Origin of the sequence: Roseovarius gaetbuli (assembly GCF_900172365.1) — a bacterium.
Classification (GTDB): Bacteria; Pseudomonadota; Alphaproteobacteria; order Rhodobacterales; family Rhodobacteraceae; genus Roseovarius; species Roseovarius gaetbuli.
Genome location: NZ_FWFJ01000015.1, coordinates 1 through 55,724, shown reverse-complemented (window position 1 = coordinate 55,724; position 55,724 = coordinate 1). Strand labels below are relative to the sequence as shown.

Genomic DNA, 55,724 nt, shown 5'->3' with positions numbered 1-55,724 from the left:
AACGCGCTGAGCGCGGTTGCTGTGGCGCGTCATCTGGGCATGAAGGGCGATGAAATTCGCGACGCCCTGGCCGCCTTTGGCGGGGTCAACCGGCGCTTTACCCGCGTCGGCGAGGTTAACGGTGTGACCATCATCGACGATTACGGCCATCACCCGACCGAGATCACCGCCGTGCTCAAGGCCGCACGCCAGGCCACCGAAGGGCGCATCATCGCCGTGCATCAGCCGCACCGCTATACCCGTCTGCATTCGCTGTTTGACGACTTTTGCGCCTGTTTCAACGAGGCCGATGTCGTGGGCATCGCCGAGGTCTATGCCGCCGGCGAAGACCCGATTGCGGGCGCAAGCCGCGATGATCTTGTCGCCGGTCTTATCCGCCATGGCCACCGTCATGCCCATGCGGTCCTCGACGAGGATGATCTTGAACGCCTTGTGCGCGCCGAGGCGAGGCCCGGCGATATGGTGGTTTGTCTTGGCGCGGGTACGATCAGCGGTTGGGCCAATAACCTGCCGGAGCGTCTGAAAGGATAGGCCGCATGGCAGACGCCCTCAAACGCCGGATCAGCCTCGGTCTTTTGACCGCCTATGGCATCGGCATCATGGTGGGGGCCGGGATCTATGTTCTGACCGGGGCCGCCGCGGGCGAGGCGGGCATGTGGGCGCCGGTTGCCTTCCTTTTGGCCGCTCTGGTGGCGGTGCCAACGGCGCTTTCGTTTTCCGAGCTTTCCGCGCGCATCCCCGAAGCGGCGGGCGACAGCTCTTATGTCGAGGTCGGGCTAGAGGCGCATTGGCTGGCGGTCGGCGTCGGCATGGTCAATGTCGTGGCGGGCACCGTGGCCTCGGCCGCCGTGCTGCGCGGCGGGGTTGGGTACCTCACCTCGATCATCGACATTCCCTTTGCCTTGGCGGTGATCGGTCTTGGCGTGGCCCTCACGGCGGTGGCGATCATCGGTGTGCTTGAAAGCCTTGCCTTCGCCGCGATCCTGACCGTGATCGAGGTAATCGGCCTTGTGCTTGTGATCTGGGCCGGCAGCGTGGCCACGCCGGTTGCCGACTGGGGCCTGCCCTTGCCCGCGCCGGAATGGAACGGGGTGGCGGCGGCGACGATCTTTGCGGTGTTTGCCTTTATCGGCTTTGACGACATGGTCAACATGGCCGAAGAGGTGCGCAATCCGGCGCGCAACATGCCGCGCGCGATCCTTTATGCGCTCGGCATTACCGCGCTTCTCTATGCGCTTGTGTCACTGGCGGCGGTGCGCTCTGTGCCGCGCGAGGTGCTGGCCACCTCCGAGCGCCCGCTTGCCCTTGTCTGGGAAGCCGGCACCGGCACAAGCCCGGTGTTCCTCTCGGCGATTGCGGTGGCGGCGGCGTTGAACGGCGTGCTGGCGCAGATCGTGATGGCAAGCCGGGTCCTGTTTGGCCTTGGCCGCCGCTCGCCGGCGTTCGCGCTGTTTTACCGCGCCCACCCACGGTTCGGTACGCCGGTTCTGGCCTCGGCCCTGATCGGGGTCGTGGTGATTGCCTCGGCGCTGACGCTGCCGGTGGCGGTTCTGGCCGAGGTGACGACACTGGCGCTCTTGATCGTCTTTGCCATCGTCAATGCCGCCTTGATCGGCCTTAAGCGCCGCCAGCCCGATTTCGGCTTCTCGGTCGGCGCCTGGGTGCCCTGGGCCGGGGTGATCCTAAGCCTTGGCTGTTTTGCCGCCGCAATCATGGGGAAACTGACATGAGCCCCTCGCTTTTGATCGCAAGCCTCTGGGTGCTGGCCGCGAGCATCGTCGCGCTGTTGCCGATGCGCAGGCAATACATCCCCGGCGTGACCCTGTTGATCCTCGCGCCAGCGGTGATCGGCTTTATCGGGTATCAGCATGGCTGGCTTGTCGCCCTTGGCGGCGTGCTGGCGCTTGGCTCGATGTTTCGCCGCCCGTTGCGTTATGGCATTGCCCGGTTGCGCGGCCAGAATCCGGAGGTTCCAAAATGACCCTGTCCCTTGCGCTTGCCTGTCTCTGGGCCTTTGTGGCCAATGTTCTGGCGATGCTGCCAAGCCGCGACAACCTCTGGCGGCGGGCTTATTTCCTGATCGCGGCGGGGGTGCCAATCCTTGGGTTCGTCACCTGGCAGAACGGTCCCTGGATCGGGCTTCTGGTACTGGCGGCGGGGATGTCGGTGCTGCGCTGGCCGATCATCTATCTGGCCCGCTGGATCAAACGGGGCCTGAAATAGCGCCATGTTCAACGCCCTCTTTTTGCTGGCGGCCCTGATCGCGATGCTGTCGGGCTGGCGCTTGGGGGCCCACAAGGCGTATCGCGGCGCTGCGAAACTTGTGTGCGGCGCGGCGGTCTGCCTTGCGGCGGCCTTCATGCTGGCCGAGCTGCTCCGGTTTCCCGGCGCGACACTGATGATGGCATTCGTCGGCTTTGCATCGCTCTGTGTCCTGATTGGCTCGGTGATCGGGTTCTTCCTCGGCTGGCTTGTGACAACGGTGCAAGAGCGGCTGAGGGGCTAAGCGGCGCTGCTGTCAGCGCTGGACTTGCGCGCAACGCCGGGGCAGGGTGCCCGGAATAGTTGAAATTTCAGATATCAAAGATCGCGACAGCCTAAACGTTTGGCTGAACGATCAGCCGCGCGAGGTCTCGGTCCGGATGGCGTCGCGTGCGGCGGCAAGGGTGTTGCCGATCTGGTGGCAAGAGGTCTCGACCAAGGATTGGGCGCGCAAACGTGATGTGACAGCCCTGCCGGTCTTGCGCGGCCTGCTCATCTCCTCGGTTTCCGCCAAAATGCCAAGCGAGGATATGAAGGTCGCCACCGCCGCCACCGCCGCCACCGCCGCCGCCAACGCCGCGCGCACATGGGAGTTGCTCGAAAAGATCGCGCTGATTGATCCGAAGGACTGGGATCAGGGGCCAGAGGTGGTGAATCCGATGATCGCTGGTATTTGGGAGCTCTACCGGCTGCGTATAGAGGCCGAGGAGTTGCGCGCGGGGAAAGAAGCATTTCTAGCGGCGCGGGCGACGCCTGAGCAGAGATCGCACAATCAACCTCCGGGATTGGTTGAGGCCGAGCCGGAGATCGCGAGGCATGTCACGATCATCTGGACGGGACTGGATGAGGCCCATGAGGTGCTTGCGAACGACGCACCGGACAAGGGCAGGTTGAGGGCAATTGCCGGATCGGTTTTGGAGGCATTGCAGAGGGTTGCGAAATATTGTGCGAGGGTGGCAGATACAGCCGTGATGTCAGCTGCCAAAGTTGGTGGCGGCGCGGTAGGAGCGGCGCTGCTTGACCACGTCTTAAACAACGGTCGCCTGATCCAATTTGCCAAGGACTTGCTTGCATGGTCCTCGGTCGGCGGCTAGCCCAAGTGGCGGGCGCGTGGGTTTCACCCACCCTACGGGGGGTGCGGCGCGTCCCTGCCTTTTGCGGCTGTTGAGGATAAGCCCCCCGCGCGGACCCAAGGCCGCAGGCCGCCGCGCATCACCAGACCGCCCCCCGGGCTGGTGATTTGGTAAGGGCGTCGCACTGTGTTCAGGGACTACTTATTTGGCCAGGATAAAGTGCCATCCAGTTTTGCTGGCCACCACCCCGCGGCCTGGCGATGCGTGCCACGCGTCTCGGGGGCTTTACCTTGGGCCAAAGGCGGGGCAAAAGCGCGGGCATGAGTGATTTGCCGAAAACACGGGGCAAGCTGACCCCCGACCGCCCGCTTTGCGATCTGACATGGCTGCGCGTGGGCGGGCCTGCGGATTGGCTGTTTCAGCCCGCTGACGGCGATGATCTGGCGCAGTTTCTGGGGCAGCTGAGCCGCGACATCGCGGTGTTTCCGATGGGGGTGGGCAGCAACCTTATCGTGCGCGATGGCGGGTTGCGGGCGGTGGTGATCCGGCTTGGGCGCGGCTTCAACAGCATCGAGATCGAGGGCACGCGCGTCACTGCAGGGGCGGCGGCGCTTGATGCGCATGTGGCGCGTAAGGCTGCCGATGCCGGCCTTGACCTAACCTTCCTGCGCACCATTCCCGGCGCGATTGGCGGGGCGGTGCGGATGAACGCGGGCTGTTACGGCCACTATACGGCGGATCATTTCGTCAGCGCCGAGGCGGTCACGCGCGAGGGCAAGCGGGTCACGCTCACGGCACAAGACCTCAACTTTCAATACCGTCAGAGCGATCTGCCCGTAGGGTGGGTGATAACCCACGCCACCTTTGACGCCCCCAAGGGTGCGCCCGAAGAGCTTCATGCGCGGATGGTCGCTCAGCTTGCCAAGCGCGATGAGACCCAGCCGACCAAGGAGCGCAGTGCCGGCAGCACATTCCGCAATCCGGCCGGGTTCAGCTCGACCGGGCGCGCCGATGATGTGCATGATCTCAAGGCTTGGAAGGTGATTGACGAGGCCGGTCTGCGCGGCGCGCGCCGGGGTGGGGCGCAGATGAGCGAGAAGCATCCCAACTTCCTGATCAATGCCGGGGGCGCCACCGCCGCCGATCTTGAAGGATTGGGCGAAGAGGTGCGAAAAAGGGTTTTCCAAAACAGCGGAATAGAGTTACACTGGGAAATCATGAGGGTCGGCGAAACGGCCCCGAATTAAGTCAATCAGGCAGACAACAAATAACATGGGTCGCAAACAGACCCGGGATATTGAGGCACAAGGTGGTTCGTTCGAGCAGAACAACCCCGAAAGTGGTGGTGATACTGGGTGGTCCCTCGGCAGAGCGCGAGGTCTCCCTGTCGTCAGGACATGAATGCGCCGCCGCATTGAGGGAAGCAGGCTATGACGTGGCAGAGGTTGACGCCGGTCGCGATCTTTCTGCGCGTTTACAAGAGATTGCACCGGATGTGGTGTTCAACGCCCTGCATGGCCGCTGGGGCGAAGATGGCTGTGTGCAGGGTTTGCTGGAGTGGCTCCAACTGCCCTATACGCATTCCGGGGTTCTGGCCTCGGCGCTTGCCATGGATAAGGAAAAGACCAAGGCCGCCTATCGCGCCGTTGGCCTGCCGGTGGTCGAAAGCGTTCTGGCGCATAAGGCCGATGTAAGTGCCGCGCATGTGATGGTGCCGCCCTATGTGGTCAAACCCTATAACGAGGGCTCGTCGGTTGGGGTTTACCTCGTGCAGGACGCCACCAATGCGCCGCCGCAGCTCTCGGATGACATGCCCGACCTGGTGATGGTCGAAGCCTTTGCGCCGGGTCGCGAGCTGACCACGACGGTGATGGGCGATCGCGCGCTGACGGTGACCGATATCCTGACCGATGGCTGGTATGATTACGACGCCAAGTACAAGCCGGGCGGCTCGCGCCACGTGGTGCCCGCCGATATCCCGCAAGAGATTTTCGACGCCTGCATGGAGTACGCCCTGCGCGCCCATCAGGTTCTGGGCTGTCGCGGTCTAAGCCGCACCGATTTTCGCTGGGACGAGGCGCGCGGGCTTGACGGGTTGATCCTTCTCGAAACCAATACGCAACCGGGCATGACCCCCACATCGCTTAGCCCCGAACAGGCGCAGGTGGTGGGCATCACCTTTCCCGAACTGTGCCGCTGGATGGTCGAGGACGCATCATGCAACAGGTGATCCCGCGCATTGATCCGGCGCCCTCGCGTTGGTCCTATCGCTTTCAGCGGCTGATGCTGACACCGCTTTATCGCCGACTGTTGCGCGTCGGGCTTCCGGTGCTGGCGGTGGCGGGGCTGACGGCGGGCTATTTCGCCGACCAGCAGCGCCGCGAAGATGTCATGCTGGCGGTCTCGGATATTCGCCATCAGATCGAAACCCGGCCCGAATTCATGGTCAACCTGCTGGCGGTCGAGGGCGCAAGCCTTGGCGTGCAGGAAGACATCCGCGAGATTTTCCCGTTTGACCTTCCGGCAAGCTCGTTTGACCTGAACCTCGATGAAATCCGGGTGATGATCGAAGACCTTCCGGCCGTGGCCGAGGCCGCCGTGCGCATTCGCCAGGGCGGTGTCATGGTGGCCGAAATCACCGAGCGCCAGCCGGTCGCCCTCTGGCGGACCCGCGACGGGATCAACGTGATTGATATCGAAGGCGAGGTGATCGGCGCGGTCGGCGCGCGCAGCGAACGCGCCAGCCTGCCGGTGGTCGCCGGAGAGGGCGCACAGATCCACGTCGCCGAAGCCATGCAGATATTGCAGGCGGCCCAGCCCTTGCCACAGAACATTCGCGGTCTTGTGCGGATGGGTGAGCGGCGGTGGGATCTGGTGCTGAGCAGCGGCCAGCGGATCATGCTGCCCGAAACCGGGGCGGTGCGGGCGCTTGAACGGGTGATGGTGCTGAACACGGCGCAGGACATGCTGGAACGCGATCTGGTGGCGGTCGATATGCGGCTCGCCGCACGACCGACCATCCGGCTGAATGAGACCGCCATGGAAGAATGGTGGCGTATAACAAATATGACTTTAGGGGCGGACTGAACCGATGATCGAGCTCTATGAATCCCAGCGGGCGATGCGCCATATGCGCAAGGCGGCGATGCAACGCGGCGTGGTGGCGGTGCTTGATGTGGGCACCTCCAAGATCGCCTGCCTTGTGTTGCGCTTTGACGGCACCGAGCGCCTGAACGAGACCGATGGCATTGGCGCGATGGCCGGGCAGGCGGGGTTCCGGGTGATCGGCGCGGCGACGACACGTTCGCGCGGGGTGCGCTTTGGCGAGATCGACGCGATGCAGGAAACCGAGCGCGCCATTCGCACAGCCGTGCAGGCCGCGCAGAAGATGGCCAATATCCGGGTCGATCACGTGATTGCCTGTTTCTCGGGCGCCTCGCCGCGCTCTTACGGTCTTGCCGGTCAGGTCGAGCTTGAGGGCCATACCGTCAGCGAACAGGATATCAGCCGCGTGCTCAGCGCTTGTGATGTTCCCGACTACGGCGAGGGGCGCGAGGTTCTGCATGCCCAGCCGGTCAACTTTGCGCTCGATCACCGCTCGGGTCTGATTGATCCGCGCGGTCAGATGGGGCAGGTGCTCTCGACCGACATGCACATGCTGACGGTCGAGGCCGCCGCGATCCAGAACCTGGCGCATTGTGTCAAGCGCTGTGATCTGGAACTGGCCGGTGTGGCCAGTTCTGCCTATGTGTCGGGCGTGGCCTCGCTGGTCGAGGATGAACAGGAACTTGGCGCGGCCTGTATCGACCTTGGCGGCGGCTCGTCGGGCGTGTCGATCTTCATCAAGAAACACATGATCTATGCGGATTCCGTGCGCATGGGCGGCGATCATGTCACCAGCGATATTTCCATGGGGCTTCAGGTGCCCGCCGCCACCGCCGAACGGATCAAGACGTTTTACGGCGGCGTCGTGGCCACCGGCATGGATGACCGCGAGATGATCGAGATCGGCGGCGATACCGGCGATTGGGATCACGACCGGCGCACGGTTAGTCGCGCCGAACTGATCGGGATCATGCGCCCTCGGGTTGAGGAAATCCTTGAAGAAGTGCGCGCGCGCCTTGACGCGGCGGGCTTTGATCACCTGCCAAGCCAGCAGATCGTGCTGACCGGCGGCGGTAGCCAGATTCCGGGCCTTGACGGGCTTGCCAGCAAGATTTTGGGCCAGCAGGTGCGCCTTGGTCGCCCGCTCCGGGTGCATGGCTTGCCGCAGGCCGCCACCGGCGCCGGCTTTGCCAGCGCGGTCGGCATGTGCCTGTTTGCGGCGAATCCACAGGACGAGTGGTGGGACTTCGAGATTCCGGTCGATCGCTACCCGGCGCGCTCGCTCAAGCGGGCCGTCAAGTGGTTCAAAGACAACTGGTGACCGCAATATGTGGCGTCATCGGCGAAATACCGCGAATAAAGGCGAAAAAGTGACCACATTTGGTGTCTATTTAGTGTTTTTTTGGTGACCTTTGGGTTAACGCCCGATAAGAATGGTACTGAATAGGCGGAAAAACGGCTCGCGAATGCGGGCGCAACAGCAGGCGGACAGAGCTATGACATTGAACCTCACTATGCCCGGACATGACGACCTAAAGCCCCGGATCACCGTTTTCGGTGTTGGTGGGGCCGGTGGCAACGCGGTCAACAACATGATCGAAAAGCAACTCGACGGGGTTGATTTCGTGGTGGCAAATACCGACGCACAGGCCCTGAGCCAGAGCAATTCGGAAAGCCGCATTCAGTTGGGCGTGAAGGTAACCGAGGGCCTTGGCGCCGGGGCGCGGGCTTCTGTCGGGGCCGCTGCTGCCGAAGAAAGCATTGAGCAAATCGTTGATCACCTTGCGGGTGCGCATATGTGCTTTATCACCGCCGGCATGGGCGGCGGCACCGGAACCGGCGCCGCACCGATCATCGCACAGGCCGCACGCGAGCTTGGCGTTCTGACCGTCGGTGTTGTCACCAAGCCGTTCCAGTTCGAGGGCGCAAAACGCATGCGTCAGGCCGAAGAGGGCGTCGAGGCTCTGCAAAAGATGGTCGATACGCTGATCATCATTCCCAACCAGAACCTGTTCCGTCTGGCCAATGAGAAAACCACCTTCACCGAAGCCTTCAGCATGGCCGACGACGTTCTTTATCAAGGCGTCAAGGGCGTGACCGACCTGATGGTGCGTCCCGGCCTGATCAACCTTGATTTCGCCGATGTGCGCGCCGTCATGGACGAGATGGGCAAGGCGATGATGGGCACCGGCGAGGACAGTGGCGAAGATCGTGCCATCCAGGCCGCAGAAAAGGCCATTGCCAACCCGCTTCTGGACGAAATCAGCCTGCGTGGCGCCAAGGGTGTTCTGATCAACATCACCGGCGGCCATGATCTGACGCTGTTCGAACTTGACGAAGCCGCCAACCGCATTCGTGAAGAAGTTGACGCCGATGCCAATATCATCGTCGGCAGCACGCTTGATCCGGCGATGGAAGGCTCGATGCGCGTCAGCGTTGTCGCCACCGGGATCGACGCCACCGAAAAGCCCGAAGACATGCCGGTTCCGCGCCGCTCGCTGGCGCAGCCCCTGCGTCAGCCCGCAGCGCCGCAGGTCAGCGCGCCGGTCGAGCAAGAGGTCGAAGAGGCCCCGGCACAGGTCGCCGCCACTGCGGACGAGTCCGACACCCCGCTGTTCCGCGAGCTGGATGCGCAACGCGCCGCCGCCGAGGATCAGATGGAGGACATCTTTGAAGAGGAGAGCGCCGCAGACGACCTGCCGCCGCCCGCCTATACCCCGCGTGTCGAAGAGTTCGCCCCTGCGGCCTATGCCGAAGAAGACGATCTCGACAGCTTTGTCGCGCCGCGCGCCCCGGCCCCCGGCACGCCCTCGCAAGAGGCCATGCAGCGTTTGCAGGCCGCCGTCAGCAAGGCCCCGGCACAGCCGCAACAGCGCCGCCCGCAACCGGCCGAGCAGCAGCAACAGCCCGCCGCAGAAGAGCGCCCGCGCTTTGGCATCAACTCGCTGATCAACCGGATGACCGGGCACAATGCCCCCGAGGCCGAGCGTCAGCCGCAACCGGCAGCGCGCCCTGTCCGTCAGCAGCCGCCGATGCAGTCGGCCCAACCGCAACAGGCCCCGGCCCGTGCGCAGGAAGAAGACGAGCAGATTGAAATCCCGGCGTTTCTGCGCCGTCAGGCCAACTGATTTTCGCCTGAAATTGGTATTAAGGGTCGCCCCAAGGGGCGACCTTTTTTGTTTTTAAAACAACACCTTAAAGCGGAAAAAATCACATGGGCGGAAACCTGCCCACGCCAGGGGGCGGCATGTTTCAAACGGTTGCAAAGATTGAGTTGAGCAATCGCCGCCAGCCCCATAAACGGTAAACATCTAAAAATTAATCTATCCGTGCCATAGGGGGCAAAGACTGTTTTGCAGAGGACGATCACACATCCGGTGACCTTTCAGGGCGTTGGCCTGCACTCGGGAAAACCCGCGCAGCTGACGATTCGTCCGGCGCCCGCCGGTGCGGGGATCGTGTTTCGCCGTGTCGACATTACCGGCGCCTCTAACGAGATTCCCGCGATCTGGCATCTGGTCGAGCAATCGCCGCTGTGCACCCGTCTGGTCAACGCCGCAGGCGTGGCGATCACCACGGTCGAGCATGTGATGGCGGCGCTTGTCGGCTGTGGCGTTCACAACGCCCTGGTCGATGTCGATGGTCCCGAAGTGCCGATCCTTGACGGCAGCGCCGCCCCCTTCGTGCGCGGCATCCTTGCCAATGGCCTGCGTCAGCTCGCAGAGCCGGTCCATGCCCTGCGCATCCTGCGCGCGGTTGAAGTGCGCCGCGCAAGTGCCTGGGCCCGCCTGACACCGAACGAGACCCTGAAGATCGAGTTTGACATCGAATTTGAAGATGCCGCCATCGGCGTGCAGAAAAAGATCCTCAACATGTCGAACGGAAGCTTCGTGCGCGAACTTTCCAACAGCCGGACATTTTGCCGCAAGGCCGATGTCGATCACATGCGCGCCAACGGTCTTGCGCTTGGCGGCACGCTTGAAAACGCCGTGGTGGTTGATGGCGAAAAAGTGCTGAGCCCCGGTGGCCTGCGCCATGCGGACGAGGCCGTGCGCCACAAGATGCTTGATGCGCTTGGCGATCTTGGCCTTGCCGGCCTGCCGATCCTTGGCCATTACCACGGGTTTCGCGCCGGTCACGCCCTGACCAACGACCTGTTGCGCGCCCTTTTCGCCGACAAGAACGCCTTTGAGGTGGTCGAATGTGACGCAGCAACCGCCGCGCGCCTGCCTGGGGCAGGGGTGCATCTTGGTGAAATTCCGCAAGTTGCCTAAGATCATGGCACAGAAATGTGCCAAAGGCGTTTTGCACCGGAAATTTCTGTGCTAGGACCAAGACGACATGAGGGGGCTTCCCCTGTTTTCGTAATTTAAGGTGAGATCGCGCATGAATGTCGGCAAGTCCCGGGCTAAGTTGGTCGGTGCCCTTCTTGTGGTTGTCGCAGCAGCGGGATGCTCTGACCAGAGCGTCGAACGCGGCACGGTCAATTACGAAAATTTCACCGCTCAACAGATTTTTGAGCGTGGCGAATATGATCTGGCGCAACGCGATCCCGATCTTGCGGCCAAGAGCTTTGCCGAGGTCGAGCGGCTTTATCCTTATTCCGAGCTGGCCAAGCGGTCGGTGATCATGCAGGCCTTTGCCTATCATCAGGACAAGGATTATGAAAACAGCCGCGCCGCCGCGCAGCGTTTCATTGATTTCTATCCGACCGACGAAGATGCCGCCTATGCGCAGTATCTTCTGGCGCTGAGCTATTACGACCAGATTGACGAAGTGGGCCGCGATCAGGGGCTGACCTTTCAAGCGCTGCAATCGCTGCGCGAAGTGATCGAGCGTTATCCCGATAGCGAATATGCCTCGTCGGCGATCCTGAAATTCGATCTGGCCTTTGATCACCTGGCCTCGAAAGAGATGGAAATCGGCCGCTACTACCTGCGCCGCGATCATTTCTCGGCGGCGATCAACCGGTTCCGCGTCGTGGTCGAGGATTTCCAGACCACCACCCATACCGCCGAGGCGCTGCATCGTCTGGTCGAGGCCTATCTGTCGCTTGGTCTGGTCGATGAGGCCCGCACCGCCGGCGCCATCCTTGGCCATAACTTCCGCGGCACCGAATGGTACGAGGACAGCTATAAACTGTTGACCGGCCGGGGTCTGACGTTGGAAGCGGCGGGCGACAACTGGCTGCGGCAGGTGTACCGACAGATGATCCAGGGCCGGTGGCTGTAACCCGGAACTGAGGGGGCAGGGCAAAGTGCTCAGGGGTCTCGATATTCGCGACATGCTGATCATTGACCGGCTGGACCTTGTGTTTCAGCCGGGCCTTAACGTGCTGACCGGCGAAACCGGGGCCGGCAAGTCGATCCTTTTGGATTCATTGGGGTTTGTGCTTGGCTGGCGCGGCCGCGCCGAGCTTGTGCGCGCCGGGGCCGAACAGGGCGAGGTGGTCGCAACCTTTGACATCGCCCCGACCCATCCTGCGCGCGCGGTTTTGCGCGAGGCGGGCTTGCCGGAGGACGACGAGCTTATCCTGCGCCGCGTCAATGGCGCCGACGGGCGCAAGACTGCCTGGGTCAACGACCGGCGCTGTTCGGGCGAGGTGTTGCGGCGTTTGTCTGAAACGTTGGTTGAACTGCATGGCCAGCACGATGATCGCGGGCTTTTGAACCCCAAAGGCCATCGCGACCTGCTTGATACCTACGGCGATCTTGGCGCTCTGCGCGACACGGTGCGCGCGGTCTGGCGTGATGTGGCGGCGCGCCGAAAGGCGCTTGAGACCGCCGAGGTCGCTTTGGCCAAGGTGCGCGCCGAAGAGGATTTCCTGCGCCACGCGGTGGGCGAGCTTGACGCGATTGATCCGCAGCCCGGTGAAGAGGCCGAGCTTGATATCCGCCGCCGCATGATGCAATCGGGCGAGCGTATCCGCGAGGATATCGCGCGCGCTGCGCAGGTGCTCGGCCAAGAGGGCGCAGAAGGTGCTGCCGCTGATGCACTTCGCTGGCTTGAAGGGGTTGCCGAAAAGGCCGAAGGCCAGCTTGACGCGCCGATTGCCGCGATTGGCCGCGCGCTTGTCGAACTTGACGAGGCGGCCAGCGGCGTCACCCGCTGCCTTGACGCGCTCAGCTTCAATCCGCTCGAATTGGAAGAGGCTGAAGAGCGCCTGTTTGCGATCCGCGCGCTTGCCCGCAAGCATGACGTTCTGCCCGACGATCTTGGGGATTTTGCCGATGCGCTGCGCCGCCAGATTGTCGCGCTCGATCAGGGCGACGCCGATCTCAAGGCGCTTGGCGTGGCCCTGTCCGAGGCCGAGGCGAGCTATGCCGCTGCCGCCGGGGCATTAAGCGCGGCGCGCAAAGAAGCCGCCACCGCGCTTGATCGCGCCGTTACCGCAGAGCTGGCCCCGCTCAAGATGGAACGCGCGGTCTTCGAGACCCGGATCACCCCAGCCGAGCTGGGCCCAAGCGGGCAGGACGAGGTCACCTTCAGCGTTGCCACCAACCCCGGCGCGCCCGCCGGGCCGCTTGCCAAGATCGCCTCGGGCGGCGAGCTCAGCCGCTTTTTGCTGGCGCTCAAGGTCTGTCTGACCGGCACGGATAGCGGGCTGACGCTTATTTTCGACGAGATTGATCGCGGTGTCGGCGGGGCCACCGCCGATGCGGTCGGTCGCAGGCTTGCGCAACTGGCGAGCGGCGGTCAGGTGCTTGTGGTCACCCACTCGCCGCAGGTCGCGGCCAAGGGCGCGCATCACTGGCGGGTGGAAAAGCGGGTTGAGAACGACCAAACCCTGTCGACCGTGCGCCCGATGCTGGGCCCCGACCGCGTCGATGAAATCGCGCGCATGCTCTCGGGTGAGCATATCACCCCCGAGGCCCGCGCCGCCGCCGAGGCCTTGATGGGGGGCTGAGGGGCCGCTCACAGCTCTGCTCGACGCGCGGCCATCCCCAGGCAACCAAAGCACTGCGCGTGGCCGCGGCTGTAAACGCGGGTGTCCGCGCGCGCGCCCATGCCTGTTGATCAGAGGTGACGGGCGACGGAGATCGAGAAGGCCTCGGTCGGCTGCAGCACCAGATCAAGCCCCAGCTTGAGGCAGACGGCAAGCACCAGCAAGGCCAGCAAAATGCGCAGTTGTTCGGCCTTGAGCCGCAGGCCGATGCGGGCGCCGATCTGGGCACCGATCACGCCGCCGACAATAAGCAGCACGGCCAGCACCGTATCGACTGTGTGGCTGTTATAGGCATGCATCATCGTGGTGTAGGCCGAGACGAAGATGATCTGGAAAAGCGAGGTTCCGACCACGACTTTGGTCGGCATGCCAAGGATGTAGATCATCGCAGGCACGACAACGAAGCCGCCGCCCACCCCCATGATGGCCGACAGTACGCCGACGAAAAAGCCGACAATAAGCGGCGGAAAAACCGAGATATAGAGCCCCGAAGAGCGGAAGCGCACGCGCATCGGCATGGCGTGGACCCAGTCAAGACCGCCCCGCTTGCGTTTGGCTTTGGGGCCCTGCACCTTTGACTTGCGCAGCGCGCTCAGGCTTTCGATGAACATCAGCCCGCCTATCAGACCCAGAACGACCACGTAGAAGATGTTGACCAAAAGATCGACCTGCCCAAGCTCGCGCAGCAGGTTGAAGATAAAGATGCCCACGGTCGAGCCGCTGAGACCGCCAACCATAAGCGCGATACCCATCGGAAAATCGACGGTACGACGGCGGATATGGGCAAGGATGGCCGAAAAGGACGAGGCAACGATCTGGTTGGCCGATGTGGCCACTGCGACCGCAGGCGGGATGCCGATGAAAAACAGAAGAGGCGTAATCAGGAAACCGCCGCCAACCCCGAACATGCCTGAGAGCAGGCCGACAACAAGCCCGATAGAAAGCAGAAGTGGACCGTTCACCGAAACCTCGGCGATGGGCAGGTAGATTTCCATCAGACTCGGCAGTACCTGGTTGCACAGGCCCTGCGTTTACGCCCAAGTCCTGACGAACGCAAGGCAACGGTCCCTGGCAATCCGACACAGGCCCGGAGCAGACCTGCAAGGGGCGTGTGTTCACTACATCCGGCAAGGCTCTTGGAGTGCCGAGCCGACCCTTAGGTGCGCGGCGGCACTAATTTGCCGGGGTTCATGATGTTGTCGGGGTCAAGCGCCGCCTTGATGGCGCCCATCATGGCCCAACCGCCGCCATGCTCGCGCGCCATATAGCCAAGCTTGCCGATGCCGATGCCATGCTCGCCGGTCGAGGTGCCGCCAAGCGCAAGCGCGCGCTCGACCATTCGCTCCGAGACCTGCTTGGCGCGCATGATCTCGTCGGGGGCGTGCTCGTCGACCAACAAAACCGCATGGAAATTGCCGTCCCCCACATGACCCAGAATCGGCCCCTGAACGCCGGACCGTTCAAGATCGGCGCGTGTGTCCTCGATCGCGCGGGCCAGTTTTGAGATCGGAACGCAAATGTCGGTGACAATCGCGCGCGCGCCGGGTCGGGCGGCTAGAATGGCGTAATAGGCATTGTGGCGCATGGTCCAGAGGGCGCTGCGATCCTCGGGGCGGCTGGCCCAGTCAAAGCCCGAGCCGCCCCGATCCTTGGCGATCATGCCAAAGGTTTCGGCCTGTTCGCGCACCGAGGCCTCGGTGCCGTGGAATTCCAGCAAAAGATGCGGCTTTGGCGCAAGGCCCATCCCGGCATAGGCATTGACGGCGGCGACACTCTCGGTGTCCATCAATTCGATCCGCGCCATCGGCACGCCGCATTGGATGGTGTCGATTACCGCCGCCACGGCATCGCCCACGCTCTCGAAGGCACAGACCGCCGCCGAGATCGCCTCGGGCGTGCCTTGAAGGCGCAGCGTAAGTTCGGTCACAAGGCCAAGCGTGCCCTCGGAGCCGACGAAAAGCCCGGTCAGATCATAGCCCGCCGAGGATTTGCGCGCGCGCGTGCCGGTGCGGATCACCTCGCCGCTGGCGGTGACCACCTCGAGCGCCAGAACGTTGTCGCGCATTGTGCCGTACCGTACCGCAGTCGTGCCACTGGCGCGGGTCGCGGCCATGCCCCCAAGCGAGGCATTGGCGCCCGGATCGACCGGAAAGAAAAGCCCGGTGGCGCGCAGCTCTTCATTGAGCGCCTCGCGCGTCACGCCGGGTTGCACCGTCACGGTCATATCCTCGGCGGCGATGCTCAGGATGCGGTTCATCCGGCTGAAATCGACCACGACACCGCCGAGAACCGCCTGCGATTGCCCCTCAAGCGAGGTGCCCGTGCCCCAGCCCACCACCGGACAGCGATGGCGCGCACAGATCGTCAGGATCTCGGCCACCTGCGCGGTCGTCTCGGGGTAAACCACCGCATCCGGGGGCGAGAGCGAGAAATGTGACTCGCTTCGACCATGGATTTCCAGATCGGACTTGGACCGCGTTACCTGTTGGCCTAGAGATGATATGAGGTCGGCGATTGCGTTCTGAATGCCCATGCTTGGTCCTTCATCGTGAGTGACGTCCTACCCTAGGCGAAGCCGCGCCATTGCGAAAGCGCGCCGACCGGCGCGGACGGAGGGTTGATGCAGAATCTTGAACGCTCATTCTGGCGACAGGCCTGCGATCCGGTGGTGCAGGGCATCCGGCGGGGATGGCAGGTTTTGCGCGGGCGCGGGCCGAGCCAGTTTCAATTCTGGCTGATCGCGCTGTTGATCGGCATCGCCGCAGGCTTTGCCGCGCTATTGTTCCGCAAAGGCATCAACGCGCTTCAGGGGCTGCTTTACGGCTCTTATGATGTCGCTCACCTGCATAGTTTTGCGCAAACCCTTCCGTGGTACTGGGTGCTGTTCCTGCCGATCGCCGGCGGTTTGGCGGTCGGGCTTATCCTGCACCGCTTTACGCCGGATGGGCGGGTGCGCTCGGTGTCGGATGTGATCGAGGGCGCGGCAATCTACGAGGGCCGGGTCGAGCGGCGCGAAGGCATCGCCTCGGCGCTCGCCTCGCTGATCACGCTTGGCTCTGGCGGCTCTTCGGGGCGCGAGGGGCCGGTGGTGCATATGGCCGGGGTGATTTCAAGCTGGGTCAGCGACAAGATCCACGCCGATGGCATCACCGGGCGCGATTTGTTGGGCTGTGCGGTGGCGGCGGCGGTGTCGGCCTCGTTCAACGCGCCGATTGCCGGGGCGCTTTTTGCACTAGAGGTGGTGTTGCGCCATTTCGCGGTGCATGCCTTTGCCCCCATCGTGATCGCCAGCGTGGCGGGCACGGTGATCAACCGGCTGGAATTCGGCGATGTCACCGAATTTGCCCTGCCGGTCGCAAGCGCGCTTGAGTTCTACGTGGAATTGCCGGCCTTTCTCATCCTCGGGCTGGTCTGTGGCTTTGTCGCCGCCGCCCTGATGCGGGCGATCTTTCTGGCCGAAAGTGTCGCCAGCCATATTCAGAGCCGCACCGGCCTGCCGAGATGGCTGCGCCCGGCGGGGGCAGGGGCCTTGCTCGGGCTGCTGGCGATCTGGTTCCCGCATATCATCGGCGTCGGATACGAGACCACCTCGGCCGCCCTCACCGGACAGCTTTTGTTGCATGAGGCCGTGATCTTCGCGATGCTCAAGGTGGTGGCGGTGGCGATCACCATCGGCGGGCGCATGGGCGGCGGGGTGTTTTCGCCCTCGCTCATGGTCGGGGCGCTGACCGGGCTGGCCTTCGGGCTTGTGGCGACCTCGATCTTCCCCGAGGTGTCGGGCTCGCACACCCTCTATGCGCTTGCGGGCATGGGCGCGGTGGCGGCGGCGGTGCTTGGCGCGCCGATCTCGACCACGCTGATCGTGTTCGAGCTTACGGGGGACTGGCAGACCGGGCTTGCGGTGATGGTGGCGGTGTCGATGTCGACCGCGCTTGGCTCACAGCTTGTGCGACGCTCGTTCTTCCTGACCCAGCTTGAGCGGCGCGGGATTCAGCTTGCGGCGGGGCCGCAGGCCTATCTTTTGGGGATGTTCACGGTGTCCAAGCTGATGCGGACAGACACCGACCCCCGCGCGGCCCCGGAAGACGACTGCTGGGCTCTGATCGAACAAGGCGTCTATATCGACGCCAACGCCACGCTCGCGGCGGCGATGCCGGTGTTTGACCGCTCTCCGATGCCCTTCATCCCGGTGGTCACTCTGGCGGGCGAAGACACCCCCCCCGAACTCATGGGCGCGCTGTTTCATGTGGACGCCCTGCAAGCCTATAACCGCGCCCTGGCGGCGGTTTCGGAGGAAGAGCATAGTTAGGGGATAGTCATTGCCTCAACAGGTTTGATGCGTAGGTACGCACGGCCAAACCGGACCTTTGTGCCATCTGCAGCTAATAGCAGAATTGAGCCCAAAATACCAGATGCTACGAACTGTACGGATAGCGGCAAAGGGTGTATTCCGTTGAAAAACTCGCCTGATCGCTCGAAAGGGCAAGATCAGCAGAATATTGTCCCGCTAAAACGCCATTCTGGAAGTACCGTTTGTCAATTGGCCTGTGACGAGAACAGTGTTCCAAGTTTCCGAGGCGATTTTGGCGTAGCGGAGTTTTTCAACAGAATAGGTGGAAAGCGGCCGTTCACAACGCTCAGGATTAAGGTCCGCTAAACGGGGCAAAAAATGCCGTTCTCTTAGTTAATACCAATGCCCGTTTTAAGTTAAACTGAGCTATTCTTAAACGCTCAGCTTTTTCGTTCACACCGCTGACATTTCGGCTTTATCTCAGGCGATTTCCGCAAGAGACCCCAGCGGCTGCAAAGGTGGCATTGCGTTGCCAAGCAACCGACGCTCTCTGCAATCGTCTGCAAAGCGCTCTCTGACTTTCTCTGCGATGTCGCTCGGATGAACCAAGTACAGCACACCTTTTCGCCGCTCAATCCCAAGTCGGGCTTTCTTTGCCGCTTTGTACAATTGCTCCATCACTCTCGACGAAGACCACCCAGTTTCATTCATTATCTGTTTGACGTGCACCCCATGATGCAACTCGGTCAACAAATGCGCATCAATACTAAGTTTTGAAGGCATTACGATGTCATCACAATTTCGCGCGGCGCAAACAAGCACCCTGTCTGAATTCACAAGCTTGAGAGCGCGGAGACGTCCTTGACGGGCCTTTTCAATACTCATGTTCACACCCCGCAATACTTACGCCGCCTAGGTTAGACCTAGGTGCGCGGTTTGATTTTGTGGTGACAGGCCATGCCCAGAAGCCTGACGTTTTTCTATAAATAAAATACATTCTATTTCCCCCTGGCCCTGTGTTCAATGATGAGGGCGCGTTGAATTTCTGACACTATCGTGCCTCATTTTGGACAAAATTCAATACTTTCTGCCAATTGTTGGGATCTGTGAGACAATATCAAACAGGCTTGGTTTTGTTCCAGTTTGAGCGACGAAATATCATTAATCAGAGACAGAGTTCGCAGAATGACGAGATTGTTCGCGCCACGGGTTCAGGCGAAATAGGAAGTTATTCTGTTCAGCGTTGAAATGGCGAATCGCCGTGACGACGCTGTCATTCGCCGCATATGCAAGACCGTCGGGTAAGCTCTGAGACCTGTCACTGCGCGTGCTTTGCTACGAACGGCAAAAATGGGCCTATTCCGTTGAAAAACTCGCCTGATCGCTCGAAAGGGCAAGATCAGCAGAATATTGTCCCGCTAAAACGCCATTCTGGAAGTACCGTTTGTCAATTGGCCTGTGACGAGAACAGTGTTCCAAGTTTCCGAGGCGATTTTGGCGTAGCGGAGTTTTTCAACAGAATAGGCCGAAAGCAGACCCCAGAGTTTGAACGTAGAATGGCAGCTTGGTCCGCGACGCAGACCTTAGCGCAGAGTGTCGCGAAAGTCAGGTTTTCGCTTGCACACCAAAATCCAAGCCACCCACAGACCGCGATTGTTCCACCCACAGAAAAGCCCCGACCGGCCCAGACTGTGGGCCAGTCCGGTCAGACCCGCTCGACGGTGACGGTCGAGCTTGAGTAGAACGCGATGTGGTCTTTGATGGCGGCGGCGGCGGGTTTGGGGGATTCATAGCTCCAGGCGGCGTTTTCCAGCGTTTTGCTTTTGGTCACGATGGAAAAGAACCGCGCATCGCCCTTGTGGGGGCAATGGCTTGTCTGCGGGCTTTCATCGAGGAACGCCATCGCGATGTCGCTGCGCGGAAAGTAATAGACCGCCGGATATTCGCCCTCGGTCAGCTCGATTGCGTTCTTGGTTTCGGCCAGAACGGCGCCACCGGCGCGCACGGTCCAGGTGCCTTCTGCTTTGCGTGTCGTGATATCGGCCATGATCCATCCCTATTGAAGTCGTTTTTTTTTATATGACGCGGCGCGATGACAGGCAGATGTCAAACGGGCCGGGTTGCTTGGTCCAACCATAGCCGGGCTCGCGCCGAGAGCCGAGAGCCGATTTTGTCGCGGCACTCTTGGTGATAGGCGTCAAGCCAGTCGCGCTCGGGCTGTGTCAGCATATCCCGGTCGATCAGGCGCCGGTCGATGGGCACGAAATTCAGCGTCTCAAAGCAGAGCTTGCCCGAGACATCGCCGCCGGGCAAGAGGTGTGCGTCGCTCACCACCAGGAGGTTTTCGATGCGGATGCCAAAGGCGCCCTCGCGGTAATAGCCCGGCTCGTTCGACAGGATCATGCCCGGCTTGAGCGGTTCGTGACTTGTCCGCGACAGCCTCTGAGGCCCTTCATGTACGCACAGATGCACCCCCACGCCATGCCCGGTGCCATGGCCGTAGTCCTGATCCGCAAGCCAGAGCGGATAGCGCGCAATCGCGTCAAGATCGCGCCCGGCAAGGCCCGCCGGAAAGCGCAGCCGCGAAATCGCGATCATGCCTTGCAGCACGCGGGTGAAGGCCGCGCGTTCATCCGCGCCCACATCGCCGACGGGCAGGGTGCGGGTGATATCGGTGGTGCCGTCAAGGTACTGCCCGCCGCCATCCAGCACCAGCAAATCGCCGTTTTGCAGCGTGCGATTGCTCGACCGGGTCACCCGGTAATGGGCAAGCGCGCCATTGGGGCCGCTGCCGGCGATGGTGTCAAAGCTGATGTCCAACAACTTGCCGGTCGCGGCGCGGCAGGCCTCAAGCTGGGTGACGACGTCGATCTCGGTGATCGTACCGGGGGATTGCTCGTCAAACCAGCAGAGAAGCTCGCACACCGCCGCCCCATCGCGCAGATGGGCGGCGCGGGTTCCGGCAATCTCGGCCTCGGTTTTACAGGCCTTGGGCAGCACACAGGGATCATCGCCGCAGGTGATGGTGATAGCGCGCTCAGGCTCGGCCGCCAGAGCCTGAAGATGGCTCAGAACGATGGCGGGGGTCGAGGCCGGGTCGATCTGGAATGTCGCGCCCTGCGCCGCGTCAAGGGTCTCCAAAAGGCCGCCATAGGGGCGCAGATGCACGTGATCGCCGAGATGCGCCTTGACCTCTGGGCTGACCTCGGCGTCGGTCAACAGGGTGACGGCACCGGTCCAATCCAACAGGGCGAATGCCTGAACAATCGGATTGCGCGGAATGTCAGAGCCGCGAATGTTCAAGAGCCAGCAGATCGAATCCGGCAGGGCCAGGATCGCGCAGCGCTTGCCCGCTGCCTCTAGTGCCGCGCCGAGGTCATGGCGCTTTTCCGCATGGGGCCTGCCGGTCAGGTCATCGGGCTGAATCGTGATCGGGCGGCGCGGACGCTCGGGGCGCTCGGGCCACACCCGGTCAATTTGGTTTTCAACGGCGCGCAGGGTAATGCCGCTGCCCGTCAGGGATTTTTCAAGCGCCTCAAGCTGTTCCACGGTATAAAGCCAGGGGTCAAAGCCAACCTCGCCGCCCTGCGGCAGATGCTGCTTGAGCCATTCGCCAAGGCGCACCTCGGGGCAGTCAACCGGGGTGAAATGGGCGATGTCGACCTGGGTCTTGACCTGAACGCGGTAGCGGCCATCGACAAACACCCCGGCCACATCCGCCAGCACCGCACAGAACCCCGCCGAGCCGGTAAACCCGGTCAGCCAGGCCAGACGGTTATCGCAGTTGGCGACATATTCGCCCTGATGGGCATCGGCGCGCGGCACAAGAAAACCGGACAACCCGGCCTCGGCCAATGCGGCGCGCAGCGCGGCAAGGCGCGGCGGGCCCTGATCGGGGCGGGCAGTGTCGTCAAAGGATTGAAACATCACATCGCCCGCCGGATGCCCATGACACGGGCCCGGGCGCGCGGGTCGCTGTCAAACAACGCGGCGAGTTGTTCAGTCATCACGCCGGCAAGCTGATCGGCGTCGGTGATGGTCACGGCGCGCTCGTAATAGCGGGTGACGTCATGGCCGATGCCAATGGCCAGCAATTCGACCTGTTTGCGCCGCTCGACCATGTCGATCACGTCGCGCAGGTGTTTTTCGAGGTAATTCGCTGGGTTAACGGACAAAGTTGAATCGTCCACCGGCGCGCCATCGCTGATCACCATCAGGATCTTGCGCGACTCTTTGCGCGCCACCATCCGCCGGTGCGCCCATTCAAGCGCCTCGCCGTCGATGTTTTCCTTGAGCAGGCCTTCTTTCATCATCAGGCCAAGATTGTCCCGCGTCCGGCGCATCGGGGAATCGGCGGATTTATAGATGATGTGGCGCAGATCATTCAGGCGACCGGGCAGTTGCGGGCGCCCTTCGGCAAGCCATGCTTCGCGGCTTTGCCCGCCTTTCCACGCGCGGGTGGTAAAGCCGAGGATTTCCACCTTGACGCTGCACCGCTCAAGCGTGCGGGCCAGAACATCGGCGCAGATCGCGGCAATCGAAATCGGCCGCCCGCGCATCGAGCCGGAATTATCCAACAAGAGCGTCACCACGGTATCGCGAAACTCGGTGTCTTTTTCGACCTTGAAGCTGAGCGGCATCGTCGGGTTGGCCACGACGCGCGCAAGTCGGCCGGCATCAAGAATGCCTTCTTCGCGGTCAAACTCCCAGGACCGGCTTTGCTGCGCCTGAAGGCGGCGCTGAAGCTTGTTGGCCAGACGGCTGACCGCGCCCTTGAGCGGCTCCAGCTGTTGATCAAGATAGGCGCGCAGGCGTTCAAGCTCGATCGGGTCGGCCAAGTCTTCGGCGCGGATTTCTTCATCAAAAGCAGCGTTGTAGACGGTGTAATGCGGGTCCGCGTCCGAAATCGGCTGGGGCGCGGGCGGCTCTAGCGGGGCCTCGCCATCGGGCAGGTCGGTCTGGTCGTCCATCTCATCGTCCGACATGTCGTCCATGCTGACCTGGGCCTGAGAGGCGTCCTGCTGTTCGTCCTGGCTGCGCTCTGCCTCTGCCTCGGCTTCGTTCTCGTCGCTGTCCTCGTCGCCGCTGCTGTCTTGCTCGTCCTGATCTTCGCCGCTCTCTTCGGCGTCATCCTCGGTGTCGTCGTCAAGATTATCCGGGTCATCCCCAAGCTGATCGCCATAGCCGAGGTCTTCGATCATCCGGCGGGCGAATTTGGCAAAGGCGGTCTGGTCGGCAAGGATGTCTTGCAGGTTCTCAAGCGTGCCGCCAGCCTGTTCCTCGATAAAGCCGCGCCAGAGTTCCATCACGTTCTGCGCGCCCGGCGGCATGTCGCGCCCGGTGGCAAGATGGCGGATAAGATAGCCGGCCGCAGCGGGCAGGGGGGCATCGGCTGTCGAGGTGATCTGCTCATAGCCCAAACGCTGTGCGTCGGCGGCAATCTTGGAATCGATATTGCTGGCGGTGCCGGGCATGTCGCGGGCGCCCACCGCCTCGCAGCGGGCGGTTTCCATCGCTTCGTAAAGATCGCGGGCCATGTCGCCCGGCGGGGCATAACGCGCATGCAGGCCCGCGTCGTGAAACTTGTGGCGAAGGGCAAGCGCGTCGGCGGTGCCGCGCGCCAGCAAAACCTCTTCGCGCGTCATCCGGCGGCTGACCTGCGGCAGGCGCATGGCATCGCCCGAGATACCGGCGGGATCAACCGAATAGCTAACGGTCAGATCGGCGTCATCGGCCATCACCTTGGTTGCCTGCGCCAGCGCCTTCTTGAACGGATCGGCGGGGTTGTCGGTGGGTTTGTTCATGACGCGGTTTCCTGATCCTTCGGGCTGATCCAATTGATCGCGAGGCGCTCATCCACCCTGAGAGGCCGCCTCGTGAGACTGGCGCTCAAGGCACGGATAAGCAAACGCGCCTTACCTGACGTTCACATTGGCCGCGCTTTCCGGCAGTTCCTCGTCAAAGCAGCGCTGATAGAATTCGGCCACGGTCTGGCGCTCAAGCTCGTCGCATTTGTTGAGGAAGGTCAGACGGAACGCATAGCCCACATTGCGGAAGATCGTGGCGTTTTGCGCCCAGGCAATCACGGTGCGCGGGCTCATCACGGTGGAAAGCTCGCCATTCATGAAAGCGGTGCGCGACAGGTCGGCAACGGTTACCATGCGGCTCACGGTCTTGCGGCCCTCGGCGGTATTGTAAAGGGGGTTCTTGGCGATCACGATGGCGGTTTCGGCGTCATGGCTGAGATAGTTCAGCGTCGCCACAAGCGACCAGCGGTCCATCTGGCCCTGGTTGATCTGTTGCGTGCCGTGATAAAGCCCGGTGGTATCGCCAAGGCCAACCGTGTTGGCGGTGGCGAAAATCCGGAAATAGGGGTTCGGCGTGATCACTTCGTTCTGGTCGAGAAGCGTCAGCTTGCCATCGGCTTCAAGCACGCGCTGAATCACGAACATCACGTCCGCGCGGCCCGCGTCGTATTCGTCAAACACGATCGCCGTCGGATTACGCAGCGACCAAGGCAGGATGCCCTCGTGAAATTCGGTGACCTGCACCCCGTCCTTGAGCTTGATCGCATCCTTGCCGATCAGGTCGATCCGGCTGATGTGGCTGTCAAGGTTGACCCGCACCGTCGGCCAGTTCAACCGCGCCGCCACCTGTTCGATATGGGTGGATTTACCCGTTCCGTGATAGCCTTGAACCATCACCCGGCGGTTGTGCGAAAACCCGGCCAGAATGGCGAGCGTGGTATCGGGATCAAACTTATAGGTGCTGTCCACGTCCGGCACGCGATCGGTGCGTGTGGCAAAGCCCTTTACGATCATATCCGTGTCGATGCCGAACACTTCGCGGACGGAAATCTCTTCGGTGGGTTTCGCGTTGATGTCGATCGTTCCGTCAGCCATTTTTCGGGTCCTTCCGTCGGGTCGTTGCGCGCTATGTGGTGCAACATATCGCGACAAAGGGCAAGGGGAAGGGCCAACATATGGCTGGCCTTATCCGCATTCTTGTCTGGTCCTACGAGGGCGCTGCCCTTGAGGCCGGTTAACTGTGTCCGCGTTTCTCAAATCGGGGCAACATCGCGCTGAAATCGCGACCCTTGCCATCCTCTTCCTCGACGAACTGTGCATAAAGCTTGCACGCCGCCTCACCAAGCGGCGTATCGGCGTCTGCGGCCTCTGCTGCCTGTTGGGCCAGGCGCAAATCCTTGAGCATCAATTCGGCGGCAAAACCGGGCTGATAATCGTTGTCGGCGGGCGATTTCGGCCCAACACCGGGCGCTGGGCAATAGGCGTTCATGCTCCAGCTATAGCCCGACGAGGTGCTGACCACATCAAACATCGCCTGACGATCCAGCCCAAGCTTGTCGGCAAGCGCAAAGGCCTCGCAGGTGACGATCATCGTGGCGCCAAGGATCATGTTGTTGCAGATCTTGGCCGCCTGACCATTGCCAGAGGCGCCGCAATGAACCGCCTTTTGCCCCATGATATCAAACAGTTCAGAGGCGATCTTGAATCCCTCGCCGTCACCGCCAACCATAAAGGTCAAGGTGCCGGCCACGGCGCCGCCCGTCCCACCCGAGACCGGGGCATCGAGCGCCAAAAGCCCGGCCTCGGTGGCCTGTGCGGCAACTGCGCGGGCGCTTTCGACGTCGACGGTCGAGCAATCAAGCAGAACCGCACCCTTTTGCATGACCGGGATCACCTGATCCGCGACCGACCGCAGGATCTGGCCGTTGGGCAGCATGGTGATCACCACGTCGCGCCCGGTCGCGGCCTCGGCCGCGCTTTGCGCCATGGTGACGCCGTCGATCGCGACTTCAGCCATGTCAAAGCCGGTGACCTCGTGCCCGGCACTTGCAAGGTTGGCGGCCATGGGCGCGCCCATGTTGCCCAGTCCGATAAATCCGATTTTCATGATGAAACCTCCTCCTCAAAGGTCAGGGCATCCTTGCCCAATGGCAAAAGCATCTGGCTGACCGCGACGGCGGGCAGGGTGGCAAGATCGTGTTTCCAGCGTGGGTTGCGATCCTTGTCGATGATGGCGGCGCGGATGCCCTCGATGAAATCGCCGTCTTGCATTGCCCGCCAGGTAAAGCGGTATTCAAGCCCGAGCGCGCGCCGGATATCCGCGCTTGGGCCGCGCAGGCGGTGGATCATCTCGACGGCGCAGGCCATCGACAGCGGCGCATTGCGCGTCATGGTCTTGAGCGTCGCGACCGCGAATTCGCCCGCGTCACCGCGTAGGGAGGTGACGATATCGCCAAGGGTTTCGCCGCCGAAATGGACGTTGACCTCTGCCAGGCGATCCCTCATCGCCCCTTGCGGGGGCGCCTCGGATTGGGCGGAAATGGCTGCGATGTCGCCGGTCTCGACCAGGGTGGCGATCAGGCCGGGCCAATTTACTTGCGGCACGTAACTATCTGCAAAACCGGCATAAATCGCATCGTCCGGCCCCATGCGTGACCCGGTACAGCCGAGATATTCGCCCAAACGCCCCGGCGCGCGCGCCAGCAAAAGAGAGCCGCCCACATCCGGCACAAGGCCAATGCCGCATTCCGGCATGGCGATCTGGGTGCTTTCGCAGACGATCCGGTGCGAGCCATGACAGGAAATGCCAACGCCGCCGCCCATCACGAACCCCTGCATCAGCGCCACATAAGGCTTGGGGTATTCGGCGATCTTGGCGTTCAGGCGGTATTCATCGGCCCAGAAGGTACGCCCATAGGCGAAATCACCCGCGTGCCCGGTGTCGTAGAGCTTTTGGATGTCGCCGCCCGCGCAAAACGCCTTGTCGCCGAGCGCGTCGATGATCACCAGATCAATCGCCGCGTCATCGCGCCATTCATCAAGCGCCGCCTCAATGGCAAGCGCCATCTCATAGGTCAGCGCGTTGAGCGCCTTGGGACGATCCAGCGTGATGCGCCCGGCGCGGCCTTCTTTGCGGATGTGAATTTCGGCCTGTTCTGACATGGCTTAATGATCCGCCAGCATTTGACGCGCCACGATCAGGCGCATGATTTCGTTGGTGCCCTCAAGGATTTCATGCACCCGCAGGTCGCGCACCAGCTTTTCGATCCCGTAATCGGCCAGATAGCCATAACCGCCATGCAGTTGCAGGCATTGGTTGACGATGCGCGATCCCGCCTCAGTGACGAACTTTTTCGCCATGGCGCAATACTTGGTGGCATCGGGTGCGTTAGTGTCCAGTTTCCAGGCCGCCTGACGCAAAAAGACACGCGCCGCCTGAAGCTCGATTTCCATATCGGCAAGGCGGAATTGCAGCGCCTGAAACTGGTCGATCGACTTCCCAAAAGCCTTGCGCTCGGACATATATTGCAGTGTCAGGTTCAAGGCCTGCTGCGCGGCGCCAAGCGAACAGGCGGAAATGTTGAGGCGGCCACCATCAAGGCCATTCATCGCATATGTGAAACCTTTTCCCTCTTCACCGACCAGATCTCCACTCGAAATGTTGCAATTGGCAAACTGCACCTGACGGGTCGGTTGGCTGCGCCAGCCCATTTTATCCTCAAGCCCGCCATAGGACAGCCCCGGTTTGCCATCTTCGACATAAACGGTCGAGACCCCCTTGGGGCCGACGTCACCGGTGCGCACCATGACGATATAGGCATCCGAATATCCGCCCCCCGAGATGAACGCCTTGGTGCCGTTGAGGGTATAGCCCTCATTGGTGCGCTCGGCGCGGGTCTTGAGCGCGGCGGCGTCCGAGCCAGAGCCGGGTTCGGTCAGGCAATAGGACAGAACCGTTTCCATGCTCATCGCGCGTGGCAGCACCCGCGCCTTCATCTCGTCGCTGGCGAACTTGTCGATCATCTTGGCGCACATGTTGTGGATCGACAAAAACGCCGCCACCGAGGGGCAGGCCATCGACAGCGCCTCGAACACCAGCGTGGCGTCAAGCCGGGTGAGGCCAGAGCCGCCAGCCTCTTCGCTCACATAAAGGCCGCCAAAACCAAGCGCGGCGATTTCCGGCCAAAGCTCTTTCGGGATCGTGCCGTCGCGTTCCCAATCACGGGCATGCGGCGCGATCCGGTCCTGCCCAAAGGCATGGGCCATATCGAAAATGGCGCTTTGTTCTTCGGTCAGGGCAAAATCCATCGGGCTCTCCGTTTCAAGCGAATTGAACACTTGTTTAATTAGTAATTCTTGCAAGAGTTTTGCAAGGCCTGTGGGGCAGGGGCCCTAAAGGTCGGCGTGATATTCCTCGATCAGGTGGCGCACGACCGATTGCAAGGCTTCGCCGTCATCCTGCCCGGCCTCGCGGGCGCTTGCATAGGCCTGTCGCTGGCGCTCGGCGCTGGTGCCTTGGCGCAGGATTTCACGGGCGTTTTCGATCTCTGACATGGATTCAAAGAACGCTGCATCCTCTTGAATCAACGTAATAAGTTCCTCAAGAAGGTCGCCAAATGGCGTGATCTCGCCAAGCCCGAAATCAATCAGGCCCTCGCGGGTGCCATAGCGTTGCGCGCGCCAGCGGTTCTCGGCGACGAGGAAGCTGTCGTAAATCCGCCAGCGCTGATTCTTGACCGCCAACCGCCAGAGCATCCGGGTCAGCGCCTGGGTCAGGGCGGCCAGGGTCAGGGTGTGTTCAAGGCGCGGCTGTACATCGCAAATCCGCGATTCAAGCGTGGGAAAGCGCGACGAGGGTCGCAGATCCCACCAGATCTTGCTGGCATCCTCAATCACGCCGAGATCGACGAGCGCCTGAACCGACCGCTCGAAGCCGCCAAAGCTCTCCATGCGCGGCGGCAGGCCGGTGCGCGGCAGGTTGTCAAACACCGTCAGCCGATAACAACTTAGCCCGGTATCCTGTCCCTGCCAGAACGGCGAGGAACAGCTAAGTGCAAGAATATGCGGCAGGAAATAGCTCAGCTGGTTCATCAGGTCGATGCGGCGGTCGGGCGCGTCAACGCCCACATGCACATGCATCCCGCAAATCAGCATCCGTCGCACGACCCCCGCAAGATCATGTTGCAGGTGGTTGTAGCGTTCCTTGTCGGTGTGGGTCTGGTTGCGCCAATCCGAAAACGGGTGGCAAGAGGCGGCGATCGGGGCAAGGTTATGGGTGGCGGCGTGCTTGGCGACGCAGCTGCGCAGGCGTTTGAGATCCTCGCGCGCCTCGGCCACGTTGCGGCAAACCTTTGTGCCGATCTCGATCTGACAGGTCAGGAATTCGGGGCTGACCTGATCCTGCAACTCGTCCTGACAGGCGGTCATCAGGGCCTCTGGGGCATTGGCAAGCGCAAGGCTGTCGCGGTCGACAAGCAGGTATTCTTCTTCGATCCCGATGGTGAATGCCGGGCTTTCGTCTGTCATGGTGCCCCTCCTTTTCCGCCCTGTTGCGCCGTCCAATTCAGCACGGTTTTGCCCCATTGGGCAAGGGGATCGCGGGCCCGGCGCAATGACCGGGCCCATGAGGCGTGGATTAATCCATCGCCTTGAAGTTGAACTCGCCACCTTCCTTGATGCCCGAGGGCCAGCGAGAGGTCACGGTCTTGGTGCGGGTGTAGAACTTGAACGAATCCGGCCCGTGCTGATTGAGATCGCCAAAGCCCGACTTTTTCCAGCCGCCAAAGGTGTGATAGGCCAGCGGCACCGGGATCGGCACGTTTATGCCGACCATGCCGACATTGACTCGCGCCGCAAAATCGCGCGCGGCGTCACCATCGCGGGTAAAGATCGCGGTGCCATTGCCATATTCATGGTCCATCGCAAGCTTGAGCGCCTCTTCGTAATTGCCCGCGCGCACGGTGGTCAGAACCGGGCCAAAGATTTCCTGTTTGTAGATGTCCATATCCGGTGTGACATGGTCAAACAGGTGCGGGCCGACAAAAAAGCCGTCCTCATAGCCCTGAAGGTTGAAGTTGCGGCCATCGACGACAAGTTTAGCGCCCTGATCAATGCCGGTCTGGACAAGGCCAAGAATGCGCTGCTTGGCCTCGGCGGTGACAACGGGGCCGTAATCGACATCGTCGCCAGAGGTCCATGGCCCAACCTTGAGCTTTTCAATCCGCGGCACCAGCTTTTCGATAAGACGGTCTGCGGTTTCTTCACCGACCGGAACCGCCACCGAAATCGCCATGCAGCGTTCGCCCGCCGCGCCGTATCCGGCACCGATCAGGGCATCTGCCGCCTGATCCATATCGGCATCGGGCATGATGATCATGTGGTTCTTGGCGCCGCCAAAGCATTGCACGCGCTTGCCTTGGCTACAGCCGGTGCCATAGATATATTGCGCGATCGGGGTCGAGCCGACAAAGCCGACCGACTGGATCACGTCGTGATAAAGGATCGCATCAACCGCTTCCTTGTCGCCGTTCACAACCTGCAACAGACCCTTGGGAAGACCCGCCTCTTCAAACAGTTCCGCCAGCATCAGCGGCACGGAGGGATCGCGCTCTGACGGCTTGAGGATAAAGGCGTTGCCACAGGCAAGGGCAGGGCCGAACATCCACATCGGGATCATCGCCGGAAAGTTGAACGGCGTGATGCCCGCAGTGACGCCAAGCGGCTGTTTCATCGAATACATGTCGATGCCGGGGCCGGCGCTATCGGTGAACTCGCCCTTCAAAAGCTGCGGCGCGCCGATGCAATATTCGATCACTTCAAGGCCGCGCTGAATGTCGCCCTTGGCATCCGGGAAGGTCTTGCCGTGCTCGGCCGAGAGGGCCTCGGCAAGTTTGTCCATGTCACGGTTCAGAAGGTCGACGAATTTCATCATCACCCGCGCGCGGCGCTGTGGGTTGGTCGCGCCCCATGCCGGTTGCGCGGCCATTGCGGCCTTGACGGCGATGTCCATTTCCGCGGCGCTCGCGAGCGGGCATTTGGCCTGCACTTCGCCGGTGGCGGGGTTGAAAACATCGGAAAAGCGGCCCGACGTGCCTTTGACATGCGCGCCGTTGATGTAATGCGTAATCTCTTTCATGGGAGTCCTCCTTTTGGTTGGCGCCAAGGTAGCCTTGCAATTTTATTTGGAAAAGAGGCAATATTCCAAAACTAACCTGCATTTTTGCAAAGGAGGGCGCGATGCAACCGCATTGGGACGATATCAAGATCTTCCTCGCCGTGGCCCGCGCCGAGAGCCTGTCGGGCGCGGGGCGCATGCTTAAGGTCGATCCGGCGACGGTGGGGCGGCGGATTGCGCGGCTTGAAGATGCGCTCGGCGCGCCGCTTTTCGCCAAATCCCCCAATGGCTATGTCCTGAGCGAGGCCGGTCAACGCCTGATGACGCATGCCATGCGCGCCGAAACGGCGATGGAGGATGCCGCCGAAGAACTGGCCGGGCAGGCGGGCGGCATGACCGGGCAAATCCGCGTCGGCGCGCCCGATGGCTGTGCCAATTTCCTGCTGCCGCAGGTCTGTGCCGCGATTGCGGCGGAAAACCCCGACCTTGAAATTCAGATCGTCGCCCTGCCGCGGGTCTTCAACCTGACCCGGCGCGAGGCCGACATGGTGATCGCCGTCAGCCCGCCCACCGCCGGGCGGTTGAGCGTGCAGAAAATCACCGACTACCGGCTGCATCTTGCGGCCTCAATCAAATATCTGCGCCGCCATTCGCCCATCGAAACCCTTCAGGATTTAGAGGGCCATCGCATGGTCGGCTATATTCAGGACATGATTTTCGACAAGGAACTGGATTACCTGAGCCAGGCCGGGGTCGAGCGCGTGAATCTGGCCTCGAACTCGGTCTCGGTGCAACTCAACTGGGTGCGTCAGGGCGGCGGAATAGGGGTTTTGCATGACTTTTCATTGCCCTGGACGCGCGGCGTGCAAAAGGTTCTGGCCGATAAACTTAGCCTCACGCGGAGCTTTTACCTGGTGCGTCACGCCGATGATCGCCGCCTTGAGCGGCAAAACCGCTTTGCCGGCGCATTGGTCGCGGGCATCCGGCAAGAGGTGGCGCAACTTGAAGCGCGCACTTGACAGAAAATGATTGATCGCTAACCATTTGAATAAGGTAATTTTCTTTCGGAGGGCAAGACATGCTGGTTCAGCAAATTCTGAAATCCAAGGGGGATGAGGGCGTCATCACCATCACCCCGGAGACCCTCGTATCAGAGGCCGCACAGACTTTGGCCGAGCGCCGGATCGGCGGGCTTGTGGTGTCGCGCGACGGCACCAAGGTTGACGGCATCCTCTCGGAGCGCGATATCGTGCGCTCTTTGGCGGTACGCGGCGTTGTCTGCATGACCGAAAGCGTGAGCGACATGATGACCCGCAACCCGGTCTGTTGTGCGCGTCAGGATACCTCGGATGCGGTGCTGGCCCGGATGACCGATGGCCGCTTTCGCCACATGCCGGTTGTCGAGGATGGCAAGCTTGTCGGGATCGTCACCATTGGTGACGTGGTCAAGGCCCGCCTCGAAGAGCTTTCGATGGAGAAAACCGCGCTGGAAGGCATGATTATGGGCCATTAGGTCCAGACCTGTCTGATCCTGATCTGTTGCGATTTGGCTAAAATGCTCGGTCGAGGTTTAAGATCCTGCGCTAAGCCCTTGCATTCAGGTGCGTAATATTGTTGCGTGGCGCGACTGTAACAACGGAGTGGCCCATGCGCATTGCCCTCTATCCCGGCACGTTTGACCCGATCACCCTGGGCCATACCGATATCATCCGACGCGCGTCGGTTCTTGTGGATCGCCTTGTCATCGGCGTTGCGATCAATCGCGACAAGGGCCCGCTTTTTACGCTCGAAGAGCGGGTCGAGATGATCGAAACCGAATGTGCCAAGCTAAGTGAACAGACCGGTACCGAGATTGTCGTGCATCCCTTCGAGAACCTGCTGATTGATTGCGCCCATGATGTCGGGGCGCAGGTCATCGTACGCGGATTGCGTGCGGTGGCCGATTTTGAGTATGAATTTCAAATGGTTGGCATGAACCGCGCGCTCGATAACTCGGTTGAGACGGTGTTCCTGATGGCCGATGCCGGGCATCAGGCGATTGCCTCCAAGCTGGTCAAGGAAATCGCGCGCCTTGGTGGCGATGTGTCAAAGTTCGTCACACCCGCCGTGCACGGCGCGCTGCGCGCCAAATTCGATTAACGCCAGAACGCCACGTATTCGATCAGCAGCACAAGCTTGCGCCCCAGAAAGACAACGCCTTCGCCATCGTAAACCACCTGATCGGCGATAAAACCGGCGACGATCATCGCGCCAAGGATCAGGGCAATCTTGTTGGTCATGATCTGGCGATCTCCGTTCCTGCTGGGCGTGCGCCTTGATGCCAGAGCCGGGCGTGCCTGTCACGCGCGTTTTTGAAGCGGGATCAATGTCGTGGCGCCTTCGGGAAGCTGGAACAGACCGTCGATCAACAGGCTGAGGAGCGCCCCGCGCCCGGCCACGCCCGCCTTGCGATATATTCCGTTGAGGTGGGATTTTACCGTGCCTTCGGCGGTGCCGCGCAGGGCGGCGATCTCGGCGATGGATAGGCCCTTGATGGTGAAACTCGCGACATCCTGTTCCGCCGGGGTCAGGTTCCAGCGCTCAAAGTGATCCAGAATGACGTCGTGAAACGCCCCCGCAGCCAGCGAGATCTGGCGTTCAAGGTGGGCCTTGCGGCGCAAGAGTGTCATCAGGTAGCGGATTTCAAACAACACCGCCGCCAACAGGCAAAGTGCTGAAACGGCCTCGGCCGCCACATGAAAATCGCGCAGCGCCAAAACCCTGAGCGGCCCGGCCTCCTGCATGACATCCCAAAGGAAAAACACAGCGCAAAATGCCTGTACCAGGATAAGCACAAGCAATGCGCCGGGTTTTTTGGATGCCGTGCCGGTCATTTTACAAGGTTCAGATCATCCGGCACCGATTTGACACCTGTCACCATCGCCCGCGGCAGGTTGACCCCCGTGCGACGACTTTCAAGGACCACGGCAGCGACATGCGCGACAATCGAAATTTCGGCCCAGAACACGACCACCTCGTGAAGCTCTTCGACCCACTCAACGCCAAAGAACATGTTGGTCGTCATCATGTAGCCGCTTAACCCGATCACAAGCATCGCCGCCAGCAGGTTGAAGATCATCAGCGCCCCAAGCGGCGAATGCCCCAGATGCGCGCGTTTGCGCCGGGTCGCCATATCGGACATCTGCTCGAACACCTCCGACACCTGTGGCGTGAAACTGGCGAACCGCGCGGTATGCGGCCCGATCACTCCCCAGAGCAGCCGTAGCAGAACAAGCGCCACAACCGCGTAGCCCACCCATTGATGCGCCTTGCCGTCGTCATCGAGGATCAGGGCGTTCGCCGTGAAGGCCCCCACCAGCGACCAGTGAAAGATGCGAATGACCGGGTCCCATGTCTTGAAGGTTTTCATCTGGTGTGTCCGTTGCTTTTAGATGGCAAAGAGGCGACCGGGCCGATGGTCCGGCCCGGCCTTGTCGGGAGGTTTATTCGGATTTTGTCCGCACGACGTTCAGGTCGGCGTCCATGAAGATTTCGAACTTCTCACGGTTTTTCATCGCATAGGCCTCATAGAGACCGTCTTCGGTTTTCACCTTGCGCACCTCATAGCCTTCCTCGGAAAGCTTGGCGGTGATCTGTTCGGTCACGGCGGCATCGGGTTTGCCGGTGACTTTGGCGGTTTCGGCCTCTGCGGTGACCAGCGAACCGGCCAGAAGAGCAAGCGAAAGGGCAAGAATACGTGTCATGGGAACAGGTCCTTTTCATAGGTTGGAATGCGGTCAACCTCGCCGCATCTTCTGCCACCTGCGCCTTTCGCCAACCTTACGGCCATCATCCAAAAGTTGATCTCCGTCGCTCTATAACTTTGGTTCAGAAGGATTTCGCCGATTGGACACGAAAAAACCCCGATACCGCTCATGGCACCGGGGTTTTGAACGCAATTCAGGGTTGTAGGCGGTTTACCGCAGACCGCCCATCGCCACCGCAACATCGGCCATGCGGCAGGAGAATCCCCACTCGTTGTCATACCAGGCCAGAACCCGCACAAGGCGGCTGCCCATGACCTTGGTCTGATCCGGGGCGAAGATCGAGCTTTCTTCGGTGTGGTTGAAGTCGATGCTGACCTTCTGTTCGGGGTCATAGCCCAGCACACCCTTCATCGCCCCGGCGGCGGCTTCGGCCACGACGGCGTTGACATCGGCCACGGTGACATCGCGCTTGGCAACAAAGGTCAGATCAACAGCCGAGACATTCGGCGTCGGCACGCGGATCGCAGAGCCGTCAAGCTTGCCCGCCAGTTCCGGCAGAACCTCGCCAAGTGCCTTGGCGGCCCCGGTCGAGGTGGGGATCATCGACATCGCGGCGGCGCGCGCGCGGTAAAGATCCTTGTGGCGCCGATCCAGCGTCGGCTGATCGCCGGTATAGGCGTGGATCGTGGTCATGATGCCGCTCTCGATCCCGATGCTGTCGTTCAAAACCTTGGCCAGCGGCGCCAAACAGTTGGTGGTGCAGGACCCGTTCGAGATCATCCGCTCGGAGGCCTCAAGCTGATCGTGGTTCACGCCGTAAACCACAGTGCGGTCAACGTTTTTTCCCGGCGCCGAGAGCAAGACCTTGCCTGCGCCACGCTCAAGGTGCTTGTTGGCCTTCAGGCCATCGTTGAAGTTGCCGGTACATTCCAGCACCACATCGACGCCGTCCCAATCCAGCTCGTCCATGTCATAGGTCGAAAACATCTCGATCGGGCCACGGCCCAGATCCATGGTGTTGTCGCCGAGTGTGATCGGATGGGGAAAACGACCATGCACCGAGTCATAGCGCATCAGGTGCGCGGCGGTCTCAAGCGGGCCGGTGGCGTTGACCTTGACGACCTTGATGTCGGTCCGCAGGCTCTCTGAGATATGGGCGAGGGTGGCGCGGCCAATGCGGCCAAAGCCGTTGATGCCTACGGTGATGGTCATGCGGGGACTCCTGTGAATGAGGTTGGGGGCGATATAGACCCAAGCACCATTGGCGGAAAGGTGGAAAAGGTGGATTTCATTTGAAATTCAGCTTGTTAGCGATAACCGTTACCGCAAAACCTGCCTGCGGTGGCATGATTGCGCTAACTGTTCCATGCCCGGGCCTTGGCGCCGTGGGGGGATTCTCTTTGCGCGTCGGCCTCTGCGCGCTTGATCCACCTCAAGGCCAATGCCGCATTGGCGTGCTCCTATGGGGGCTGATACAGGGGCGCGCGTGATGATGAAGAAACTGCTTTTGCCGGTCATCCTCGGGCTGCTTGTCTTTGGCTTCTGGATCAGCCCGGATTTTCAGGAGATCGCCGCAGGCGTGGCGATTTTTCTCTTTGGCATGCTGATGCTTGAGGATGGGTTCAAGCTGTTCAGCGGCGGCTATCTTGAGCGCGCGCTTGAAATGGCAACCGGATCCATCACCCGCGCGCTTGGCTTCGGGGCGATTGCCACGACGATCATGCAATCAAGCTCGCTTGTGTCGGTGATCACCATTTCATTCCTCTCGGCGGGCCTCATTCCGCTTTTGGCCGGGGTCGGCATCATTTTCGGCGCCAATATCGGCACCACCACGGGCGCCTGGCTGGTGGCGGGGTTTGGTCTCAAGGTCAAGATTTCGGCCTATGCGCTGCCGATGCTGGCGATCAGTATCGTGCTGGTGTTCCAGCGCTCAAAATACCTTAAGGGTGCGGGCTATGTGCTTGCCGGGCTTGGTTTTTTATTTCTCGGCATCCATCACATGAAAGAGGGTTTCGAGGCCTTCAAGGATCAGTTCGACCTGACCCGCCTGGCCATGACCGGGGTTTTGGGGCTTGTGGTCTATACGCTCACCGGGGCGGCGGCGACGGTGGTGATGCAATCCAGCCATGCCACGATGGTACTGATCATCACCGCACTTGCGGCCGGGCAGATCAGCTATGAAAACGCACTGGCGCTTGCGATCGGGGCCAATATCGGCACCACGGTCACCGCCATCATCGGCGCGCTGAGCGCGAATTTTCAGGGCAAGCGTCTGGCTCTGGCGCATCTGATGTTCAACGTTTTGACGGCCGGCGTGGCGCTTGTCTTTATCGGCCAGATCCGTCTGGCGGTTGATGCCATCAGCGGGTTCGTCGGCATTTCGGCCAGTGATTACGCCCTTAAACTTGCGGTATTCCATACGATTTTCAACGTCTTGGGCGTCGTTCTTATCTTGCCGTTCATCCACCGGCTGGTGACCTTCCTTGAGCAGACCATCGCGCAACCCGCCGAAGACCTGAGCCGCCCCAAGTACCTCTCGGAGGCGGTGGATGAGTTTCCCCAAACCATTCAGATCGCGATGCGCCGCGAGGTGCATCACCTTTATGAAAACGCGGTCGAGCTTATTGTGCATGGGCTGAACCTGCACCGCTCGGAGCTGTTTGAAACCAAGGATATCGCGGCCACCGTAAGGGCAAGCCGCGCGCCGGTCGATTTCGACATTGATGCGCTTTACGAACACCGCGTCAAAACGCTCTATTCCGCGATTATCGAATTCGCCACGCGGGTCGGCAGCAAGGATATTCCGGCAAAACCGATGGATGACGTCTATCTCATGCGCGATGTCGCCGGGCAGATCGTGCATGCGGTCAAATCAATCAAGCACATGCGCCGCAACGCCACCCATTTCACCCGAAGGCCACAGGGCGTGATTACCGATCTCTACAACGGGCTACGCACCGAGATTGCCCGCATTCTGGTCGAGATCCGCAAGCTTGACGAGGCCGACCCCGAAGACCGCTCTAGCCTCTGGCTTGATCAGGAACGCCTTCAGGTCGAAGCGGATGCGCGCAACACCAATCAGACCGTTGATCACCTGATCCGCGATCATCACCTGAGCGCGAGCATGGCGACCTCGTTTCTCAACGATTCAAGCTATGCCTATAGCGCGATGCGCGATCTTCTGGACGCCGCGCGCGCCTATTACATCGACGCCGAAGACGCCATGGCCGAGGTTGAGCGCATCCTGACGCTGGATGAGGACGACCTTCAGGATATGGTCACAGACGGCCCCAAGAGCCCGCCCAAATCGGCCGCAGAAAAGACAAGGACCACGCAATGAAACTCAGGAACAGTATCGAGAAACTGGATGCCTATTTTGAGCGGCTTGAAAGCGGCAAGGCGCAAAAGATCGACCCGGATCATGTGTCCAAGATGATCCGCAAGCTGAGCAAAAAGCGCGAGGGGCTGATGGGCGAACTCTCCGAGGCGGTCAAACCCTCGAAGAAACAGCGACTCCTGCAGAAATGCGCCACGCTCGACGCCCAGATCGAGCGCGCCAGATGGCTTTTGGATCAGATCGGCTAGCGCCTAAAACCACGCGCCGAACGACCGCTGCCGTCGCTTGACAGCGTTCGGCCCGAGGGTTACGCCCCGCCTTTTCCTGGAAGGGGCAGAGATCGAAAATGGCACAGATTAGCCCCGTTTTAGGCTTGGATTTCGGCACCTCCAACTCGGCGGCGGCCTATCTGCGTGACGGTGATCCAGTGCTTGTTGCGATGCAGGGCGCCCAAACCACCCTGCCGACCACGTTTTTCTTTGATTTCGATAGCCAGAAAACCCTGATCGGCGAGGCGGCCAATCAGGCGCTGCTTGACGGGATCGAGGGGCGGTTCATGCGCGCACTCAAGCGTGTGCTTGGCACGCCGCTCATGCATGAAACCCGCCAGATCCTGAAAGAGCGCGTGACCTTCGTCGAAATCATCGCCCGCTTTCTGAGCCACATCAAGACCCGCGCCGAAGCACAGGCCGGGGTGACCTTCGATCGCGTGCTCTCTGGCCGTCCCGTCGTATTTCATGGCGCAAACGACGCGCGCGAGGCGCAGGCCGAGTCGGACCTGCGCGCCTGTTACCTTGCCGCCGGGTTCAAAGACGTCGGCTTTCTGCCCGAACCCGAGGCCGCCGCCCTTGCCAATGGTGCCGCGATCCAACCCGGCGAGACCGGGCTTATCGTCGACATCGGCGGCGGCACCTCGGATTTCTCGGTGTTTCGCGCCACCGGTGCGGGCGTGTCTGTGCTGGCCAGTCATGGCGTGCGGATCGGCGGCACGGATTTTGATCGCGCGATCAGCATCGAGCGGGTGATGCCCCTGCTTGGCAAGGGATCAGAGCTTCGCAAGGTGATGGGGCCGGGCATCTCGCCGGTGCCAAACGCGATCTTCAACGATCTCGCCACCTGGGAGAAAATCCCGTTTCTCTACACGCCCCAGACCCGCCGTAAGGTCGACGAAATGCTGCGGCTGGCGAATGAGCCGGAAAGGCTGGGTCGCCTTGCAACCCTGTTGGAGCATGAGCTTGGCCATGAGGTTGCCTTTGCGGTCGAGCGTGGCAAGATCGCGGCCAATGCCGGGGATGAGAGCGCCGCAATCGCGCTTGACGAGATCGAGCGCGGCCTGTCGGCAACATTGCCACCGCAAATCCTGGCGGCCTGCCTCTGGCCACAGGCGCGCATGTTGCACGAGGGGGTGCGCGACACCCTGCACATGGCGGGCGTCGATGCGGCGGCGATTGACCACGTGATTTACGTCGGCGGATCAAGTCTTATGGCGATGGTCGCGCAGGCGGCACGGGCAGAATGCCCCGATGCGCATCATTCCTTCAGCAAGGTTTTCACCGCGGTCACCGACGGGCTTGCGATTGCGGCGGCGCGCGGCTGAGGGCCACGAAAAACCCCCGAATGCGGTGGCATCCGGGGGCTTCGATCTTTGCAATGCTCACAAGGTCAGAGCAGGGATTTGACCTTCGCGGCCACATCCTCGGCGGTGATGCCGAATTCCTTGTAGAGCGTCGGGGCAGGGGCCGAGGCACCGAAATCATGCATGCCGATAAAGCCGCCCTTATCACGACGGCCACGCTCGCCATAAAGCCAACGATCCCAGCCAAAGCGAATGGCCGCCTCGACCGCGACCCGCACCGGACCACCGGGCAGAACGCGCTTGCGATAGGCCTCGTCCTGCTCCTCAAACAGCTCCCAGCAGGGCATCGAGACGACCCGCGTGCCAATCCCGTCTTTTTGCAGCAGGTCGCGCGCCGCCATGGCGATTTCCACCTCGGAGCCGGTCGCCAGCAGGATCGCCTCGCGTTTGCCGATCGCATCGGCCAGAACATAGGCGCCCTGGGCGGTCATGTTCTTGGTCTTATGCTCGCGGCGCAGCGTCGGAAGGCCCTGACGGGTCAGCGACATCACCGAAGGCGTCTCTTTCGAGCTCAGCGCAAGTTCCCAGGCCTCGGCGGTCTCGACCGTATCACAGGGGCGGAACACCCAGGTGTTGGGCGTGGCGCGGCTGATCGCGAGATGCTCGACCGGCTGGTGGGTCGGGCCATCTTCGCCAAGGCCGATGCTGTCATGGGTCATGACAAACACGGTCGGAATCTTCATCAGAGCGGCAAGGCGCATCGCCGGGCGCGCGTAATCGGTAAAGCACATGAAGGTGCCGCCATAAGGGCGGATGCCGCCATGCAGAACCATGCCGTTCATCGCCGCCGCCATGCCATGCTCGCGGATACCCCAGTGGACGTAGCGCCCCTTGCGGTTGTCCACGTCAAACACCGTCATATCGCCCGAGCGGGTGTTGTTGGACCCCGACAGGTCGGCCGAGCCGCCGACGGTTTCCTGCATCACCGGATTGACCACCTCAAGCACCATCTCAGAGGATTGGCGCGTGGCCACCTTGGGGGCCTCTTCGCTGATCTGTTTCTTCAGCGCCTTTATCCGCGCCGAGAGTTTCGCCGGGGCTTCGCGCGCGAAAATGCGGGTGAATTCGGCCTGACGCGGGGCTGACATCTCGGCCAGACGCGCGGCCCAGGCGGCCTGTTCGGACGCGCCGCGTTTGCCGATCTCTTCCCACGCGGATTTCACATCGGCAGGTACCTCGAACGGGCCATAGGGCCAGCCATAGGCCTTTTTCGCCGCCGCAAGCTGTTCGGGATTGGTCAGAGCGCCGTGGCCCTTTGACGTATCCTGTGCGGCATGGCCAAGGGCGATATGGGTCTTGCAGGCGATCATCGTCGGGCGCTTGCTTTTCTTTGCCTCGGTCAGGGCCGCATCAATCGCCGCCGGGTCGTGGCCGTCGATTTCAATCACCTGCCAGCCGCTGGCGCGGAAGCGTTTTACCTGATCCGTGCGATCGGCAAGATCGACGGTGCCGTCGATGGTGATGTTGTTGTTGTCCCAAAGCACGATCAGCCGACCAAGCGAGTGCCGCCCGGCAAGGCCGATCGCCTCTTGGCTGATGCCTTCCATAAGGCAGCCGTCACCGGCGATCACATAGGTGTAGTGATCGACAAGCTTGCGCCCGAAGCGCGCGCGCAGCATTTCCTCGGCCATGGCAAAGCCGACCGAGTTGGCAATCCCCTGACCAAGCGGGCCGGTGGTGGTTTCGATGCCCTTCGCGTGGCCATATTCCGGGTGACCTGCGGTGATCGCGCCCCATTGGCGAAAGTTTTTGACCTGCTCAAGGGTCATGTCGTCATAGCCGGTCAGATGCAGCAGCGAATAGAGCAGCATCGAACCATGGCCCGCCGACAGGATAAAGCGGTCACGATCCGGCCAGTCGGGGTTGGCGGCATCAAACTTGAGGTGCTTTTCATAAAGCACCGTCGCCACATCGGCCATGCCCATGGGCATGCCGGAATGGCCGGAATTGGCGGCGGCCACGGCATCCAGCGTCAGGGCGCGGATGGCGGTGGCTTTGTTCCAGTGATCGGGATTGGCGGTGCGCAGGGCGGCGATATCCACGGGATGACATCCTTTGAAGTGGCAACAGATGGGGGTTGCATAACAGCCCGGCCCCAAAGATCAAGCATCGCCCGGTTGAATTCCCAGTGTTTACCCGGTGTTTACCCGGTGATTGGCGGTAAAGGGGGCGCATTTTGTCTGGCGGTTCGCTAGACTTGCACAAAACCCGCCCGATGTGCGATTCGATGGGGCAGGGCAAGGATATGGGCAAAGACAAGTGAGGGACTAAGGCGATGAGCCAGATAAACCAGCTGGAGGCGCGGATCACCGCAGCGCTCGACCGCATAGCGCAGGGTCTTGAGGCGCGGAAGGATACCGGACCCGAGGCCGCAGGCGATGACGTGGCGGCCCTGAAGCAGCAGCTTGAGGACGAAAAGCTTGCCAATGCTCAGCTGGAAGAGCGGGTCAAGGCGTTGCGCGATAAACTCGCCGCCGTCGAGGCCGCAAATGAGGCCGGGCAGTCAGAGCAGTCGCAGGCGATGCGCAAGCTCGACAGCGACCTGCAATCGTTGCGCAAGGCCAACCAGCAGCTTCGCGATAACAACCAGGCCCTGCGCGAGGCGAATCAATCCGGTGTTGCCGAGCCGCATCTGATCAACAAATCCATGCTCGCCGAGCTTGAAGGCCTGCGCGCCACGCGCACGGCGGACCGCGGCGAGGTCGAGGCGGTGCTTGCAGAGCTTGGCCAGGTGATCAACGGCGCCGCAGACCCCGAGACCCAGAACAGCAAGACGGAGGAGGCCTGATGCCCGAAGTGCAGATCGAAATCGGAGGCCGCACATTCGAGGTGGCCTGTCAGGCGGGTGAAGAGCATTACCTGAAATCGGCCGCCAAGATGCTGGATGAAGAAGCCTCGGTTCTGGCGGCACAGATCGGGCGTATCCCCGAGCCGCGGATGCTTTTGATGGCGGGTCTGATGCTGGCCGACAAGACCGCCGGACTTCAGGACAAGCTGCGCGAGGCGCAGGACAAACTTGCCGAAAAAGACGCCGAGCTTGACCAGATGCGCAATGCGCCGACGCCTGAGGCACAGCGCATCGAGGTGCCGGTTGTGCCGCAAGAGGTGACCGACACGCTGGCCGAGATTGCCGCGCGTGCCGAGGCGCTTGCGGAAACCGTCGACGGAAGCCGCGCGGGATAGCGACGCCATCGCGCGGCTCGCGAGGTCGGCTGTCAGGCCGGATGAGCCCCGCCGCTGGGATAAAGCAAGGGTATGAAGCTGATCTTCGGTCTGATCGTTTTGGGTGTTATTGCGGGTGCGGGTTATGTGCGCCTTGCGCCGAGTGACGTCGCCCGGTGGCATCAAATGCCCGAGATGGTCACCGATCAGGATCTCGCTAACGGTGCGATGCGCGTCATCGCGGCGGATGCCATCACCTTCGAGCGGTTGGATGCCATCATCCGCGCCACGCCGCGCACGCATGTGATTGCGGGCGCGCCTAGCGAGGGGATGATCACCTATGTCACCCGCTCTGCGGTGGTCGGCTTTCCCGATTACACGACCCTGCGTCGCGCCGGTGATCAGCTTGAGATTTACGGACGCCTGCGGTTCGGGAAATCAGATCTGGGCGTCAACGCCGCCCGTATCGACGGCTGGCTGATGCGATTGGGGCAGGGCGGATGACAAGCAGCCATCGCTGACCTTGCGCCACATCGGCACGTTAAGCGACATCTGGCATTGCGCCATGAACATCTTGCCATCGACCTGAAGGCAGATCGTCTCGCCCATTTCAATCCGCGCGCCGGTCCGGTCGGTGCAATAACACTCAACCGTTTTGCCGCCGATCGTGGCATCGCCAAATGCGGGCGTCGCCGCAAGAATAAAGGGCATGATCCATCGCATGACAAATATTATAGCACAGTCATCCCCCTTGACCAAAGCCAAAGGATAGGACACAGCCTCGCATCATGGTGCCCTTGGACAGACTAGAACAAATCACACAGCGCTTCGAATATATCGAGGCGCAGATGGCGCAGGGCGGCGGGGATATCGCGCGCCTTGGCCGCGAATATGCCGAGCTTCGCCCGGTGGTCGAGGAAATCCGCGCCTATCGCGAGCTTCTGAGCGATCTCGACAGCGCCCGTGCGATGCTTGACGACCCCGAGATGCGCGATCTGGCCCGCGACGAGATCGAGGCGTTGGAGGCCCGCCAGCCCGAGTTTGAGGCGGCGCTGCAACTGGCGCTTTTGCCGAAAGACGCCGCTGACGCGCGCCCGGCGATCCTTGAGATCCGCCCCGGCACCGGCGGCGACGAGGCCGCGCTTTTTGCCGCCGACCTGATGCGCATGTATCAGCGCTATGCCGAGGCGCGGGGCTGGAAGTTCGACGTTCTTGAGGAACAGCAAAGCGAGCTTGGCGGCATCCGCGAGTTGGTCGTGCATATCAAGGGCGAGAATGTTTTTGCCCGGCTCAAGTTCGAATCCGGCGTGCACCGCGTTCAGCGCGTGCCCGAGACCGAAAGCGGCGGGCGCATCCACACCTCGGCGGCGACCGTGGCGGTTTTGCCCGAGGCCGAGGATGTTGACGTCAAGATCGACGCGGGCGATCTGCGGATCGACACGATGCGAAGCTCGGGCGCGGGCGGTCAGCACGTCAACACCACCGATTCCGCCGTGCGCATCACCCACCTGCCGACTGGCCTTGTGGTCACCAGCTCCGAGAAATCCCAGCACCGCAACCGTGAGATCGCGATGCAGGTGCTGAAATCGCGGCTGTTTGACATGGAGCGTCAGCGCGTCGATAGCGAACGCTCGGCCAGCCGCGCCGCGCAGGTCGGCTCGGGCGATCGCTCCGAGCGGATTCGCACCTATAATTTCCCGCAGGGCCGGATGACCGACCACCGCATCAACCTGACGCTTTACAAGCTTGATCAGGTGATGAACGGCGATCTTGACGAGGTAATTGACGCCCTTACGGCGGATGCGCAGGCCAGCATGCTGGCCGAGATGGGCGCGTGACAGCCCCGCATGAGGCGGCCTCGGCGGGTCAGGCCCTGGCCCTGGCGCTTGGCCTTGGGCGCGACCGGCTTGGCGATGTCGATGACCCGATGCGCGATGCGCGCCTGCTTTTGGCCTATGCCGCCGGGCGTGAGCGCGCCGATCTGAACTGCCTTGAGGTCGAGGATTTCACGCCCGAGATGATGACCGCCTATCTTGCGCTGATTGATCAGCGCGCGGCGGGGCGGCCGGTGTCGAAAATCCTTGGCTACCGCGACTTCTGGAACCACCGCTTTGCCGTGACCGAGGATGTGCTTGACCCGCGCCCCGATACCGAAGCGCTGGTCGAGGCCGCCTTGGCGCGCCCTTTCGAGCGGGTGCTTGATCTTGGCACGGGCTCTGGCTGTATCCTGCTGAGCCTTCTGGCCGAGCGGCCACAGGCCAGCGGTATGGGCACGGATATATCGGAGGCGGCGCTGCGTGTGGCGCGACAGAATGCCGGGGCTTTGGGCGTGCTTGCGCGGGCCAGCTTTGCGATCTCTGACTGGTTCGCGACTGTTACAGGCAGCTTCGATCTTGTCCTGTCAAACCCGCCCTATATCGCCCTGGCCGAAATGCCCGGCCTTGCGCGCGAGGTGCGCGAGCACGACCCGCGCATGGCGCTGACCGATGAGGGCGACGGGCTTGCGGCCTATCGCGCGATCACCGCGCAAGCGGGGCAATACCTGCGCCCCGGCGGGCGCATCCTGCTGGAAATCGGCCCGACACAGGGCCCGGAGGTGGCGCAATTGCTGAGCGATGCGGGATTCGATGGGGTGGAAATTCTGCCCGATCTTGACGGTCGTGACCGGGTGGTTGGCGGGATTTGGCCCATCTAAACCGGAGAAAACCGGCCATAATCCGCATTAATGGCAAGAAAGTTTAGTTTTTGGCTTGTATGAACCGCCTCTGCATGGTTAGTCATGGGGCAGTTAAGACGGAGGATGCCTTTTGGGCGGTCCCGCTTGACACCAAGCCAAAACATGTCCGATCCGGTTTAATTTTCGGCGCAAGGGGCGCCAGTCGGGTCGAGTGAACATTTGAGCATAAGGCTGGACAGCATCAATATGAGATCATCTAAGTCACGTTCGCGTAATAAGCCGAGCCGTAATCGCCCCAGCACGGGCAATGTCGTCAACCGGACCTTTGACAGTTCCGGCCCCGAAGGCAAGGTGCGCGGCACGCCGCAACAAATCATTGAAAAGTACAACCAGCTGGCGCGCGATGCCCAGCTTTCGGGCGACCGGGTTGCGACCGAGAACTTTCAGCAGCATGCAGAGCATTACCTGCGTCTTTTGGGCGAGGCCCAGAAAGAGCAGGAGGCTCGCCGCGAAGAGCAGGAGCGTCAGAACCGCGAGCGTCAGGCCGAACGTGACCGCGAGCGCCCGCAAGGCGAACGTGGCCAGAACAATGGCGAGCGTCAAAATCACAGTCAGGGTGAGCGCGACCAGCCTCAGCCGCAAAGCTGCGATAATCACAGCCATGATCCCGCCGAGGCGGCCCAGCCAGATATCATCGACAGCACTGCCGATAAAGAAAGCGGTCTTGTCGACACCCCCGAAAGCCAGAGCGCGCCGATGCCGCCCAAGCGCCCGCGCAAGCCGCGCGTGAAAAAGCCACCAAAGGCCGAAGGTCAGACTGACCAGGGGCCGCAGGGTGATGGATCGGGCGGGCCTGGGCCCTCTGGTCCGGCCGAAGCGGCCGAGTAGGCCCATCGGATAAAGCATGTGAAAAAGGCGCGGGACCGATCAGGCCTCGCGCCTTTTTTCTGGCGCCGGGATGCCTGCGGCGCGAGTATTTGGGGAACGATGAAAGTATCGGGTCTTTTCAGCCGGACCCGCCTGGCCTAAGACGCGGCTGACCGCCTTGCTTGAGATGCCATAGAAAGATCCCGCCATGCCCACAGACAGACCACAGCCCGCCTTTGTGCTTGTGCGCCCGCAGATGGGCGAAAACATCGGAGCGGCGGCGCGGGCGATGTGGAATTTCGGGCTTGACCGGATGCGGATTGTTGCGCCGCGTGATGGCTGGCCCAATCCGAAATCCGTGGCCATGGCAAGCGGAGCCGGGCGGTTGCTTGACGAGGCACAGCTTGTCGATACCACGGGCGCGGCGCTTGAGGATTGTCATTACGTCTTTGCCACCACCGCGCGGGCGCGCGGCTTGACCAAGCCGGTGGTCAGCCCCGAGCGCGCCATGCAGATTGCCGCCGAGCGGATCGCGGCAGGTGAAAAGGTGGCGGTGCTCTTTGGCCCCGAGCGCGCGGGCCTTGAGAATGACGATATCGCGCGCGCGAATGCGATCATCAACGTGCCGGTCAATCCCGAGTTTGCCAGCCTGAACCTTGCGCAATGTGTGCTGTTGACCGCCTATGAGTGGCAACGCGCCGCAAGCGAGATCACCCCCGAGCGGGTGGACATGGCCAAGGCCCGTTGGGCCGAGCAGATCGAGATTGAAAAGCTCGGCGATCATTACGAGGCACAGCTTGGCGAGGCCGGGTTCTTCTTTCCCGACCACAAGGCCGAGAGCATGAAGCTTAACCTGCGCAACATGTGGAGCAGGATGCCCCTGACCGGCGCGGATGTGCAGATGCTGCACGGGGTGCTGCGGCAGATGGTCCGCTGGAAGCAGCGCGACGGTTGAGCGCGCTTGAAGGCGGACATGTCGCGCACTAGGCTCTCAGGCAAACACAACGAGGTTCACGATGAGCGGAAAACGCAGCATTTTCGAAGAGGTCGGCAGCGCGGATAAACCGGTCCCCGAGGCCCCGCGCGGTGGCATGATTGATGCCGGCAAGCGCGGCGCGCGCCGGGGTATCCGGCTCTGGCTTATGGTGCTGTTCACGCTGGTCGTTTTGATGATCGCGGTGGGCGGCCTTACCCGGCTGACCGATAGCGGTCTGAGCATCACCGAATGGAAGCCGGTCACAGGCGCGCTGCCGCCGATGTCCGAGGCGGCCTGGGTCGAGGAATTCGAGAAATACAAGACCATCCCGCAGTATGAGCTTTTGAACAAGGGCATGAGCCTTGCCGAGTTCAAGGCGATCTATTGGTGGGAATGGGGCCATCGCCAGCTTGGTCGGTTCATCGGGCTGGTCTGGGCGCTAGGGTTCTTTGGCTTTCTGCTGGCGCGTCAAATTCCGGTTGGCTGGACCGGGCGATTGCTTGTGCTGGGCGCGCTTGGCGGGGCGCAGGGGGCGATCGGCTGGTGGATGGTTGCCTCTGGCCTCAAGGGCGAGATGATCGCGGTGGCCTCTTACCGGCTGGCGACGCATCTTGGCCTGGCCTTTGTCATTCTCGGCGTGATCGCCTGGTATGTGTTCCTGATCGGGCGCGAAGAGCGTGATCTGATGCAGGCGCGGCGCGGGCGCGAGGCGCGGCTTTATGGGCTTGCCACCGGCTGGATGCATTTTGCCTTTCTCCAGATCATTCTTGGCGCGCTTGTGGCGGGGATTGATGCCGGGCGCACATTTACCGACTGGCCGTTGATGGCGGGGGGGATATTGCCGCCCGACATGTGGGGGATCGAGCCCGCCTGGCGCAATCTGTTCGAGAACCCCGGCACGGTACAATTCATTCACCGCCTCAGCGGCTATCTGCTGTTTGCCTTCGGGATCGTCGTCTGGCTCAAGGGACGGCGCAGCGCCAATGAGGCGACGGCGCAGGCGTTTACGATGGCCTTTGGCGCGCTTGTGGGGCAGGTCGTGCTTGGCATCGCGACGGTGCTTTACATCGCGCCCTGGCACCTTGCCATCGCGCATCAGTTTCTCGCGGTCGTGGTCTGGGTTCTGATCCTGCGCGCCCGCTTCCTGAGCCAGTATCCGCTGGCGCAATCCATTCGGAGGGCCTGAGATGTCAGCCTATGACGATCTGATCGCGCATGAGCGCGAAACGCAGGCCCTGTCGCAGGTGGCCGGGCGGCTTGGCTGGGATCAGGAAACCATGATGCCGCGCGGCGCGGCGCATCAGCGGGCCGAGGAAAGTGGTGCGATGCAGGCGGTGATCCATGCGCGGCGCACCGATCCGCGCCGGGGTGAGTGGCTTGCCGGGGCGCAGGCGAACGACGATGTGGCGCGCGCCAACCTGCGCCATATCCGGCGCGATTACGAGCGGCTCTGCCGGGTGCCAGGCGATCTTGCGGTGGCTTTGGCGCGCCTGACAAGCCGCGCTCAGGGGGCCTGGGCCGAGGCGCGCGCAAATGATGATGTGGCGGCCTTCGTGCCGGTTCTGGCCGAGGTGATCGCCCTTAAACGCCAAGAGGCCGCGGCCCTGGCCGAGGGTGGTGATCTCTATGACGCCTTGCTTGAGGATTACGAGCCGGGCATGACATCGGCCCTGCTGGACGACATGTTTGCCGCCATGCGCCCCCGTCTGGTGGCCCTGCGTGCGCAGGCCCTTGCCGGTGCTGCCGCCCCGGCGCTTGGCGGCGCGTATGACGCGGATGCGCAAATGCGCCTCTCGCGTGATCTGGCGAAGGTCTTTGGCTATGACATGACGCGCGGGCGGCTTGACAAGGCGGTGCATCCCTTCAGCTCTGGGTCGGGCGACGATGTGCGCATCACCACACGCACGAGTACGGATGACCCGTTCAACTGTATCTATTCCACCATCCACGAGGTCGGTCATGCCTGTTACGAACAGGCGATCAACCCGGAGTATGCGCTTGGACCATTGGGGCAGGGGGTGTCGATGGGGGTGCATGAAAGCCAGAGCCGGATTTACGAAAATCAGCTTGGCCGCAGCGCGTCGTTTTGTGGCTGGCTTTTGGGGCGGATGCAATCGGTGTTCGGCGATATCGGCGTGGCCGATGCGGATGCCTTTTACCGGATCGTGAACCGGGTGCATCGCGGCTATATCCGCACCGAGTCCGACGAGGTGCAATATAACCTGCATATCATGCTGCGTTATGATCTTGAGCGCGCTTTGATCAGCGGTGACCTGACGGCGGGCGATCTTGAAGCCGCCTGGAATGACCGCTTTGAGGCCGATTTCGGATATAAGGTGGATCGTGCGTCAAACGGGTGTTTGCAGGATGTGCATTGGTCGGTGGGCCTGTTCGGGTACTTCCCGACCTATAGCCTTGGCAATGTCTATGCCGGTTGTCTCAACCGCGCGATGCGCGCCGCTGTGCCGGAGTTGGATACGGATTTGGCGCGCGGTGAGTTGAGTGCGCCAACCGCTTGGCTGCGCGAGAACGTGCAGCGCCATGGCGGATTGTACGAGCCGCGCGAGACCATCACCCGCGCTTGTGGCGCCGAGCCCGATGCCGAGCCACTGCTGGCCTATCTGGAACAGAAGTTCGGGGCGCTCTACCCCGGTTAGGCCTGCGTTATTCGCTAACGCTTGCCTCGTCTTCGGGGGCGGTCTGTTCAATCCAACGCGACAGGATGGATCTGAGCAGGGCGACATCGCGGGTTTCAATCGCCTCTGACAGCGATTTGAGCGCCTTGGCAAGCTCGATTTCCGACAGGTGCCCCTCTTGCGCGCGCAAGATCTTGGGGTGCGGCGTCGTGAGCATGTCCGACCCGATCAACAGCTCTTCATGCAGCTTTTCGCCGGGGCGCAGGCCGGTGATCGCGATTTCGATGTCGCCATTGGGATTCGCGGGGCTGCGCACGGTGAGCCCGCTGCCCTCGATCATCTTGCGGGCCATGTCGCGCACCGCAATCGGTTTGCCCATATCCAGCACAAAAACATCGCCGCCACGCGCGAAAGAGCCGGCCAGAAGCACAAGGCGCGCGGCCTCGGGGATGGTCATGAAGTAGCGCGTCACATCCGCATGGGTCAGGGTCACCGGCCCGCCCTTGGCGATCTGTTCGCCAAAGAGCGGGATGACCGAGCCGGACGAGCCCATGACATTGCCAAAACGCACCATCGAAAACCGGGTCGTGTCGCTTCGGGTGGCGAAATCCTGCACGATCATCTCGGCAATGCGCTTGGAGGCACCCATCACGCTTGTGGGGCGCACGGCCTTGTCGGTGGACACAAGGATAAACCGCTCGACCCCCGCATCGCGCGCCGCATTGGCCACGACGCGTGTGCCAAGAACGTTGTTGCGCATGCCCTCGATCGCGTTTTCCTCGACAAGGGGCACGTGCTTATAGGCGGCCGCGTGCAGGACGATATCGACTTTCTTGGACTGAATGAGGACATTCACCAGCGACTTGTCACAGACCGAGCCGAGGATCGGGGTGATCTTGATTTCGGGCGCAAGTCTGGTCAATTCACGGTCGATCTGGAACAGCGCATGCTCGCCATGGTCCAGCAGGATCAGGTTGGCCGGACGGCAGCCGCAAATCTGACGGCAAAGCTCTGATCCGATCGACCCGCCCGCGCCGGTGATAAGAATGTTGCGCCCGGCATAGGTGTCGCTGACGCCAGGAAGCTGATCCTCTAGCCCGTCGCGCCCCAGCAGATCGCTAAGATTGACGGGGCGGCTTTCATAAAGCGTGCTGGCATTGTTGGAAATCAGGTCGGCAAAAGACGGCAGGGCATGCACCTCGCAGCCGGTATCGGCCAGCTCGCGGGTCAGCTGTGCGCGCACGTTGCGGGGCGCGCTTGGCATCGCAAGCACGATTCGCTGAATGTTGTGGCGGTCCACAAGTCTGCGAATGTCGGACGGCCGGTGCACCTTGAGCCCGGCGATGGTCAGGGATTGAAGGCGCGGTTCGTCATCGACAAAGACGACCGGCATCACCGCATCATCGGTTGCAAGAGCAGTCGCAAGTTGCTGGCCGGTTTGCCCGGCGCCGTAAATCAGCACGCGCAACCGCCGGTTTCCGCTTCGATAAATCCGCAACAAGGCGACGCGCATCACCAGACGCACCAGAACCGACAGGATCAGGAACAGCATCCCGGCGACTACGAAAACCGTCGGATGCGTCGGCTTGGTCTGCAGCAGGAAAGAGGCGATGACGCTAACGCCGACCAGTGTCACGGCGATAAACGCCGAATCCATCATGCCATGCATTTCATAGGCATTGAGCTTGACCTTGTTGAGGCCAAGTTTAGCGCTCAACCCGCCGACAACCGCAAGAATCACGGCAATATCGACCAAATTGCCTAGGTTCAGCGCGCTCAGCCACCTGTCGCCAAACAGCATGGCAGAGGCCACAGCATAAGCCGTGACCGCCAGAACAAGATCAATGCCAAGGAAGATGGAATGTTTTTGCGCCGGGCGCAGTGAATTCACGAACTTGTAGAACATGGCCGAGTGAAAGCCTTTCCCGCGCATTCAAAAGTTACCCAACAAACAATTTTCGAGGAACTTACCGGCACTTTGACTGCAGGTAAAGTGCCGCGCACCCTTAACACCATAGCGTGATTAGGCTTGATCGAACAGGGTGCAATTTCTTGGGTTGCGAAAATCCACCCGAACAATTCAGGGCGGCTCTGGCGATCAACTATGCCGGTTCAACTGGGTGAAAGCCCGAATCAAGGTCCGTCCGATCAGGCGCAGATCATAGCAAACGCTTCGGTGGCGGGCCCAGATCAGATCAAGCCGCGCCTTGACCGGGATGCAGCGCCGCAAATAGGCGTCTTCGGTTGCTTCGCGCGTATCACAGGCCCGCAAAAGCCGCTCTTCGGTGCGGTGGTATACAAGCGTGGCAAGACCGGTGACGCCGGGCCGGTTTAGCAAGACCTTTGCGTAGATGTCCGGGCACTTTTCAACATAGCGACGCAGCGGCGGGCGGGGGCCGACAAAGCTCATGTCGCCGCGCAGGATGTTGATCAGCTGCGGCAGCTCGTCCAGACGCTGGCGGCGCAGCCAGGCCCCGAGCGGGGTAATGCGGTTGCGCTTGTACCCGGCCGACACGCCACCATCATCGCCTGTGTTGCGCATGGTCCGGAATTTCCAAAGGCAAAAGGATGTCTCGGGGGTTTTCATCCGGCCCGACAGGTAAAAGACCGGGCGCCCATCCACGATCAGGATAGCCAGGGCCACCCCGAGGATCAGAGGAGACAATAAAACCGCCAGAAAGAGCGCCAGAGAAAGGTCCATCAAACGCTTGACTGGGGTCATTGGAGGCTTTCCGGGTTGCGCCAGTCGGCGATGAAACGTTCGGCGCTTCTATGAAATTTCATCTCTGGGAACAAGTGTTCTAGTTGTGATGCGTCCATTGTGACGCACTGATGGGCGGAATTCGGCGCATCCCGCCAGGCAACCGGGCGCCCCGCCGCATGGGCCAGATCTTCCATGCGGACCGGATCGGGGGCGGCGACATTTACAAGCGCGGGCAGTGCGTCAGGGGGAAGAGCGGCCAGTGCGGCCAGCACGCGGGCAAGATCACCTGGCGCGATATAACTGCGCAGCGGGCCGCGGCCATCAGCGAACCGATCAAGCGTCACCGGGGCGGCCTGCGGGGCAAGGGCGGGGGCAAGGCTATCTGCGCCGACAACATTGGCAAGCCGCAGCGCGCAGTGGCGCACGCCGGTTTGCGGCAGGGCACGAATGGCGCTTTCCATGGCAAGTTTTGAGGCGCCATAAGGGTTTGCCGGTGCCGGGGGGGCCGTTTCATCAAGGTTAACGCCCGGCCCATAGACCGCTGCCGACGAAAAATGCAGGATGGATTTCGCGCCACAGGCCTCGGCCACCGCCACCGCTTGCGGCACGAGATCGACGTTCACGGCAAGCTCTGCCGAGGTTCCGCCGGTACAGCCCCAAAGCGCAATCACGCTGTCAACTTCGGGTAAGGGCGGCAAAGGCTCGCCCGGCGCCCAGCGGAAATCTGGCGCTCCGCGACGCGCCAGCCAGACCGGTGCGGGCCCCGGCATGGCATGCCATGCCCGCTGCAAGAGCAGGCCAAGTTTGCCATTGCTGCCAAGAAAAAGACATCGGGCGGGGTGAAGTGTTTTGGTCACTGATAAAGGTTCACTATCGCAAAAAGGCAATTTTCGTTTGTGTATCACGTCTCGCGCAGGTTAGGAAATAAACCAAAATACGATAGAGGGCAGGAGCAACGCGTGCATCATACTTTCAGAGTACATCTTTGCCTTGTTCTCATGCTTGCGCTTGCGGGCTGCAGCCTGCCCAGTGGCGCTGCGCTGCAATCCGAAGTTCTGGCTGAGAAGGACGCTGAAACCCCGACATTCCAGGTTGTTAAAGTGACCCGTGATGCCACGCCCGATCTGGCCAAATGGCCTGCGACCGGGTGGCAAGGCCACTATAACTGGCTTGCAGCCGGGCGCGCCCCCGATTCGTCGCTGATTCAAAGCGGGGACAGCCTTGATATCGTGATCTGGGACAGCCAGGAAAACTCGCTTCTTGCGGCGGACGCGACGAAATCAACATCCGTGCCGACCACGACGGTCTCTTCAAGCGGGACCGTGTTCATGCCCTATGTGGGCGAGGTGGCAGTGCGCGGGATGACCGAAGCGGCGGCCCGCAGAAAGCTGCAAGAGCAGCTTGAAGATATCGCGCCCACCGCCCAGGTGCAGCTGTCGATCCACCAAGGTGGCAACAACTCGGTTGATCTTGTCGGTGGCGTTGGCGCACCGGGAACGATTCCGCTCAAGACCCGCAACACCCGCATCCTAAGCGTGCTTGCCCAGGCTGGCGGGATTAGCCCAAGCCTGCGCCATCCGCTTGTTGTGCTGCAACGCGGTGGCAAAAGCTATGAAACACGTGCCGAGGCGCTCTTGTCAGACCCCGCACGCAACACCCTGGTGCGCGGCGGCGATCAGATCGTCGTGATCGAGGATGACCGAACCTTTAACGTTGTGGGTGCCGTCGGCAGCCAGAAGGTTCTCAATTTCGAAAAGGAAGAGATGTCCGCCATGGAGGCCGTATCAGCGATGGGCGGCCTGAGGGCGTTTCGGGCCAACCCCAAAGGTTTGCTGGTGCTGCGCGAATATAAGCCGGGTGATGTAAAGTTCGGTCCCGAGACCCCCGACATGCAGCAGGTTATCTTTGCGCTTGATCTGACCAGTGCAGACGGGCTTTTCGCCGCGCGTCAGTTCAATATCAATCCCGACGATACAGTCCTTGCCACTGAATCGCCGGTCACCCGCGTACAGACAATCCTTGGCCTCTTTGGAACGGTTATCGGGGTTGGCGCAACCGCGAACAACCTAACCCAGTAAGCGCGCGCCACGGCGATGGCGCGCACCGTGCCACCTAGACCAGCGCCATCCGTTCGGCGCGCTCGGGGTCGGGATAGGGCCGATAGAGGGCGAAATCCACATGCAATATCTGCGAATGCACGCGGTCGTGCAGTTGCGCGGTTTCGTCGTCATGTTCGCCGGTCAGGCGAAAGGCGCGATCCAGTTGCGATAGGTCCTCGACCTCGATTTCCAGCAGAAAGTCGCGATAGGCGTCGGCGGCAAGGTTAAGTTTGCTGCGATATAGCCGCCACTCGCCAATCGCCCCATGGGTTTGCAGATGGCTCATCCAGGCATCCAGCGCGGCGGCAAAGGCGAGCGCCTTGGCATCCTGTTTCAGGTCGATCATGCAGCAATAAAGGTTCATCTGGCACTATCCCGCGGCTTATAAGGTCGCTCGCATCCTGCCCCAGAAGGTTTGACAGCCGGTTAACCGCCGCAGATTTCACAAATTCGCGAAAATATTGAGGATGTCCGGCTCGTCCTCGGGTTTTCGCGGCCGCCGCATCAGGTTGGCCGCGATGAGGGCGCGGCGGATTTCCTGTTGGATCGGGCGTTTGCCGCGCGCGGGCAGGGTGATGCGGCGCGGGTTGGACGCGGTCTCGCGCGCGTGCCGCAGCCTGGCCCGATGCGCCAGAACCGACGCCCGGCGCAGGGCAGTGCGGCTCAGGCTGGAATAGGTCAAAAGCACGGCGCAGGTAAGCGTCAAATCACGCCAGAACGCCGATACCGACCCCGGTACGACATGCAGCATGTTCTGCGTCAGGCTGTTGGAAAAGACGAAAATCGCAAGGCTTAGCGCCACAAGCCGGAGCTGAATCCCGGCCATGAAACAGGCGCTGAGCATGAACATCACCGTCCCGCCCAGAATATCCGCCAACAACGTCGGCATCAGCGGCGTGAAAATCGCCGCCGGATCAAGGCCCGCCACAAGGCCGATCGAGAGCGCCATGAAATAAGACCCGATCACGATGCGGATCAGATTCAGACCAGCCTGATCAATGGAAAACCCGGGCTTAAGGCTCATGGGGCAAATTCCCTGTACAGTGAGGGCGCTAAAAATGAGCTGAGACAGGCACAACCGGAGCGCGCAAAGATAAACCCCGGATATTCATGGTTAATGGGGCGAAATTCGGCCCAAACCGTGGTTATCCGGGGTCAATTCAGTATCCACGCCGTGGAGCAAACCCTCCGACTTCCAGTCGGACCCGCTTCAGCGTGAAAGAATCGCTTTATGATCGTACCCTCAGAAAAATGAGCCGCAGCCGGGTCGGAGGCTCATTTTTCTG

56 protein-coding genes (1 of these 56 running past the window's edge) are annotated in these 55,724 nt (G+C 61.6%); 31 read left to right on the top strand and 25 right to left on the bottom strand.

The genetic code is table 11. The features are described from left to right. The 5 genes in view from murC to ROG8370_RS09385 are tightly spaced (at most 5 nt apart) and all read left to right on the top strand, a layout consistent with a single transcriptional unit that may run on beyond the window. Positions 1-531, top strand: the 3' portion of a protein-coding gene (gene murC / locus ROG8370_RS09405; RefSeq protein ID WP_085826829.1) for a UDP-N-acetylmuramate--L-alanine ligase. 867 nt of this gene lie to the left of the window's left edge; the window shows 531 of its 1,398 coding nt (coding positions 868-1,398); the start codon falls outside the window, past its left edge; the stop codon is at positions 529-531. A 5-nt stretch (positions 532-536) separates the two neighbouring features. Further along, complete coding sequence (locus ROG8370_RS09400; protein ID WP_085826828.1) at positions 537-1,730, top strand: APC family permease; 1,194 nt, start codon at positions 537-539, stop codon at positions 1,728-1,730. Next, a complete protein-coding gene (locus ROG8370_RS09395) occupies positions 1,727-1,981 on the top strand; it encodes a DUF2484 family protein (RefSeq protein WP_085826827.1) in 255 nt (84 codons plus the stop codon). Before ROG8370_RS09400 ends, ROG8370_RS09395 begins: the two co-directional genes overlap by 4 nt. Continuing rightward, the gene (locus ROG8370_RS09390; RefSeq protein ID WP_085826826.1) at positions 1,978-2,223 is read left to right on the top strand and encodes a DUF2484 family protein; all 246 of its coding nucleotides are present in this window, start codon (positions 1,978-1,980) and stop codon (positions 2,221-2,223) included. Before ROG8370_RS09395 ends, ROG8370_RS09390 begins: the two co-directional genes overlap by 4 nt. Before the next feature lie 4 nt (positions 2,224-2,227). Then, positions 2,228-2,506, top strand: a complete 279-nt coding sequence (locus tag ROG8370_RS09385; RefSeq protein ID WP_085826825.1) for a hypothetical protein — start codon at positions 2,228-2,230, stop codon at positions 2,504-2,506. Positions 2,507-2,617: 111 nt separating this feature from the next. Here ROG8370_RS09385 and ROG8370_RS20545 read toward each other — a convergent pair whose 3' ends face one another. Then, complete coding sequence (locus ROG8370_RS20545) at positions 2,618-2,758, bottom strand: hypothetical protein (RefSeq protein ID WP_170925213.1); 141 nt, start codon at positions 2,756-2,758, stop codon at positions 2,618-2,620. Positions 2,759-2,792: 34 nt separating this feature from the next. On the opposite strand from ROG8370_RS20545, the gene ROG8370_RS09380 reads away from it, so the two are divergent. The 9 genes from ROG8370_RS09380 to recN all read left to right on the top strand — a co-directional run bounded on the left by ROG8370_RS09380 (position 2,793) and on the right by recN (position 13,347). Continuing rightward, a complete protein-coding gene (locus ROG8370_RS09380) occupies positions 2,793-3,356 on the top strand; it encodes a hypothetical protein (protein WP_139838093.1) in 564 nt (187 codons plus the stop codon). 299 nt (positions 3,357-3,655) lie between these two features. Then, on the top strand, positions 3,656-4,582 hold the full coding sequence (murB, locus tag ROG8370_RS09375; RefSeq protein WP_085826850.1) for a UDP-N-acetylmuramate dehydrogenase: 927 nt from the start codon (positions 3,656-3,658) through the stop codon (positions 4,580-4,582). A 62-nt stretch (positions 4,583-4,644) separates the two neighbouring features. Then, positions 4,645-5,565: a D-alanine--D-alanine ligase gene (locus tag ROG8370_RS09370; protein ID WP_170925212.1), complete on the top strand. Its 921-nt coding sequence runs from the start codon at positions 4,645-4,647 to the stop codon at positions 5,563-5,565. Continuing rightward, the gene (locus ROG8370_RS09365) at positions 5,553-6,422 is read left to right on the top strand and encodes a cell division protein FtsQ/DivIB (RefSeq protein WP_085826822.1); all 870 of its coding nucleotides are present in this window, start codon (positions 5,553-5,555) and stop codon (positions 6,420-6,422) included. The genes ROG8370_RS09370 and ROG8370_RS09365 overlap by 13 nt, the downstream gene beginning before the upstream one ends. A 4-nt stretch (positions 6,423-6,426) precedes the next feature. Further along, a complete protein-coding gene (gene ftsA / locus ROG8370_RS09360) occupies positions 6,427-7,761 on the top strand; it encodes a cell division protein FtsA (RefSeq protein ID WP_085826821.1) in 1,335 nt (444 codons plus the stop codon). Positions 7,762-7,936: 175 nt separating this feature from the next. After that, positions 7,937-9,568 carry a cell division protein FtsZ gene (gene ftsZ, locus ROG8370_RS09355; protein WP_245827292.1) on the top strand — a complete coding sequence of 544 codons (1,632 nt, stop codon included), beginning with the start codon at positions 7,937-7,939 and terminating at the stop codon, positions 9,566-9,568. 225 nt (positions 9,569-9,793) lie between these two features. Next, entirely contained in the window at positions 9,794-10,714 is a 921-nt protein-coding gene (lpxC, locus tag ROG8370_RS09350; RefSeq protein WP_085826819.1) for a UDP-3-O-acyl-N-acetylglucosamine deacetylase, read from the top strand. 112 nt (positions 10,715-10,826) lie between these two features. Further along, positions 10,827-11,672 carry an outer membrane protein assembly factor BamD gene (locus ROG8370_RS09345; protein ID WP_085826818.1) on the top strand — a complete coding sequence of 282 codons (846 nt, stop codon included), beginning with the start codon at positions 10,827-10,829 and terminating at the stop codon, positions 11,670-11,672. A 25-nt stretch (positions 11,673-11,697) separates the two neighbouring features. Next, positions 11,698-13,347 (top strand): DNA repair protein RecN, encoded by a 1,650-nt coding sequence (recN, locus tag ROG8370_RS09340; protein ID WP_085826817.1) that lies wholly within the window; start codon positions 11,698-11,700, stop codon positions 13,345-13,347. Between the two features lie 110 nt (positions 13,348-13,457). Here the strand turns inward: recN and ROG8370_RS09335 are convergent, their stop codons facing one another. Together ROG8370_RS09335 and ROG8370_RS09330 are read right to left on the bottom strand one after the other, a co-directional pair. Continuing rightward, positions 13,458-14,381 (bottom strand): sulfite exporter TauE/SafE family protein, encoded by a 924-nt coding sequence (locus tag ROG8370_RS09335; RefSeq protein ID WP_085826816.1) that lies wholly within the window; start codon positions 14,379-14,381, stop codon positions 13,458-13,460. Positions 14,382-14,542: 161 nt separating this feature from the next. Then, a complete protein-coding gene (locus tag ROG8370_RS09330) occupies positions 14,543-15,919 on the bottom strand; it encodes an FAD-binding oxidoreductase (RefSeq protein WP_085826815.1) in 1,377 nt (458 codons plus the stop codon). Between the two features lie 87 nt (positions 15,920-16,006). Here ROG8370_RS09330 and ROG8370_RS09325 point away from each other — a divergent pair, with 87 nt between their 5' ends. Then, a complete protein-coding gene (locus tag ROG8370_RS09325) occupies positions 16,007-17,695 on the top strand; it encodes a chloride channel protein (RefSeq protein ID WP_085826814.1) in 1,689 nt (562 codons plus the stop codon). Positions 17,696-18,157: 462 nt separating this feature from the next. On the opposite strand, the gene ROG8370_RS09320 is transcribed toward ROG8370_RS09325, so the two are convergent. The 10 genes from ROG8370_RS09320 to ROG8370_RS09275 all read right to left on the bottom strand — a co-directional run bounded on the left by ROG8370_RS09320 (position 18,158) and on the right by ROG8370_RS09275 (position 30,619). After that, a complete protein-coding gene (locus ROG8370_RS09320; RefSeq protein WP_085826813.1) occupies positions 18,158-18,562 on the bottom strand; it encodes a hypothetical protein in 405 nt (134 codons plus the stop codon). A gap of 820 nt (positions 18,563-19,382) precedes the next feature. Continuing rightward, the gene (locus tag ROG8370_RS09315) at positions 19,383-19,724 is read right to left on the bottom strand and encodes a DUF427 domain-containing protein (protein ID WP_085826812.1); all 342 of its coding nucleotides are present in this window, start codon (positions 19,722-19,724) and stop codon (positions 19,383-19,385) included. Positions 19,725-19,783: 59 nt separating this feature from the next. Further along, a complete protein-coding gene (locus ROG8370_RS09310) occupies positions 19,784-21,604 on the bottom strand; it encodes an aminopeptidase P family protein (RefSeq protein ID WP_085826811.1) in 1,821 nt (606 codons plus the stop codon). Further along, on the bottom strand, positions 21,604-23,481 hold the full coding sequence (gene cobT, locus ROG8370_RS09305; RefSeq protein ID WP_085826810.1) for a cobaltochelatase subunit CobT: 1,878 nt from the start codon (positions 23,479-23,481) through the stop codon (positions 21,604-21,606). The genes ROG8370_RS09310 and cobT overlap by 1 nt, the downstream gene beginning before the upstream one ends. Positions 23,482-23,592: 111 nt before the next feature. Further along, a complete protein-coding gene (cobS, locus tag ROG8370_RS09300) occupies positions 23,593-24,579 on the bottom strand; it encodes a cobaltochelatase subunit CobS (protein WP_085826809.1) in 987 nt (328 codons plus the stop codon). A gap of 139 nt (positions 24,580-24,718) precedes the next feature. Beyond that, positions 24,719-25,591 carry a 3-hydroxyisobutyrate dehydrogenase gene (gene mmsB, locus ROG8370_RS09295; RefSeq protein WP_085826808.1) on the bottom strand — a complete coding sequence of 291 codons (873 nt, stop codon included), beginning with the start codon at positions 25,589-25,591 and terminating at the stop codon, positions 24,719-24,721. Further along, on the bottom strand, positions 25,588-26,646 hold the full coding sequence (locus ROG8370_RS09290) for an enoyl-CoA hydratase/isomerase family protein (RefSeq protein ID WP_085826807.1): 1,059 nt from the start codon (positions 26,644-26,646) through the stop codon (positions 25,588-25,590). Before ROG8370_RS09290 ends, mmsB begins: the two co-directional genes overlap by 4 nt. A gap of 3 nt (positions 26,647-26,649) precedes the next feature. Then, the gene (locus ROG8370_RS09285; RefSeq protein WP_085826849.1) at positions 26,650-27,792 is read right to left on the bottom strand and encodes an acyl-CoA dehydrogenase family protein; all 1,143 of its coding nucleotides are present in this window, start codon (positions 27,790-27,792) and stop codon (positions 26,650-26,652) included. Positions 27,793-27,876: 84 nt separating this feature from the next. Then, positions 27,877-29,010 (bottom strand): carboxylate-amine ligase, encoded by a 1,134-nt coding sequence (locus tag ROG8370_RS09280; RefSeq protein ID WP_085826806.1) that lies wholly within the window; start codon positions 29,008-29,010, stop codon positions 27,877-27,879. A gap of 109 nt (positions 29,011-29,119) precedes the next feature. After that, on the bottom strand, positions 29,120-30,619 hold the full coding sequence (locus ROG8370_RS09275; protein WP_085826805.1) for a CoA-acylating methylmalonate-semialdehyde dehydrogenase: 1,500 nt from the start codon (positions 30,617-30,619) through the stop codon (positions 29,120-29,122). A 101-nt stretch (positions 30,620-30,720) separates the two neighbouring features. On the opposite strand from ROG8370_RS09275, the gene ROG8370_RS09270 reads away from it, so the two are divergent. The 3 genes from ROG8370_RS09270 (at position 30,721) to coaD (ending at position 32,737) form a co-directional block, all read left to right on the top strand. Further along, positions 30,721-31,617 carry a LysR family transcriptional regulator gene (locus ROG8370_RS09270; protein WP_085826804.1) on the top strand — a complete coding sequence of 299 codons (897 nt, stop codon included), beginning with the start codon at positions 30,721-30,723 and terminating at the stop codon, positions 31,615-31,617. A gap of 59 nt (positions 31,618-31,676) precedes the next feature. Continuing rightward, entirely contained in the window at positions 31,677-32,111 is a 435-nt protein-coding gene (locus ROG8370_RS09265) for a CBS domain-containing protein (protein ID WP_085826803.1), read from the top strand. A 134-nt stretch (positions 32,112-32,245) separates the two neighbouring features. Continuing rightward, entirely contained in the window at positions 32,246-32,737 is a 492-nt protein-coding gene (gene coaD / locus ROG8370_RS09260) for a pantetheine-phosphate adenylyltransferase (protein WP_085826802.1), read from the top strand. On the opposite strand, the gene ROG8370_RS20540 is transcribed toward coaD, so the two are convergent. From ROG8370_RS20540 to gap, 5 genes are all read right to left on the bottom strand, one after another. After that, positions 32,734-32,877, bottom strand: coding sequence for a hypothetical protein (locus ROG8370_RS20540; RefSeq protein WP_170925211.1), 144 nt, complete (start codon positions 32,875-32,877; stop codon positions 32,734-32,736). The genes coaD and ROG8370_RS20540 overlap by 4 nt on opposite strands. 60 nt (positions 32,878-32,937) lie before the next feature. Then, positions 32,938-33,471 carry a helix-turn-helix transcriptional regulator gene (locus ROG8370_RS09255; protein ID WP_085826801.1) on the bottom strand — a complete coding sequence of 178 codons (534 nt, stop codon included), beginning with the start codon at positions 33,469-33,471 and terminating at the stop codon, positions 32,938-32,940. Further along, positions 33,468-34,007 carry a cytochrome b/b6 domain-containing protein gene (locus tag ROG8370_RS09250; RefSeq protein WP_085826800.1) on the bottom strand — a complete coding sequence of 180 codons (540 nt, stop codon included), beginning with the start codon at positions 34,005-34,007 and terminating at the stop codon, positions 33,468-33,470. The genes ROG8370_RS09255 and ROG8370_RS09250 overlap by 4 nt, the downstream gene beginning before the upstream one ends. Positions 34,008-34,080: 73 nt before the next feature. Further along, entirely contained in the window at positions 34,081-34,341 is a 261-nt protein-coding gene (locus ROG8370_RS09245; protein WP_085826799.1) for a PepSY domain-containing protein, read from the bottom strand. Between the two features lie 213 nt (positions 34,342-34,554). Next, a complete protein-coding gene (gap, locus tag ROG8370_RS09240) occupies positions 34,555-35,556 on the bottom strand; it encodes a type I glyceraldehyde-3-phosphate dehydrogenase (protein WP_073197858.1) in 1,002 nt (333 codons plus the stop codon). A gap of 277 nt (positions 35,557-35,833) precedes the next feature. Between gap and ROG8370_RS09235 the strand changes: the two genes are divergently transcribed. The 3 genes from ROG8370_RS09235 (at position 35,834) to ROG8370_RS09225 (ending at position 39,278) form a co-directional block, all read left to right on the top strand. Continuing rightward, positions 35,834-37,684: a Na/Pi cotransporter family protein gene (locus ROG8370_RS09235; RefSeq protein WP_245827290.1), complete on the top strand. Its 1,851-nt coding sequence runs from the start codon at positions 35,834-35,836 to the stop codon at positions 37,682-37,684. Next, positions 37,681-37,929 carry a hypothetical protein gene (locus tag ROG8370_RS09230; protein WP_085826798.1) on the top strand — a complete coding sequence of 83 codons (249 nt, stop codon included), beginning with the start codon at positions 37,681-37,683 and terminating at the stop codon, positions 37,927-37,929. The genes ROG8370_RS09235 and ROG8370_RS09230 overlap by 4 nt, the downstream gene beginning before the upstream one ends. A 98-nt stretch (positions 37,930-38,027) precedes the next feature. Next, entirely contained in the window at positions 38,028-39,278 is a 1,251-nt protein-coding gene (locus tag ROG8370_RS09225; RefSeq protein WP_085826797.1) for an Hsp70 family protein, read from the top strand. Between the two features lie 65 nt (positions 39,279-39,343). On the opposite strand, the gene tkt is transcribed toward ROG8370_RS09225, so the two are convergent. Beyond that, a complete protein-coding gene (tkt, locus tag ROG8370_RS09220) occupies positions 39,344-41,359 on the bottom strand; it encodes a transketolase (RefSeq protein ID WP_085826796.1) in 2,016 nt (671 codons plus the stop codon). A 233-nt stretch (positions 41,360-41,592) separates the two neighbouring features. On the opposite strand from tkt, the gene ROG8370_RS09215 reads away from it, so the two are divergent. The 3 genes from ROG8370_RS09215 (at position 41,593) to ROG8370_RS09205 (ending at position 42,983) form a co-directional block, all read left to right on the top strand. Beyond that, positions 41,593-42,105: a hypothetical protein gene (locus ROG8370_RS09215; RefSeq protein ID WP_085826795.1), complete on the top strand. Its 513-nt coding sequence runs from the start codon at positions 41,593-41,595 to the stop codon at positions 42,103-42,105. After that, positions 42,105-42,500, top strand: coding sequence for a cell division protein ZapA (locus ROG8370_RS09210; protein ID WP_085826794.1), 396 nt, complete (start codon positions 42,105-42,107; stop codon positions 42,498-42,500). Before ROG8370_RS09215 ends, ROG8370_RS09210 begins: the two co-directional genes overlap by 1 nt. A gap of 72 nt (positions 42,501-42,572) precedes the next feature. Beyond that, positions 42,573-42,983, top strand: coding sequence for a DUF1499 domain-containing protein (locus ROG8370_RS09205; RefSeq protein WP_085826793.1), 411 nt, complete (start codon positions 42,573-42,575; stop codon positions 42,981-42,983). On the opposite strand, the gene ROG8370_RS09200 is transcribed toward ROG8370_RS09205, so the two are convergent. Continuing rightward, the gene (locus tag ROG8370_RS09200) at positions 42,918-43,190 is read right to left on the bottom strand and encodes a hypothetical protein (protein WP_245827289.1); all 273 of its coding nucleotides are present in this window, start codon (positions 43,188-43,190) and stop codon (positions 42,918-42,920) included. The two genes, ROG8370_RS09205 and ROG8370_RS09200, sit on opposite strands and share 66 nt — an antisense overlap. 77 nt (positions 43,191-43,267) lie before the next feature. Between ROG8370_RS09200 and prfA the strand changes: the two genes are divergently transcribed. The 6 genes from prfA to ROG8370_RS09170 all read left to right on the top strand — a co-directional run bounded on the left by prfA (position 43,268) and on the right by ROG8370_RS09170 (position 49,656). Next, positions 43,268-44,317 (top strand): peptide chain release factor 1, encoded by a 1,050-nt coding sequence (prfA, locus tag ROG8370_RS09195; RefSeq protein WP_085826791.1) that lies wholly within the window; start codon positions 43,268-43,270, stop codon positions 44,315-44,317. Then, a complete protein-coding gene (prmC, locus tag ROG8370_RS09190) occupies positions 44,314-45,174 on the top strand; it encodes a peptide chain release factor N(5)-glutamine methyltransferase (RefSeq protein ID WP_245827288.1) in 861 nt (286 codons plus the stop codon). The genes prfA and prmC overlap by 4 nt, the downstream gene beginning before the upstream one ends. Before the next feature lie 228 nt (positions 45,175-45,402). Then, on the top strand, positions 45,403-46,044 hold the full coding sequence (locus tag ROG8370_RS09185) for a DUF4167 domain-containing protein (RefSeq protein ID WP_085826790.1): 642 nt from the start codon (positions 45,403-45,405) through the stop codon (positions 46,042-46,044). Positions 46,045-46,231: 187 nt separating this feature from the next. Beyond that, positions 46,232-46,978 (top strand): RNA methyltransferase, encoded by a 747-nt coding sequence (locus ROG8370_RS09180; protein WP_085826789.1) that lies wholly within the window; start codon positions 46,232-46,234, stop codon positions 46,976-46,978. Positions 46,979-47,039: 61 nt separating this feature from the next. Next, positions 47,040-48,185: a heme A synthase gene (gene ctaA / locus ROG8370_RS09175; RefSeq protein ID WP_085826788.1), complete on the top strand. Its 1,146-nt coding sequence runs from the start codon at positions 47,040-47,042 to the stop codon at positions 48,183-48,185. A 1-nt stretch (position 48,186) separates the two neighbouring features. Next, positions 48,187-49,656, top strand: a complete 1,470-nt coding sequence (locus tag ROG8370_RS09170; protein WP_085826787.1) for a carboxypeptidase M32 — start codon at positions 48,187-48,189, stop codon at positions 49,654-49,656. A gap of 7 nt (positions 49,657-49,663) precedes the next feature. Here ROG8370_RS09170 and ROG8370_RS09165 read toward each other — a convergent pair whose 3' ends face one another. The 3 genes from ROG8370_RS09165 to ROG8370_RS09155 form a co-directional block, all read right to left on the bottom strand. Beyond that, on the bottom strand, positions 49,664-51,541 hold the full coding sequence (locus tag ROG8370_RS09165; RefSeq protein ID WP_085826846.1) for a nucleoside-diphosphate sugar epimerase/dehydratase: 1,878 nt from the start codon (positions 51,539-51,541) through the stop codon (positions 49,664-49,666). 192 nt (positions 51,542-51,733) lie between these two features. Continuing rightward, a complete protein-coding gene (locus tag ROG8370_RS09160) occupies positions 51,734-52,357 on the bottom strand; it encodes a sugar transferase (protein ID WP_085826786.1) in 624 nt (207 codons plus the stop codon). Then, a complete protein-coding gene (locus tag ROG8370_RS09155; protein ID WP_245827287.1) occupies positions 52,354-53,196 on the bottom strand; it encodes an NAD-dependent epimerase/dehydratase family protein in 843 nt (280 codons plus the stop codon). The genes ROG8370_RS09160 and ROG8370_RS09155 overlap by 4 nt, the downstream gene beginning before the upstream one ends. Positions 53,197-53,298: 102 nt before the next feature. On the opposite strand from ROG8370_RS09155, the gene ROG8370_RS09150 reads away from it, so the two are divergent. Further along, on the top strand, positions 53,299-54,417 hold the full coding sequence (locus ROG8370_RS09150; RefSeq protein WP_245827286.1) for a polysaccharide biosynthesis/export family protein: 1,119 nt from the start codon (positions 53,299-53,301) through the stop codon (positions 54,415-54,417). Positions 54,418-54,451: 34 nt separating this feature from the next. Here ROG8370_RS09150 and ROG8370_RS09145 read toward each other — a convergent pair whose 3' ends face one another. Then, positions 54,452-54,802, bottom strand: coding sequence for a DUF6614 family protein (locus tag ROG8370_RS09145; protein WP_085826784.1), 351 nt, complete (start codon positions 54,800-54,802; stop codon positions 54,452-54,454). A gap of 78 nt (positions 54,803-54,880) precedes the next feature. After that, entirely contained in the window at positions 54,881-55,462 is a 582-nt protein-coding gene (locus ROG8370_RS09140) for a hypothetical protein (RefSeq protein ID WP_085826783.1), read from the bottom strand. Between the last annotated feature and the right edge of the window lie 262 nt (positions 55,463-55,724).

What these genes read in the sequence shown, in the direction of transcription:
- ROG8370_RS09400 (WP_085826828.1), top strand. Translation starts at nt 537, where the DNA reads ATGGCAGACGCCCTCAAACGCCGGATCAGCCTCGGTCTTTTGACCGCC.
- ROG8370_RS09395 (WP_085826827.1), top strand. Translation starts at nt 1,727, where the DNA reads ATGAGCCCCTCGCTTTTGATCGCAAGCCTCTGGGTGCTGGCCGCGAGC.
- ROG8370_RS09390 (WP_085826826.1), top strand. Translation starts at nt 1,978, where the DNA reads ATGACCCTGTCCCTTGCGCTTGCCTGTCTCTGGGCCTTTGTGGCCAAT.
- ROG8370_RS09385 (WP_085826825.1), top strand. Translation starts at nt 2,228, where the DNA reads ATGTTCAACGCCCTCTTTTTGCTGGCGGCCCTGATCGCGATGCTGTCG.
- ROG8370_RS20545 (WP_170925213.1), bottom strand. Translation starts at nt 2,758, where the DNA reads ATGAGCAGGCCGCGCAAGACCGGCAGGGCTGTCACATCACGTTTGCGC.
- ROG8370_RS09380 (WP_139838093.1), top strand. Translation starts at nt 2,793, where the DNA reads ATGAAGGTCGCCACCGCCGCCACCGCCGCCACCGCCGCCGCCAACGCC.
- murB (WP_085826850.1), top strand. Translation starts at nt 3,656, where the DNA reads ATGAGTGATTTGCCGAAAACACGGGGCAAGCTGACCCCCGACCGCCCG.
- ROG8370_RS09365 (WP_085826822.1), top strand. Translation starts at nt 5,553, where the DNA reads ATGCAACAGGTGATCCCGCGCATTGATCCGGCGCCCTCGCGTTGGTCC.
- ftsA (WP_085826821.1), top strand. Translation starts at nt 6,427, where the DNA reads ATGATCGAGCTCTATGAATCCCAGCGGGCGATGCGCCATATGCGCAAG.
- ftsZ (WP_245827292.1), top strand. Translation starts at nt 7,937, where the DNA reads ATGACATTGAACCTCACTATGCCCGGACATGACGACCTAAAGCCCCGG.
- ROG8370_RS09345 (WP_085826818.1), top strand. Translation starts at nt 10,827, where the DNA reads ATGAATGTCGGCAAGTCCCGGGCTAAGTTGGTCGGTGCCCTTCTTGTG.
- ROG8370_RS09335 (WP_085826816.1), bottom strand. Translation starts at nt 14,381, where the DNA reads ATGGAAATCTACCTGCCCATCGCCGAGGTTTCGGTGAACGGTCCACTT.
- ROG8370_RS09330 (WP_085826815.1), bottom strand. Translation starts at nt 15,919, where the DNA reads ATGGGCATTCAGAACGCAATCGCCGACCTCATATCATCTCTAGGCCAA.
- ROG8370_RS09325 (WP_085826814.1), top strand. Translation starts at nt 16,007, where the DNA reads ATGCAGAATCTTGAACGCTCATTCTGGCGACAGGCCTGCGATCCGGTG.
- ROG8370_RS09320 (WP_085826813.1), bottom strand. Translation starts at nt 18,562, where the DNA reads ATGAGTATTGAAAAGGCCCGTCAAGGACGTCTCCGCGCTCTCAAGCTT.
- ROG8370_RS09315 (WP_085826812.1), bottom strand. Translation starts at nt 19,724, where the DNA reads ATGGCCGATATCACGACACGCAAAGCAGAAGGCACCTGGACCGTGCGC.
- ROG8370_RS09310 (WP_085826811.1), bottom strand. Translation starts at nt 21,604, where the DNA reads ATGTTTCAATCCTTTGACGACACTGCCCGCCCCGATCAGGGCCCGCCG.
- cobT (WP_085826810.1), bottom strand. Translation starts at nt 23,481, where the DNA reads ATGAACAAACCCACCGACAACCCCGCCGATCCGTTCAAGAAGGCGCTG.
- cobS (WP_085826809.1), bottom strand. Translation starts at nt 24,579, where the DNA reads ATGGCTGACGGAACGATCGACATCAACGCGAAACCCACCGAAGAGATT.
- mmsB (WP_085826808.1), bottom strand. Translation starts at nt 25,591, where the DNA reads ATGAAAATCGGATTTATCGGACTGGGCAACATGGGCGCGCCCATGGCC.
- ROG8370_RS09290 (WP_085826807.1), bottom strand. Translation starts at nt 26,646, where the DNA reads ATGTCAGAACAGGCCGAAATTCACATCCGCAAAGAAGGCCGCGCCGGG.
- ROG8370_RS09285 (WP_085826849.1), bottom strand. Translation starts at nt 27,792, where the DNA reads ATGGATTTTGCCCTGACCGAAGAACAAAGCGCCATTTTCGATATGGCC.
- ROG8370_RS09280 (WP_085826806.1), bottom strand. Translation starts at nt 29,010, where the DNA reads ATGACAGACGAAAGCCCGGCATTCACCATCGGGATCGAAGAAGAATAC.
- ROG8370_RS09275 (WP_085826805.1), bottom strand. Translation starts at nt 30,619, where the DNA reads ATGAAAGAGATTACGCATTACATCAACGGCGCGCATGTCAAAGGCACG.
- ROG8370_RS09270 (WP_085826804.1), top strand. Translation starts at nt 30,721, where the DNA reads ATGCAACCGCATTGGGACGATATCAAGATCTTCCTCGCCGTGGCCCGC.
- ROG8370_RS09265 (WP_085826803.1), top strand. Translation starts at nt 31,677, where the DNA reads ATGCTGGTTCAGCAAATTCTGAAATCCAAGGGGGATGAGGGCGTCATC.
- coaD (WP_085826802.1), top strand. Translation starts at nt 32,246, where the DNA reads ATGCGCATTGCCCTCTATCCCGGCACGTTTGACCCGATCACCCTGGGC.
- ROG8370_RS20540 (WP_170925211.1), bottom strand. Translation starts at nt 32,877, where the DNA reads ATGACCAACAAGATTGCCCTGATCCTTGGCGCGATGATCGTCGCCGGT.
- ROG8370_RS09255 (WP_085826801.1), bottom strand. Translation starts at nt 33,471, where the DNA reads ATGACCGGCACGGCATCCAAAAAACCCGGCGCATTGCTTGTGCTTATC.
- ROG8370_RS09250 (WP_085826800.1), bottom strand. Translation starts at nt 34,007, where the DNA reads ATGAAAACCTTCAAGACATGGGACCCGGTCATTCGCATCTTTCACTGG.
- ROG8370_RS09245 (WP_085826799.1), bottom strand. Translation starts at nt 34,341, where the DNA reads ATGACACGTATTCTTGCCCTTTCGCTTGCTCTTCTGGCCGGTTCGCTG.
- gap (WP_073197858.1), bottom strand. Translation starts at nt 35,556, where the DNA reads ATGACCATCACCGTAGGCATCAACGGCTTTGGCCGCATTGGCCGCGCC.
- ROG8370_RS09235 (WP_245827290.1), top strand. Translation starts at nt 35,834, where the DNA reads ATGATGAAGAAACTGCTTTTGCCGGTCATCCTCGGGCTGCTTGTCTTT.
- ROG8370_RS09230 (WP_085826798.1), top strand. Translation starts at nt 37,681, where the DNA reads ATGAAACTCAGGAACAGTATCGAGAAACTGGATGCCTATTTTGAGCGG.
- ROG8370_RS09225 (WP_085826797.1), top strand. Translation starts at nt 38,028, where the DNA reads ATGGCACAGATTAGCCCCGTTTTAGGCTTGGATTTCGGCACCTCCAAC.
- ROG8370_RS09215 (WP_085826795.1), top strand. Translation starts at nt 41,593, where the DNA reads ATGAGCCAGATAAACCAGCTGGAGGCGCGGATCACCGCAGCGCTCGAC.
- ROG8370_RS09210 (WP_085826794.1), top strand. Translation starts at nt 42,105, where the DNA reads ATGCCCGAAGTGCAGATCGAAATCGGAGGCCGCACATTCGAGGTGGCC.
- ROG8370_RS09205 (WP_085826793.1), top strand. Translation starts at nt 42,573, where the DNA reads ATGAAGCTGATCTTCGGTCTGATCGTTTTGGGTGTTATTGCGGGTGCG.
- ROG8370_RS09200 (WP_245827289.1), bottom strand. Translation starts at nt 43,190, where the DNA reads ATGCCCTTTATTCTTGCGGCGACGCCCGCATTTGGCGATGCCACGATC.
- prfA (WP_085826791.1), top strand. Translation starts at nt 43,268, where the DNA reads ATGGTGCCCTTGGACAGACTAGAACAAATCACACAGCGCTTCGAATAT.
- ROG8370_RS09185 (WP_085826790.1), top strand. Translation starts at nt 45,403, where the DNA reads ATGAGATCATCTAAGTCACGTTCGCGTAATAAGCCGAGCCGTAATCGC.
- ROG8370_RS09180 (WP_085826789.1), top strand. Translation starts at nt 46,232, where the DNA reads ATGCCCACAGACAGACCACAGCCCGCCTTTGTGCTTGTGCGCCCGCAG.
- ctaA (WP_085826788.1), top strand. Translation starts at nt 47,040, where the DNA reads ATGAGCGGAAAACGCAGCATTTTCGAAGAGGTCGGCAGCGCGGATAAA.
- ROG8370_RS09170 (WP_085826787.1), top strand. Translation starts at nt 48,187, where the DNA reads ATGTCAGCCTATGACGATCTGATCGCGCATGAGCGCGAAACGCAGGCC.
- ROG8370_RS09165 (WP_085826846.1), bottom strand. Translation starts at nt 51,541, where the DNA reads ATGTTCTACAAGTTCGTGAATTCACTGCGCCCGGCGCAAAAACATTCC.
- ROG8370_RS09160 (WP_085826786.1), bottom strand. Translation starts at nt 52,357, where the DNA reads ATGACCCCAGTCAAGCGTTTGATGGACCTTTCTCTGGCGCTCTTTCTG.
- ROG8370_RS09145 (WP_085826784.1), bottom strand. Translation starts at nt 54,802, where the DNA reads ATGAACCTTTATTGCTGCATGATCGACCTGAAACAGGATGCCAAGGCG.
- ROG8370_RS09140 (WP_085826783.1), bottom strand. Translation starts at nt 55,462, where the DNA reads ATGAGCCTTAAGCCCGGGTTTTCCATTGATCAGGCTGGTCTGAATCTG.